The sequence below is a fragment of the Massilia sp. ZL223 genome, assembly GCF_018119395.1.
Taxonomy (GTDB): domain Bacteria; phylum Pseudomonadota; class Gammaproteobacteria; order Burkholderiales; family Burkholderiaceae_D; genus Telluria.
Genome location: NZ_JAGPWD010000042.1, coordinates 1 through 49597 on the forward strand (window position 1 = coordinate 1; position 49597 = coordinate 49597).

42 protein-coding genes and 1 pseudogene are annotated in these 49597 nt (G+C 65.1%); 19 read left to right on the top strand and 24 right to left on the bottom strand.

Annotated features, from left to right (window positions below; translation table 11 throughout):
* The 7 genes from KBW95_RS20840 to xapA all read right to left on the bottom strand — a co-directional run.
* A partial coding sequence (locus KBW95_RS20840) for a VOC family protein (RefSeq protein WP_211529230.1) occupies positions 1-466 on the bottom strand: 466 nt, incomplete at its 3' end.
* Positions 467-528: 62 nt separating this feature from the next.
* Positions 529-930, bottom strand: coding sequence for a cytidine deaminase (locus KBW95_RS20845; RefSeq protein WP_211526773.1), 402 nt, complete (start codon positions 928-930; stop codon positions 529-531).
* A gap of 11 nt (positions 931-941) precedes the next feature.
* The gene (gene deoA / locus KBW95_RS20850; RefSeq protein ID WP_211529231.1) at positions 942-2264 is read right to left on the bottom strand and encodes a thymidine phosphorylase; all 1323 of its coding nucleotides are present in this window, start codon (positions 2262-2264) and stop codon (positions 942-944) included.
* A gap of 192 nt (positions 2265-2456) precedes the next feature.
* Positions 2457-4835, bottom strand: coding sequence for an aldehyde dehydrogenase family protein (locus tag KBW95_RS20855; RefSeq protein ID WP_373888838.1), 2379 nt, complete (start codon positions 4833-4835; stop codon positions 2457-2459).
* Positions 4836-4853: 18 nt separating this feature from the next.
* Positions 4854-5810, bottom strand: a complete 957-nt coding sequence (deoC, locus tag KBW95_RS20860) for a deoxyribose-phosphate aldolase (RefSeq protein WP_211529232.1) — start codon at positions 5808-5810, stop codon at positions 4854-4856.
* Positions 5807-7000, bottom strand: a complete 1194-nt coding sequence (locus KBW95_RS20865; RefSeq protein WP_211526770.1) for a phosphopentomutase — start codon at positions 6998-7000, stop codon at positions 5807-5809. Before KBW95_RS20865 ends, deoC begins: the two co-directional genes overlap by 4 nt.
* A gap of 24 nt (positions 7001-7024) precedes the next feature.
* The gene (gene xapA / locus KBW95_RS20870; protein WP_211526769.1) at positions 7025-7867 is read right to left on the bottom strand and encodes a xanthosine phosphorylase; all 843 of its coding nucleotides are present in this window, start codon (positions 7865-7867) and stop codon (positions 7025-7027) included.
* A 253-nt stretch (positions 7868-8120) separates the two neighbouring features.
* Between xapA and KBW95_RS20875 the strand changes: the two genes are divergently transcribed.
* From KBW95_RS20875 to KBW95_RS20890, 4 genes are all read left to right on the top strand, one after another.
* Positions 8121-9230 (top strand): carbohydrate kinase, encoded by a 1110-nt coding sequence (locus KBW95_RS20875; RefSeq protein ID WP_211526768.1) that lies wholly within the window; start codon positions 8121-8123, stop codon positions 9228-9230.
* A 2-nt stretch (positions 9231-9232) separates the two neighbouring features.
* Positions 9233-10150, top strand: coding sequence for a pseudouridine-5'-phosphate glycosidase (locus KBW95_RS20880; protein WP_211529233.1), 918 nt, complete (start codon positions 9233-9235; stop codon positions 10148-10150).
* 10 nt (positions 10151-10160) lie between these two features.
* The gene (locus KBW95_RS20885) at positions 10161-11069 is read left to right on the top strand and encodes a LysR family transcriptional regulator (RefSeq protein ID WP_211529234.1); all 909 of its coding nucleotides are present in this window, start codon (positions 10161-10163) and stop codon (positions 11067-11069) included.
* A gap of 62 nt (positions 11070-11131) precedes the next feature.
* Positions 11132-11329: a hypothetical protein gene (locus KBW95_RS20890; protein WP_211526765.1), complete on the top strand. Its 198-nt coding sequence runs from the start codon at positions 11132-11134 to the stop codon at positions 11327-11329.
* Between the two features lie 8 nt (positions 11330-11337).
* On the opposite strand, the pseudogene pcp (KBW95_RS20895) reads toward KBW95_RS20890, so the two are convergent.
* Positions 11338-11805, bottom strand: a pseudogene (gene pcp, locus KBW95_RS20895) (pyroglutamyl-peptidase I); the annotation flags it as partial.
* Between the two features lie 393 nt (positions 11806-12198).
* Here pcp (KBW95_RS20895) and KBW95_RS20900 point away from each other — a divergent pair.
* Both KBW95_RS20900 and KBW95_RS20905 read left to right on the top strand, forming a co-directional pair.
* A complete protein-coding gene (locus KBW95_RS20900; protein ID WP_211529236.1) occupies positions 12199-12507 on the top strand; it encodes a hypothetical protein in 309 nt (102 codons plus the stop codon).
* A 61-nt stretch (positions 12508-12568) separates the two neighbouring features.
* Complete coding sequence (locus tag KBW95_RS20905) at positions 12569-13138, top strand: hypothetical protein (protein WP_211529237.1); 570 nt, start codon at positions 12569-12571, stop codon at positions 13136-13138.
* Between the two features lie 304 nt (positions 13139-13442).
* On the opposite strand, the gene KBW95_RS20910 is transcribed toward KBW95_RS20905, so the two are convergent.
* From KBW95_RS20910 to KBW95_RS20930, 5 genes are all read right to left on the bottom strand, one after another.
* Positions 13443-15182 (bottom strand): AAA family ATPase, encoded by a 1740-nt coding sequence (locus KBW95_RS20910; RefSeq protein WP_211529238.1) that lies wholly within the window; start codon positions 15180-15182, stop codon positions 13443-13445.
* Between the two features lie 64 nt (positions 15183-15246).
* Complete coding sequence (gene pcp, locus KBW95_RS20915) at positions 15247-15891, bottom strand: pyroglutamyl-peptidase I (RefSeq protein WP_211529260.1); 645 nt, start codon at positions 15889-15891, stop codon at positions 15247-15249.
* Complete coding sequence (locus tag KBW95_RS20920; RefSeq protein WP_211526764.1) at positions 15891-16847, bottom strand: DUF979 domain-containing protein; 957 nt, start codon at positions 16845-16847, stop codon at positions 15891-15893. The genes pcp (KBW95_RS20915) and KBW95_RS20920 overlap by 1 nt, the downstream gene beginning before the upstream one ends.
* Entirely contained in the window at positions 16844-17542 is a 699-nt protein-coding gene (locus KBW95_RS20925; RefSeq protein WP_211529239.1) for a DUF969 domain-containing protein, read from the bottom strand. Before KBW95_RS20925 ends, KBW95_RS20920 begins: the two co-directional genes overlap by 4 nt.
* Before the next feature lie 71 nt (positions 17543-17613).
* A complete protein-coding gene (locus tag KBW95_RS20930; protein ID WP_211529240.1) occupies positions 17614-17916 on the bottom strand; it encodes a YciI-like protein in 303 nt (100 codons plus the stop codon).
* 277 nt (positions 17917-18193) lie between these two features.
* Between KBW95_RS20930 and KBW95_RS20935 the strand changes: the two genes are divergently transcribed.
* The 7 genes from KBW95_RS20935 to KBW95_RS20965 all read left to right on the top strand — a co-directional run bounded on the left by KBW95_RS20935 (position 18194) and on the right by KBW95_RS20965 (position 25325).
* The gene (locus KBW95_RS20935) at positions 18194-18739 is read left to right on the top strand and encodes a DUF2231 domain-containing protein (protein ID WP_211529241.1); all 546 of its coding nucleotides are present in this window, start codon (positions 18194-18196) and stop codon (positions 18737-18739) included.
* A 101-nt stretch (positions 18740-18840) separates the two neighbouring features.
* The gene (locus KBW95_RS20940) at positions 18841-19755 is read left to right on the top strand and encodes an alpha/beta hydrolase (RefSeq protein ID WP_211529242.1); all 915 of its coding nucleotides are present in this window, start codon (positions 18841-18843) and stop codon (positions 19753-19755) included.
* A 368-nt stretch (positions 19756-20123) separates the two neighbouring features.
* Positions 20124-21125: a BMP family protein gene (locus KBW95_RS20945; protein ID WP_211526759.1), complete on the top strand. Its 1002-nt coding sequence runs from the start codon at positions 20124-20126 to the stop codon at positions 21123-21125.
* Between the two features lie 88 nt (positions 21126-21213).
* A complete protein-coding gene (locus tag KBW95_RS20950) occupies positions 21214-22743 on the top strand; it encodes an ABC transporter ATP-binding protein (protein ID WP_211529243.1) in 1530 nt (509 codons plus the stop codon).
* A 12-nt stretch (positions 22744-22755) separates the two neighbouring features.
* Entirely contained in the window at positions 22756-23853 is a 1098-nt protein-coding gene (locus KBW95_RS20955) for an ABC transporter permease (RefSeq protein WP_211529244.1), read from the top strand.
* Positions 23854-23856: 3 nt separating this feature from the next.
* Positions 23857-24822 carry an ABC transporter permease gene (locus tag KBW95_RS20960; RefSeq protein ID WP_211526756.1) on the top strand — a complete coding sequence of 322 codons (966 nt, stop codon included), beginning with the start codon at positions 23857-23859 and terminating at the stop codon, positions 24820-24822.
* Between the two features lie 197 nt (positions 24823-25019).
* Positions 25020-25325 (top strand): hypothetical protein, encoded by a 306-nt coding sequence (locus KBW95_RS20965; protein WP_211526755.1) that lies wholly within the window; start codon positions 25020-25022, stop codon positions 25323-25325.
* Positions 25326-25404: 79 nt separating this feature from the next.
* Here the strand turns inward: KBW95_RS20965 and KBW95_RS20970 are convergent, their stop codons facing one another.
* The 11 genes from KBW95_RS20970 to puuE all read right to left on the bottom strand — a co-directional run bounded on the left by KBW95_RS20970 (position 25405) and on the right by puuE (position 43078).
* Entirely contained in the window at positions 25405-26262 is an 858-nt protein-coding gene (locus tag KBW95_RS20970; protein WP_211529245.1) for a MipA/OmpV family protein, read from the bottom strand.
* Between the two features lie 68 nt (positions 26263-26330).
* Positions 26331-28364 carry a diguanylate cyclase gene (locus KBW95_RS20975; protein WP_211529246.1) on the bottom strand — a complete coding sequence of 678 codons (2034 nt, stop codon included), beginning with the start codon at positions 28362-28364 and terminating at the stop codon, positions 26331-26333.
* Between the two features lie 101 nt (positions 28365-28465).
* Complete coding sequence (locus KBW95_RS20980) at positions 28466-29527, bottom strand: S1/P1 nuclease (RefSeq protein ID WP_211529247.1); 1062 nt, start codon at positions 29525-29527, stop codon at positions 28466-28468.
* A gap of 30 nt (positions 29528-29557) precedes the next feature.
* Entirely contained in the window at positions 29558-31249 is a 1692-nt protein-coding gene (locus KBW95_RS20985; protein WP_211529248.1) for a bifunctional UDP-sugar hydrolase/5'-nucleotidase, read from the bottom strand.
* Between the two features lie 100 nt (positions 31250-31349).
* Positions 31350-33722: a TonB-dependent receptor gene (locus KBW95_RS20990; protein ID WP_211529249.1), complete on the bottom strand. Its 2373-nt coding sequence runs from the start codon at positions 33720-33722 to the stop codon at positions 31350-31352.
* 469 nt (positions 33723-34191) lie between these two features.
* Positions 34192-35688 carry an adenosine deaminase gene (locus tag KBW95_RS20995; RefSeq protein WP_211529250.1) on the bottom strand — a complete coding sequence of 499 codons (1497 nt, stop codon included), beginning with the start codon at positions 35686-35688 and terminating at the stop codon, positions 34192-34194.
* A gap of 195 nt (positions 35689-35883) precedes the next feature.
* Positions 35884-37194: a guanine deaminase gene (guaD, locus tag KBW95_RS21000; protein ID WP_211529251.1), complete on the bottom strand. Its 1311-nt coding sequence runs from the start codon at positions 37192-37194 to the stop codon at positions 35884-35886.
* Complete coding sequence (gene xdhC, locus KBW95_RS21005; RefSeq protein WP_211529252.1) at positions 37194-38177, bottom strand: xanthine dehydrogenase accessory protein XdhC; 984 nt, start codon at positions 38175-38177, stop codon at positions 37194-37196. Before xdhC ends, guaD begins: the two co-directional genes overlap by 1 nt.
* Positions 38178-40523, bottom strand: coding sequence for a xanthine dehydrogenase molybdopterin binding subunit (xdhB, locus tag KBW95_RS21010; RefSeq protein WP_211529253.1), 2346 nt, complete (start codon positions 40521-40523; stop codon positions 38178-38180).
* On the bottom strand, positions 40520-41995 hold the full coding sequence (gene xdhA / locus KBW95_RS21015) for a xanthine dehydrogenase small subunit (RefSeq protein WP_211529254.1): 1476 nt from the start codon (positions 41993-41995) through the stop codon (positions 40520-40522). Before xdhA ends, xdhB begins: the two co-directional genes overlap by 4 nt.
* A gap of 129 nt (positions 41996-42124) precedes the next feature.
* Entirely contained in the window at positions 42125-43078 is a 954-nt protein-coding gene (gene puuE, locus KBW95_RS21020) for an allantoinase PuuE (RefSeq protein WP_211526011.1), read from the bottom strand.
* Positions 43079-43182: 104 nt separating this feature from the next.
* On the opposite strand from puuE, the gene uraH reads away from it, so the two are divergent.
* The 6 genes from uraH (at position 43183) to KBW95_RS21050 (ending at position 49560) form a co-directional block, all read left to right on the top strand.
* Positions 43183-43536, top strand: coding sequence for a hydroxyisourate hydrolase (gene uraH, locus KBW95_RS21025; RefSeq protein WP_211526012.1), 354 nt, complete (start codon positions 43183-43185; stop codon positions 43534-43536).
* Between the two features lie 68 nt (positions 43537-43604).
* Complete coding sequence (locus KBW95_RS21030) at positions 43605-45443, top strand: DUF4153 domain-containing protein (protein ID WP_211529255.1); 1839 nt, start codon at positions 43605-43607, stop codon at positions 45441-45443.
* A gap of 49 nt (positions 45444-45492) precedes the next feature.
* The gene (locus KBW95_RS21035) at positions 45493-46050 is read left to right on the top strand and encodes a ClpP family protease (protein ID WP_211526014.1); all 558 of its coding nucleotides are present in this window, start codon (positions 45493-45495) and stop codon (positions 46048-46050) included.
* A 196-nt stretch (positions 46051-46246) separates the two neighbouring features.
* Positions 46247-47503 carry a hypothetical protein gene (locus KBW95_RS21040; RefSeq protein WP_211529256.1) on the top strand — a complete coding sequence of 419 codons (1257 nt, stop codon included), beginning with the start codon at positions 46247-46249 and terminating at the stop codon, positions 47501-47503.
* 10 nt (positions 47504-47513) lie between these two features.
* The gene (locus KBW95_RS21045; protein WP_211529257.1) at positions 47514-47918 is read left to right on the top strand and encodes a hypothetical protein; all 405 of its coding nucleotides are present in this window, start codon (positions 47514-47516) and stop codon (positions 47916-47918) included.
* Between the two features lie 76 nt (positions 47919-47994).
* Positions 47995-49560 carry a methyl-accepting chemotaxis protein gene (locus KBW95_RS21050; protein WP_211529258.1) on the top strand — a complete coding sequence of 522 codons (1566 nt, stop codon included), beginning with the start codon at positions 47995-47997 and terminating at the stop codon, positions 49558-49560.
* Positions 49561-49597 lie beyond the last annotated feature (37 nt).

Sequence of the window (49597 nt, forward strand, 5' to 3'; positions counted from 1 at the left end):
CCGCTTCGATCGCCGCGACGTCGATTTTCCCCATCTGCATCATCGCCTCGAAGGCGCGCTTGGCCACGGCCGGGTCGGGGTCCGTGATCGCCTCCGACAGCACGCGCGGGGTGATCTGCCACGACAGCCCCCACCTGTCCTTGCACCAGCCGCAGGCGCTTTCCTGCCCGCCGTTGCTCACGATCGCATTCCACAGGCGGTCGGTTTCCTCCTGGTCGTCGGTCGCGATCTGGAAAGAGAAGGCTTCGTTGTGCTTGAAGGCCGGGCCGCCGTTCAGGCCCAGGCAAGGAATGCCGCATACGGTGAACTCCACCGTCAGGACGTCGCCCTGCTTGCCCGAGGGGTAGTCGCTCGGTGCATGGTGCACCGCCTTCACTTCGCTCTCTGGAAAGGTCGCCGCGTAGAACTGCGCGGCTTCCAGCGCGTCATTATTGAACCAGAGACAAACCGTGTTCTTGCTGATCATCATGCGCTCCCATGGTTGTTGGCTGCATAAGCTTAGACCAGAGAGCGCATTCAGTCATCCATTTATCCCAAGTCCCGGCCGCCGAAGGCGTTCGGAAGCTGTTCGGCGGCCGTGGTTTCGAACACGTCGCCTTTCAAGTTGGTCAGGACCACCGGCAGCGCGTTGCCGCCCAGTTCCAGGATCACCTGGCGGCAGGCGCCGCAGGGAGCGATCGGGCCGTCGGTCTGGCCGATCACGGCCAGGGCCGTGAAGTCGCCGGGCTTGTAGCCGCTGGCAATGGCGCTAAAAAAAGCGGTGCGCTCGGCGCAGTTGCACAGGCCGTAGGAGGCGTTCTCCACGTTACAGCCGCGGAAGATGCGGCCATCCTTGCACTCCAGCGCCGCGCCGACCTGGAACTTCGAGTACGGCGTATAAGCCAGTTCGCGCGCGGCGCGGGCTTCTTCGATCAGTTTCGCGTATTTCATCCTGCCCTCTCTTACGGACGAATGGTGCGGTAGATCATCGGTTCAAGAGCCGGTTTCTCCGCGCCGATCCGGTAGGCCGCCTGCACCTGGCGCACCGCCTGCTCGGCGGCTTGCTGCGAACGGGCGTGGACCATGGCCAGCGGCTGGCCGACCTCGATCTTGTCGCCCAGTTCCACCAGGCCGGTGAGGCCGACGGCGAAGTCGATCGCATCCTGCGGACGCACGCGGCCGCCGCCCAGGGCGACCACGCTCAGGCCCAGGCCGCGGGTGTCGGCGGCGACGGCGTAGCCGGCCTGCACCGCCGGCACCGGGACGATGACCGGCGCGCTTTCCAGGTGCGCGTCAGGCTTGTCCATCAGGTCGGCCGGGCCGCCCAGGGCGGCGACCATGCGCGCGAAGCGCTCGGCGGCCTCGCCCGAATCGAGGGCCGCCTGCAGCCTGGCGCGGGCCGCTTCCTCGGTGGCGGCGATGCCCGAGATGACCAGCATCTCGGCGCACAACGCCATCGTCACTTCGTGCAGGCGCGCGGGGCGCGACTTGCCGGTCAGGTAGTCGATCGCGACGCGCACTTCGACAGCATTGCCGGCGGCGTGGCAGAGCGATTCGTTCATGCCGGTCAGGATGGCCGAGGTGCGGGTGCCCGCGCCGTTGCCGACGTGGACGATGCTCTCGGCCAGCTCCACCGATTTCTCGTAGCTCGGCATGAAGGCGCCGCTGCCGACCTTCACGTCCATGACCAGGGCGTCCAGGCCCGCTGCCAGCTTCTTGGACAGGATCGAGCCGGTGATCATGGCCACCGATTCCACGGTGGCCGTGGTGTCGCGGATGCTGTAGAAGCGCTTGTCGGCCGGCGCCAGCTGGGCGGTCTGGCCGATGATGGCGACGCCGACGTCCTTGACGACCTGGCGGAATTTCTCCGGGTCCGGCACGGTGCTGTAGCCGGGGATGGAGTCGAACTTGTCGAGGGTGCCGCCGGTGTGGCCCAGGCCGCGGCCCGAGATCATCGGCACGTAGCCGCCGCAGGCGGCGATCATCGGGCCGAGCATCAGCGAGACCACGTCGCCGACGCCGCCGGTCGAGTGCTTGTCGACCACCGGGCCCGGGAGGTTCAGGGATTTCCATTCCATGACCTGGCCGGAATCGCGCATCGCCAGGGTGAAGGCGACGCGCTCGTCCATGCTCATGTCGTTGAAGTAGACGGCCATCGCCAGGGCGGCGATCTGGCCTTCGGTGACGCTGCCGTCAGGGATGCCGCGTACGAAGAACTGGATTTCCTCGGCGCTCAGGGTGCCGCCGTCGCGTTTTTTGCGGACGATTTCTTGGGGGAGGAACATGACGTTTCCCTATCTGAATAGTGTTAGCGCTGCTTCGCGCGTTATCTTCAAAACGTCATTCCCGCGAAGGCGGGAATCCAAGTCCGCTGCGCCGCCGCAAAAATAATCGTAGGCGGTCTGCATGCAAACTTGGATTCCCGCCTTCGCGGGAATGACGGTGTGCTTATGTAGCGGGTCTTTTAAACGCCGTCGTTACACGCCGTACGGAATCCACACGTTCTTCACCTGCGTCGCGTGCTGCAGCACCGCGCGGCCGGCCGCCTGCTTCGCGTCGAACCAGTCGCGGCCCTTGCCGCCGCCGGTCCAGGTGCGCTTGAGCGAATCCGCCGACAGGCGCTCCACTTCCGCGCAGCCTTCGGCGTTGCCGTCATGGCGCCACACGGCGTCCACATCGGCGTGCGAAGCCAGCGTACGCGCCAGCTCGGAGCTGGAGCCGGTCACGATGTTCAGCGCGCCGCCCGGCAGGTCCGAGGTGTCCAGCACCTGGTACAGGTCGGTCGCCGACAGCGGCGAGGCTTCCGACGGCACCGCGATCACGCGGTTGCCCATCGCCAGCGCAGGAGCCACCAGCGAGATGAAGCCCAGCAGCGGGTTCTCGTTCGGGCAGATGACGCCGATCACGCCAACCGGCTCGTTCAGCGCCACGGTGATGCCGTGCATCGGCGGCTGGTGGGCCTGGCCGTCGTACTTGTCGCACCACGCCGCCCAGGTGAACAGGCGCTCGATCGAGGCCTGCACTTCGCGCTCGGCGTTCCTGCTGCCGGTCTGCGCAGCGATGCGGGCCGCGAATTCGTCGGCGCGGATCGCCAGGTTCTCGGCGATGTAGTACAGCACCTGCGCGCGGTTGTGCGCAGTGGCCTTGGACCAGCCGGAGGCCTTGTGCGCCGCTTCCACGGCGTTGCGGATGTCCTTGCGGTTGCCTTCGCCGACGTCGGCCAGGAAGGCGCCGTTGGCGCCATGGATGGCGCGGCTGTAGGCGCCGTCAGGGCGTGCCTGCTTGCCGCCGATGTAGAGCTTGGCGGTGCGGTCCACGGCGAACGGGCTGTCCGATTCAGCCGGCTTGAGCTTGCCCTTCTCCGCCACCAGCGGCGCGGCCGGGCGTGCATCTTCCGACAACGGGGTCAGGTACTCGTACATGCCTTCCTTGCCGCCTTCGCGGCCATAGCCCGATTCCTTGTAGCCACCGAAGCCGCAAGCGGCGTCGAACTGGTTGGCGGTGTTGATCCACACGACGCCGGCCTTGATCTGCGGCGCCACGTCCAGGGCCAGCGAAATCGATTCCGACCACACGCAGGCGGCCAGGCCGTACACGGTGTTGTTGGCCAGCTGGACCGCCTCGCCCGGGGTGCGGAAGCTCATCGCCACCAGCACCGGGCCGAAGATTTCAGCCTGGGCCACGGCGGCCGAGGTCGAGGCGCCGGTGATCAGGGTCGGCAGGTACCAGGAGCCGGTGGCCGGGGCTTCGCAGGCCGGCTGCCACACTTCACAGCCTTCCAAACGGGCCGATTCCACCAGGCCGTGGATACGCTGCTGCTGGACCGGGTCCACCAGCGCGCCGATGTCGTTCGACTTGTCCAGCGGCGAGCCCACACGCAGGTTTTGCATGCGCACCTTGACCTTGGCGATGAACTTGTCGTAGACCGATTCCTGCACCAGCAGGCGCGAACCCGCGCAGCAGACCTGGCCCTGGTTGAACCAGATCGAATCGACCAGGCCTTCGACGGCCGCGTCCAGGTCGGCGTCCTCGAACACGATGAAGGGCGACTTGCCGCCCAGTTCCAGCGACAGCTTCTTGCCGCTGCCCGCGGTGGCCTTGCGGATCAGGCGGCCGACTTCGGTCGAGCCGGTGAAGGCCAGCTTGTCGATGCCCGGGTGGTTCACGATGGCTTCGCCCACGCGGCCGTCGCCGGTGACGATGTTGACCACACCGGCCGGCACGCCGGCGCGCTGGCAGATCTCGGCGAACAGCAGCGCGGTCAGCGGGGTGTACTCGGCCGGCTTGAACACGACCGTGTTACCGGCGGCCAGGGCCGGGGCGATCTTCCATGCCAACATCAAGAGCGGGAAGTTCCACGGCACGATCTGGCCCACCACGCCCACTGCGCGGTACTCTAGAAATTCTTCCGACTGCAGCTGGGCCCAGCCTGCGTGGTGGTAGAAGTGGCGCGCGGCCAGCGGCAGGTCGGCATCGCGGGTTTCGCGGATGGTCTTGCCGTTGTCCAGGGTCTCGAGCACCGCGAACAGGCGCGAGTGCTTCTGCAGCAGGCGCGCCAGCGCGTACATGATCTTGGCGCGGCCATGGCCGCCCAGGGCCACCCAGCCCGGCTGCGCGCGGCGCGCGGCTTCCACGGCGCGCTCGACGTCGGCATTGGTTGCCTGGGTCACTTGCGCCAGCTCGCTGGCGTCGGCCGGGTTGCTGGTGGCGAAAGTCTCGCCTGCTTCGGTCCAGGCGTTGTCGATGAACAGTCCGAAACGGCGTCCATGCTGGTCCAGCCACGCAATCGCTTCCTTGGTGCTTTCTGGTGCGGGGCCGTAATCCATGGTCTGAAGAATCTCTTTAATAGTTGGCATGACGAATCCGTTGGATGTTTAAGGTTGCGCGTGGCGATGGGCAGCCGAGTAGTTGCCGGTGACGTAGTGCTCGAGCTGGCGCTCGATGTCGGTCAGCAGGCTCGATGCGCCGATGCGGAACAGGTGCGGCTGCAGCCACTCGTTGCCCAGCTCTTCCTTCATCACAGTCAGGTATTGCAGGGCCGACTTGGCGGTCGAGACGCCGCCGGCCGGCTTGTAGCCGACCATGAAGCCGGTCTGCTCGTAGTATTCGCGGATCGCGCGCACCATGACCAGGGAAACCGGGATGGTGGCGTTCACGCCTTCCTTGCCGGTCGAGGTCTTGATGAAGTCGGCGCCGGCCATCATGCACACCCACGAAGCCTTGGCCACGTTTTCCAGGGTCACCAGGTCGCCGGTGGCGAGGATCGCCTTCACATGCGCTTCGCCGCAGGCCAGGCGGTAGGCCAGCATCTCGTCGTACAGCGCTTGCCAGTTGCCGGTCAGGACGTGCTGGCGGGTGATCACGATGTCGATCTCGGTCGCGCCCGCGGCCACCGACAGCTCGATCTCGCGGATCTTGGTTTCCAGGCTGGACAGGCCGGCCGGGAAGGCGGTCGAGACCGCGGCGATCGGCAGGCGGCCCTGCAGGACCTTGACGGCCGGCTGGATCATTTCGTGGTACACGCAGACGGCGCCGGTGCTCAGCGACTCCAGCCCCAAGGCCTGCATCAGGTCGGTGCGGATCGGGCGCATGGCCTTCATGCACAGGCGCTCGACGCGGCCCGGGGTGTCGTCGCCCGACAGGGTGGTCAGGTCCATGCACTCGATGGCGCGGATCAGCCAGGCGGCCTGGTATTCCTTCTTGACCGTGCGGCGGTTGGCCAGGCTGGCGGCGCGGCGGTCGGCCGCATTGCGGTTGACCTTGAGGCCGTTGACCAGGCCCAGGTCCAGGCCGACGGCGGTGTTACGTTTGAAATCCAGAGGCTGGGTCATAGCAGTGCGGTTCCGTTCGAAAGTGGTTTGACGCCGAGGTGCTTGGCCAGGGTGGCGCCGATGTCGGAGAAAGTGGAAGCGGTCGGCAGTTCCTGCGCCTTCACGGCCGGGCCGAAGAAGATCATCGGGATGTGCTCGCGGGTGTGGTCCGAGCCCGGCGCGGTCGGGTCGCAGCCATGGTCGGCGGTGATCACGACCATGTCGCCTTCCTTCAGCTTGGCCATGAATTCCGGCAGGCGCGCGTCCAGCTCGTGCAGCGCGTTGGCATAGCCGGCGACGTCGCGGCGGTGGCCGAAGTGCATGTCGAAGTCGACGAAGTTCACGAAGCTCAGCGATTTTTCCGGCGCGGTGTCGGCCACTTCCAGCAGGCGGTCGAACAGGGCCATGTTGTCCGGGCCCTTGATCAGCTGGGTCACGCCCTGGGCCGCGAAGATGTCGCTGATCTTGCCCAGTGCGATCACCTCGCCGCCGGCGTCCTTGACGTGGTCGAGCAGGGTCGGGCTGGTCGGCGGCACGGCGTAGTCGTGACGGTTGGCGGTGCGCTTGTACTTGCCGTTCGCGCCCAGGAAAGGACGCGCGATCACGCGGCCGATGTTGTAGGGCTTGACCAGCTGGTAGGCCGCTTCGCACACCTGGTACAGGCGCTCCAGGCCGAAGTGCTCTTCGTGCGCGGCGATCTGCAGCACCGAGTCGGCCGAGGTGTACAGGATCGGCTTGCCGGTCGCGACATGCTCGTCGCCCAGCTCGTCGATGATGGTGGTGCCCGATGCGTGGCAGTTGCCGAGCCAGCCGGCGACGCCGGTGATCTCTTGCAGCTTGTCGGTCAGCTCTTGCGGGAAGGACGGCACGGTCTTGGGGAAGTAGCCCCAGTCGAACAGCACCGGCACGCCGGCGATTTCCCAGTGGCCGCTCTGCGTGTCCTTGCCGGTCGACTGCTCGCGTGCGACGCCCCAGGCGCCGCTGAAGCCTTCGCGCAGCGCGAAGCCGGGCGCCCACTCGCCGCTGGCCTTGTGGCCGGCGGCCGCCAGGCCCAGGCGCTCCAGGTTAGGCAGCGACATCGGCTTGCCTTCTTTGGCGGCCCATTCGGCGATGTGGCCGAAGGTGTTGGCGCCCGTGTCGCCGTATTTGTCGGCATCGGGCAGCGCGCCCAGGCCGAAGGAATCAAGCAGGAGAATGAATGCGCGTGACATGGTGTCCCTCGCTAATAAAGATGATCAGGCTGCGCTGCGCGGGGTCGCGCCCAGGCGCTCGATGAAGGACTGGATCAGGGTGACCATGTCCTTGGCCGCGACGGCGGCGTACTTCAGGGTCTGCTCGTGCGACAGCGCGAACGGGGTCAGGCCTTCGGCCAGGTTGGTGATGGCCGAGACGGCTGCGACCTTCAGGCCGCAGTGGCGCGCTGCGATCACTTCCGGGATCAGCGACATGCCGACCACGTCGGCGCCCAGGGTGCGGAAGGCGCGGATCTCGGCGGCGGTCTCGAAGTGCGGGCCGGCGGCGGCCAGGTAGACGCCTTCGTGCAGGGTGATGCCCTTCTCCATCGCGGTGGCCTTGATCATCTCACGGGTTTCCGCATCGTAGGCGTTGGCCATGCTGAAGAAGCGCGGGCCGAAGCGCTCGTCGTTCGGGCCGGCCATCGGGCTGCCCGGCAGGAAGTTGATGTGGTCAAGGATCGCGACCAGCGAGCCGGCGTCGGCCTCGACACGCAGCGAACCGGCGGCATTGGTCACGAACAGCAGTTCGCAGCCGATCTGCTTCAGGGTGCGGATGGCCGAAGTCATCACGCCCGGGCCGTAGCCTTCGTAGAAGTGGCCGCGGCCCTTCATGCAGGCGACCGGCACGCCCCCGAGGGTGCCCAGCACCAGCTCTCCCGCGTGGCCGTGCACGGTGCTGATCGGGAAGCCCGGCAGGTCGGCGTAGCTGATCGCTACCGCGTCCGCCATCTGCTCGGCCAGCACGCCCAGGCCGGAACCGAGGATCAGCGCCACGCGCGGCATAAAGCCCGGCTTGCGGGCGCGGATGATGTCGGCGGCTTCGAATGGGGTATTGCTGGACATGGGGCTTCCTTGTTGTGCTGTATCGGGGGACGTGTTCTGGAGGGGCTGTGCGGCACTGCTAGGGGTAACGCCGGGTTAGCCGAATATTATAACTATGCATGAGGCCGATTATGTATGGCAAATACCATTTTTCTTCCCGATTTATATCATCAAGCAATAAATCCTGCATCCGGTGCTAAGATCGGAGGCGGCCGGTTTGACATCCGCCAAACATTTATCTAGTATCTCCAAACATTTGTTTAAAAGCGAGATCGTGAGCGACCTGCCCAAGAAAGAACAGCTCTACGAGCTGATCCGCGCCAACCCCTTCATTTCGCAGCAAGACCTGGCCGCGCAGCTGGGCTTGTCGCGCTCGGCCGTCGCCAACTACATCGCCACCCTGGTGCGCGAACGCCGCATCCTGGGCCGCGCCTACGTGCTGCCCGACCACCGTCCCATCGTCTGCATCGGCGCCTCCAACCTCGACCGCAAGCTGCGCACGCTCGGCAAGCTTGCCATGGCTACCTCGAATCCGGCGCGCCAGATCGAGTCCTTCGGCGGCGTCGCGCGCAACATCGCCGAGAACCTGGCGCGCCTGGGCGCCCCGGTCTCCCTGATCACCGCGGTCGGCGCCGACGCCTCGGGCCGCGCCCTGCTCGCCCATGCGGAAGACGCCGGCATCGACACCCGCGCCGCCCTGCGCCTGAGCGGGCATGCGACCGGCACCTACACGGCGGTGCTCGACCAGGACGGCGCCATGGCCGTGGCCCTGGCCGACATGGCGATCCACGACGAAATCACCCCTGGCTACCTGGCCGCGCGCGCGCAGCAGCGCGGCAGCGCGGCCCTGGTCGTGGCCGACCTGAACCTGCCGCAGGCGAGCATCGCGGCCCTGGTCGACGACGCCGCGCGCGACGGCGTGCCCCTGGTGCTGGTGGCGGTGTCCGAACCGAAGATGGCGCGCCTGCCGCGCAAGCTGGCCGGCGTGCGCCTCCTGATCCTCAATGCCGGCGAACTGGCGGCCCGGGTCGGCCGTCCGCTCTCGAATGAAACAGACATCGCCGGCGCCTGCGCCGAGGTCCAGCGCGACGGCGTGCAGGACCTGATCGTCACGCAAGGCGGCGACGGCGTGCTGTACACGAGCGCCGCCGGCCTGGCGCGCCTGCCCGCGCCGCCGGCGCAGGTGGTCGACGTGACCGGCGCCGGCGACGCCTTCGCGGCCGCAGTCTGCTGGTCGCTGCACAGCGGCGACGAAGGCCTGGCCCTGGCCTGCCGCCGCGGCCTGCAGCTCGCGGCCATGACCGTCGGCTGCGCCCAGACCGTCTGCCCGCAGCTCGAACCCGGCCATCTCGACGGCCTCCTTCAAGAACTCATCCTGGACTGACCATGCAATCCTTCCTCCTCTTTTCGCCCGAAGTCGCCAGCGCACGCGCCGCCGGCAAGCCCATCGTCGCCCTGGAGTCGACCATCATCTCGCACGGCATGCCCTACCCGCAGAACGTGCATACCGCGCGCGAAGTCGAGCAGGTGATCCGCGATGCGGGCGCCGTGCCGGCGACCATCGCCATCATTGGCGGCAAGATCTGCATCGGTCTCTCCGACGACCAGCTCGAGCTGCTGGGTTCTTCCCCCGATGCGATCAAGGTCAGCCGCCGCGACCTGGCCTATGTGCTGGCCCAGGGCAAGCTGGGCGCGACCACCGTGGCCGCGACCATGATCTGCGCCGCACTGGCCGGCATCGAAGTCTTCGTCACCGGCGGCATCGGCGGCGTGCACCGCGGCGCCGAGACCAGCTTCGACATCTCGGCCGACCTGCAAGAACTGGCCAACACCAGCGTGGCGGTCGTATGCGCGGGCGTGAAGTCCATCCTCGACATCGGCCTGACCCTCGAATACCTGGAAACCCACGGCGTGCCGGTGGTGAGCGTCGGCCAGCCGGCCTTCCCCGCCTTCTTCACCCGCGACAGCGGCTTCAAGGCCGACTTCCAGATCGATGCGCCGGAAGAGCAAGCCGCCTTCATCCGCACCAAGTGGCAGCTCGGCATGGCCGGCGGGGTCGTGGTCAGCAACCCGGTGCCGCAGGAATCCGCGATGGAGCCCTACGAGATCGACACCATCATCCAGCAGGCGCTGGGCGAGGCGAGCGAGCGCGGCGTGAGCGGCAAGGCCGTGACGCCCTTCCTGCTGGCGCGCATCAAGGAATTGACGGGCGGGCGCAGCCTGAGCACCAATATCGCCCTGGTCAAGCACAACGCCCTGGTCGGCGCGCGCCTTGCGGTTGCCCTGAACCAGACCGCAGCCTGAAACGGACACCATGTCGATCGACCTCAAACAGCTGAAGTACTTCCTCGCGGTGGCGGAAGAAAAAAGCTTCAGCCGCGCCGCCGAGCGCCTGCACATTTCCCAGCCGCCGCTGAGCCAGCAGATCATGAAGCTGGAGAGCGAACTTGGAGTGCGCCTGTTCACGCGCACCACCCGCAGCTTCGAGCTGACCGTGGCGGGCAAGGCCCTGATGGTCGAAGCGGCCGAGCTGCTGACCAAGATGCGCATGACGATCGACACCATCCGCCAGATCGACCGCGGTGAAGTCGGCCGCCTGCGCGTGGGCATCGTCGGCTCGGCGATGTGGGGACCGATTCCGAGCATGCTGGAGCAGTTCCAGAGCCAGTTCCCGCGCGTGACCTGGACCATCCACGAGCTGGGCCCCAACGACCAGTGGGAAGCGCTGCGCAACCGCCAGATCGACGTCGGCTTCTGGCGCGAGCCGCGCATCGAGCCGGAAGTGCTGAAGCAGGCCAATTTGCGCCAGGACCTGTGCTTCCCCGAGAACGTGTGCGTGGCGATGAACGAGAAGCATCCGCTGGCCTCGCAGGATGCGATCGAACTGATCGACATCGCCAACGAGCCGATGCTGACCCTGCACCTGACCCAGTCGGCCGAGCCGCGCTACCTGATCCAGTGCTGCGTCAACGCCGGCTTCGAGCCGATGATCTTCCAGGAAGCGGCCGAGCCGCAAACCCTGCTGGCCATGGTCGGCGCGGGCCTGGGCGTGGCCCTGCTGCCCCAGACCACGGGCCGCATCGGCTGGCCGGGCGTGAAGTTCATGCCGATCCGGACCAACCCGCCGTCGGCCAACCTCTACATCAGCTACCTGGCGCAGGACGATGCGCCGGTGGTGCGGGCTTTCCTGAAGATCCTGTTCCCGGAAGAGAAGCAGGCGTGAGAAGCAGGCGTGACTTCGGGGCGCCGCGTGCTATCGTGGCGCTTTCTTTTCCGGAGGCCCGCATGGACGTCAACGAACTGCTCTTCGCCTACCACGTGCGCGAACTCGCCATGAAGCGCCTGGTCCACGAAACGCCCGAGGGGCTCAGCCCCGAAGCGGCGACCCAATACATGTTCGAGCGTTTCGAACCCACCATCGCCGGCGTGGTCAAGGAGCTCGAGAACGTCGCGACCATCATCGCCAAGGCGCGCGCCGCCTGAAACGGCGCCTAGTGCGTGGCGCCGCCCGCCTCGGCAAGGTCCGTATCGGTCGCCAGCGTGACCTCGACCGCCGTGCGGATGCCGGCGATGATGTCGTCCAGCGCCATGGACGGCGGATTGTCCGGCCGCGCCGCGGCCTGCTCCTGCAGGAAAGGCACGTGGATGAAACCCGCCTTGATGCCGCGCTCCGCCACGTGGTGCATCAGGCCATAGAACACGTGGTTGCACACGAAGGTGCCGGCCGTCTGCGACACGCCCGCCACCAGCCCCTGTTCGCGGCACGCGCGCACGATGGCCTTGATCGGCAGGGTCGAGAAGTAGGCGGCCGGGCCGTCGGCCACGATGGCGGCATCCACCGGCTGCAGGCCGGCGTTGTCGAGGATGGAGGCGTCGTCGACGTTGATCGCCACCCGCTCGACCGAGATATCGGGCCGTCCGCCCGCCTGCGCCACCGCGATCACAATGTCAGGCGCCAATTAGCAAAATAGGAAACGTAATTATCATTATCATGAGCGAGTTAAAGTCACAATTAACTTCTTCAAATGAAATTTGCCAAGCCGCTGGGTTCTGAGGCATGATTGTTAGCTACACTGCCAAACCTCGCCATGACAGACCTCAGAAATCCGAATGGACCTTCACCGGCCCCTCGCAATCCGATCCAAAATTCTCCCGTTTCAGGATACTCAACGTTGGCATCGCTGGGTTCGAATATTGGAGGGAATTACGCTCCATTGCCACCTGCCCCACTTTACGGCCCAACCCCCGCGCCGTCTCCAGCCCCATCTAGGCCGCCCTCCTCAGATCATAGCCCAGCTTCAGAAAATCGAGATCGTCTGGTCTCTACCGCTGGCGATGTCAATGCACAAGGCATGTTTTACTCGATGGGGGTACAGGATTACGTAAGTAACGAGCCTGCGATCAAAGCCTTAGTAAACGAAAAAAATCGATTACAGCAGCAGCTTGACAACAGTTCCAATCCCGATGTAATGAAATTCGTCACTGTCCTGTGTGCGTTCTTCAATATCATCGCAACAGTTCTCGTTGGCATAGGTATAAATTTGGTAACTAGTGACAGTCCACCTCAACATAGCGGTTGGATTCTTGCCCTCGGAATTGCAATGACCGCATTTGCCACCATTACCCCGATAATTGCAGCTTTCAAAAAGCGAAAACGCTGAAGGATACATCGTGCCACAAAAAAATAATGTCGTTGTCTGCATCAATCACGCGGATATGCCCATGACCAGAATACACGGCTATGGCGCTTATCCGCAAGTGCAAACTAGTGGTGATACTTTCAATATCAATTCCGGAATTGGATTACCGGTTCTGTTATTTTATTGCGAAATATGCGGATATGTCGAAAGTTACGTTGGACCGAAAACTGGATATTGGGACTTAGATCACCCAAGTCCTTCCATTATATCACCAGAACAATTTGAAACCGTCGCCTTCGACGCTTTGCAAAGCGCCTCGGAAATTCTAAAAATTTCCAATCTAAGGAGAAATGTTCGCTTGCGCTTTCCCAACGGTCAAGACGTAGAATACGATGCGATAGCAGAGAGCAATGCAGGGGTCGTCATCTTTGAAGTAAAAAGCACCGCTTCCCGTCATCACATTGAATCAGGCGCTGCTCAACTAAGCCGCCTTATTGCCTTGTACAGAAAAAATTCTCCTGAAACTCCGATCGCAGGTGCTTACCTTGTCATCCCCGCGATGAGTAACGCCAACATAGAAAATCTTTCTTTCCCGGTTTTAAAGGTTAACCCAAGTACTTCGACTATCATTAACTTGGGAGAAACCCTATAACTTTTCCAGCACTCAGATAGATGTTGACAAAGAAGTGATCATGCAAACTCAATTCACAGAATAGTTTCAAACCAAGCATTCCAACGTCGAAACATCTAACTTCGGAATACAGCATCAATGATTGATTTATTTTTTTACGACAGTGCCGCTATTGCGTCACACCTCCATGCCGATGGCCAGATCCTGAGCTCTTTGCAGGAAGAAGGTTGACATTCCACAATGATGTCTGCAATGGAGGTTGCTGTGCAAAGTCGGCAGATTGCAGGGCAAATCGTAAGTGTAATTTCATTAGCAACAATCGAAATCAGTTCGCGTTTTCGATCATCGTAACAACGCGCCGCACTTGCGCTTCCAAATCATACATTGTCAAGTCTGCAGGATGATTGCAGACCTCTCTTGCCACCTTAATTTTATCGACATCATCTTGTATCTGGCCTCCAGTGCCTTTCCTCCTAAATGGTAGGCGATGGGAATACCTATCGGAACTCTGAACCGAGTCGAATGAGGTATATATCTTTCCCAATGTTTTCTCCAAAAGTGCGGAGGGTATATAGTTTTCAATCTCCCTTCCTGCCGTAACCCAAGCAGGATCTGAGAATGCAGAAAATTCGTGAATAATGCGCTTCTTGGTATCATTTAAATTAGTTTGCGGGGCACGTTTATCGCTATCAATCACTATTGCCATATTTTGATTGAGACGACGCAGGGCGATAAAATCACTTACATCCTCGTCGCTCGCGCTCAAGTGGCTCAATAACCTCCCGCCATAAAACATTATCGAATAGTGGATACCCTCCTTTAATTGTGAATTAACAGCGGATATCCAATGATTAAGATAAATTCTATCTGACGGCCCCTCCACCCAAATGATGGCATTCGTCTGCAATAGATCGGACGCCCTGTAACCTAAGTCTTGACAAATGCGCATCCGATGCGCCGAAGCGGTCACGAGCTCAACCTCAGTGCTACCGTCCTTGTGAGTCACATGGAATATGGCGGAGTTTTCCTGATCAATAATACTTGCTGAGTGAGTTGCAATAAAATATTGATTATCAGTTCTATGATGAATGTAATTAATTAGCTTCTTTTGAAGCAGCGGATGCAGATGAATCTCCGGCTCTTCAATACAAATAATCGCCTTTTCAGTTAAGGTACAAAAGGCCGCAATCATAACCACTTCATGAATACCAGTGCCTAACGATGATAACGGGAGCACCTTGCTTCCCTTGTGCACTAGAACTTCCTTGCGATCATGCGGAATTTCAATCATGGCGCTCTCGTCACCTGTCACATCACGCAAGAAGTCGTTAATTTTAGAAAACTGCATTTTGAGATGGCGCTCTGTCGGCCCAGGATTCTGCAGTTCAGCCAGCCGATCAATTAGTCCAGCCCCACTGAAGTCTTCGAAAGGATTACCAGCAACACCAATTTGTCGTTTAGCCGGCACCAATTTTGCCGAAGGGTAGGTAGTCCGGAGTCGAGAAAGCAATTTAGAAATTACTTGTGGGACGTGATGGACGAGAACATCCCCTCCAGAACTTCCAGTCATATCGCTCCATAGCAGTCGCCACTCGCTGTCCGAAAGCGATAATCTAATATATTCATGCGAACCTTTTGCCAGCATAGATTCTTGAAGTCCTGTCGCACTGGCTTCTATCCATACCAATCCATTTTCAGCCAAAGCAGTGATAAGTTGTGAAAATATTCTTCCGATCCCTGAACTCAAATCGCGAGACCGATCACTTAAGAATTTATTTGAATTCTCTAAAATCCACTCGGTTGGAACGGCGAGGCCTACCTGCACTTGCTCTGCCGTTGCTCCCAAGTGCACCTCCAACGGCAGCAATTTCATACGAGAATTACCGGCACCTCCAAAATTATGAAGTTCCGCCAGATGTGCCGACAAGAAATTTAAGACACAAGATTTCCCGCTGTTATTAGTTCCAATGAAAAAATTGCATTTTTTAAATGGACCGATTCTTTGCACATTCTGGCCGATCCCTCGATAATTTTTTAGGCTTAGCCCATGAAGAAAAGTAGTCATCTATCTATTTCAGTATTACTTATCAATTGGCGATATTAAACTCAGATCATTTAAGTTAACGACACTAATGTGTCGCTCCACCAGTCTCGTCGATATCGACCGCCGTCGCCAGCGACACCTCGACCGCCGTGCGGATGCCGGCGACGATGTCGTCCAGGTCCATGAACGGCGGATTGTCCGGCCGCGCCGCGGCCTGCTCCTGCAGGAAAGGCACGTGGATGAAACCCGCCTTGATGCCGCGCTCCGCCACGTGATGCATCAGGCCATAGAACACGTGGTTGCACACGAAGGTGCCAGCCGTCTGCGACACGCCCGCCACCAGTCCCTGTTCGCGGCAGGCGCGCACGATGGCCTTGATCGGCAGGGTCGAGAAGTAGGCGGCCGGGCCGTCGGCCACGATGGCGGCATCCACCGGCTGCAGGCCGGCGTTGTCGAGGATGGAGGCGTCGTCGACGTTGATCGCCACCCGCTCGACCGAGATATCGGGCCGTCCGCCCGCCTGCCCCACCGCGATCACGATGTCCGGCTGCAGCGCGTCCACGGCCTGGGTGATGGTGGCGATGGCCTCGCCGAACACGCAGGGCAACTGGCGCACCTCGACGCGAAAGCCGTCGCCGCACCAGCCCTCGAGAGCGCGCACGGCTTCCCAGGCCGGATTGATGGTGGCTTTGTTGAACGGCTCGAAGCCGGTGAGCAGGACAGTCTTCATCATTGATTCATCAGGAAATACAGCAGCACGATGTTCGCCCCCAGCAGCGGCAGCGCGGTCGGTATCTGGGCGCGGATCACCGCATTCTTGTCCGGCAGGTCGAGCAGCACCGCCGGCACGATGTTGAAATTAGCCGCCATCGGCGTCATCAGGGTGCCGCAGTAGGCGCTGAACATGCCGATCGCGGCCATCACCGCCGGGTTGGCCCCATACATGTTGACCAGTACCGGGATGCCGACGCCGCCCGCCATCACCGGGAAGGCGGCGAAACCGTTGCCCATGACGACCGTGAACAGCGCCATCCCCAGGCAGAATACCGCGACCGCGACCAGGCGCGAATCCATGTTGATGTAGGACGTGGTCACGTGCGCCACCGCCTTGCCGACGCCGGCCTCGGTGAACAGCAGGCCGAGCACCGCCAGCATGTGCGGCAGCACTACCGCCCAGCTGATCGCGTCCACCAGGCGGCGCGCCTCGCGCACGCCCTGCAGCGGCGTCGAACGGGTCAGCCAGTTGGCCGCGGCCAGGGCGATGATGGCGCCGCAGCCCAAACTCACCAGGGTCAGGTGCTTCTGGTCCAGCATCGGCAGGCCGCCCAGTTGCACGTCCTTGAGCAGGGTCGCGCCGATCACGGTCACGATCGGCAGCAGCAGCGCCGGCAGGAACAACAGGTTGCCCAGCCTGGCCGCGCTGGCGCGGCGCGCTTCCTCGTCCGGCATCGAAGGCTTGCCGCCGTGCACCCAGCCGAAGCCGGCGACCAGGGCCATCAGGATCATCAGCGCGCCGACGGCGGCCGGCGGCAGGCGCTCGCCGGCCAGGTAGAGCAGCGCATACAGGCCCCAGAACAGCGCCGTGGTGACGCGGCGCGGATTGCTGCGGTCCAGCAGGTTCATCACGGCCACCGCGCCCAGCAGCAGGCCGACCAGGATGTAGAAATGTTCGAGCGTGAGCGTCATGCGGCGCCCCCGCTCATCTGGCGGCGGATCTGCGCGTCCAGCCGGCGCAGGTTCCAGGCATGGATGATGAAGGCGGTGATCGCGGTCGGGATGCCCCACAGCGCCATGTGCAGCGGATTCACGTTGATGCCCTCGGCCTGCAGGATGGTCTGCATCAGCACGATGGCGCCGAAGGCCACGAAGATGTCTTCGCCGAAGAACAGGCCGACGTTGTCGGTGGCGGCGGCCATGGCGCGGATGCGGTGGCGCAGGTGCTCGGGCAGCGGGCCGGACTTGGCTTCGGCGGCCGCTTCGGCCATCGGCGCCACCAGCGGGCGCACCATCGATGCGTGGCCGCCCAGGCTGGTGAGGCCGGCGGCGGCCGTGGTCTCGCGCGCGAACAGGTAGACGATCAGGAGGCGTCCCGCGGTCGCCGAGCGCACCCTGGCGATGGCGGTCTGGGCGCGCTCGCGCAGGCCGAAGCGTTCCAGCAAGCCGATGGCGGCCAGCGGCAGCAGCAGGATCAGGGGCAGGTTGCGGGTCTTGACGAAGGCGTTGCCGAGCGATTCGAGGATCGCCATCACGGGCATCGCCGCCGCCGCGCCGGTCACGCCGCAGGCGGCGACGACCACCAGCACCGGATTGGCGCGCAGCAGGAAGCCCGCGACGATGACCGCTACGCCGAGCAGCGGCCACAGGTTGACGGCAGATTGCATGGAGTCTCCAGCTTGTTATTGTGTAAGCCGGGGGAATATTACTCCATGTTCATATGCACGCCGGCAGCGTGCTACTCCGGGCGGACCGGGTTGGCGGCGAGATCGCCGACCACGGTGCTCCACTGGCGGACGTGGAAAGCCTTCACCAGGCCGTGGGTGACATAGGGATCGCGGGCGGCGAACAGCTGGACCGGTTCCGGAGTGTCGCAGTCGAAGACCAGGACGGCGTGGTCGGCCGGCTCGGCCAGGGCGCCGGCCAGCACCAGTTCGCCGCGCTGCTGGGCTTCCCAGGCGAGCTTCAGGTGCTCGTTGCGGAACTCGGCGCGGCGCTCGAGGTAGTCGGGGGCGAGGTCGTAGGTCAGGATGTAGTGCACTGCGGGCTCCGGTTTTTTTGGTTCAGGAAGTCGATGGTAACGGATTATCTTGCGTGTCGCGGTACTGCGTAGAAACTTGGGTCCCCGCCTTCGCGGGGATGACGTTTAGAAGCAGCAAGCCACAATATCTGCCGTAGTCCGCAGCGCTAATACGTCATCCCCGCGCAGGCGGGGACCCAAGTTTGCCAGCACACCATGCACGCAGAACCCAACCGTGCTCTCTCCTCCCCGCCCCTTATGCCACACTGATCCAAACGCATCCAGCCAGGAGAACCCCATGCCCAAGACCATGATCGCCGGCCACCTGCTGCACCCGATCCTGAACAAGATTCCGGCCACCCTGATACCGCTCGGCCTGCTGCTCGACGCCGCGCACCGCTCCACGCGCGACCCGCGCTATGCCGACGCCGCCTTCTACAGCCTGGCGGGCGGCCTGGTCGGCGGCCTCGCAGCCGGCGCCGCCGGCGCACGCGATTACCAGAGCATCGCCGACGACACCCCGGCCAAGAGCGACGCCACCGTGCACGGCGTGCTGAACGGCACCGCGCTCGCCCTCACCGCCGCCAACCTGGCCAAGCGCGTCAACACGCCGCACCACGCGCCGCGTTCGATGGCGCTGTCGGTCCTGGGCGCCGCCGCCGTGCTGGGTTCCGCCTGGCTCGGCTACCGCATGCTGGGCTCGCCCGGCATGCCGGTCCCCGCCATCAAGCCGCCCGCCGACGCCCTGCCCAACGAAGAGCGCTACGACCACACCGTGCTCGACGTCGATCAATACGCGGCCAGCGGCGAAAACGAACAGACCTACCGCGCTCCGCCGCAGTAATGTTGTATTAACGCAACCATTCCGCCGCAAATTCGGGGTGTGCTGGACAGTGCTATGTGCCGCACAGAACAAAATCTGGCCACAGCGCTAGACTGTGCTTCATGTACACACCGAAAAAAATTGCGGCGGGGTTTACGGGTTTTGCCAGCGTCTTGTGGCTGGGCCTGACGGCTGCGGTGGCGGCAAGCCAGCGCAGGCTGGTCTTCAACCCCACGATCGAGCGTGAGGTGCAAAGCCCGCGCAGCAGCGGGCACCGCACCCGCCAGGTGGTACTGCGCTCCCGGGACGGCACCCGCCTGTGCGGCTGGCTGATGACGCCCCAGGTGCAGGGCCCGCGCCCGGCCGTGATCTACTTCGGCGGCCGCTCCGAGGAAGTGTCCTGGGTGGTGCGCGACGCCGGCAAGCTCTTCCCCAATATGACCGTGCTGGCCATGAACTACCGCGGCTACGGCGAGTCGCACGGCGACCCGGCCGAGAACCACATGGTCGAAGACGGCTGCCTGTTCTACGACTGGCTGGCCGCGCGCGGCATGGTCGACGCCCGCCGCATCGCCGTCGTCGGCCGCAGCCTGGGCTCGGGCGTGGCGGTGCAGGTGGCCAAGGAGCGCCCGGTGCACTCGGTGGTCCTGATCACGCCCTACGACTCCATCCTGGCGATCGCCAAGCGGCGCTTCCGCGCGATGCCGATCGAGTACATGCTGCGCCACCGCTTCGAGTCGATCAAGTACGCGCCCTCGCTCACCGCCCCCACCTATGTGCTGCGCGCCAGCGAGGACGACGTGGTGCCGCATTCGCACACCGACGAACTGGTCGCCAAGCTGGCCCAGCTGGTCGCGGACGACACCGTGCCCAACTCGGACCACATGAACATCCCCTACCTGGAAGCGACCCAGGCCCTGATCGCCAGCTTCCTGACACGCCAGTTCAGCCAGCCGGTGGCCATCCCCGCGCTGCCGCCCGCGCCGTCCCCGGCGATCGCCGAAGCAGAGGCCGAAATCACGGCGGAAGCGAAATAATTGTTGAGTGTTGGCTACACTTATATTTCCCTCGAATAAATTGCCAAGTAAAATGGTATTTGTCATCAATATGCCGGATGATGCATATTTGACAGGCTGAGCTGCGAGGGTCCAGGTATGGCGAACCATGCGCGGCACGCGGCCGGTTTTCCCAGGAGTTTCCTGTTGCGATGATGCGACATGGCAAGGCTTCCACCGGGTAAATCGTCCCCGCGTTACAAATCGACACCCCATGAGCGTTCCAAGGCTGACACAATCGCGCTGCGCGATGATCCTTCCTTCGTACGCCATGGACGATGCAGCTTGCGCTGCCCGCGTCTTCGGCAAGAAGGCGGCGGGTACAATATCGCTATTCCAGGAGCCACTACATGAAATTTAAGCATCTCAGCATGACCATCGCGGCCCTGTGCGTCGCCGGCAGCGCTTTCGCGGCGCCCGCAGCACCGAAGCTGGGCGTGGTCTACGACGCGGGCGGCAAGTTCGACAAGTCGTTCAACCAGTCGGCCTTCGAAGGCCTGCAGCGCTTCAGCAAGGAGACCGGCATCAAGGTCCTCGAGGTCCAGGCGAACAGCGATACCCAGGCCGAGCAGGTGATGCGCGGCCTCGCGCGCAAGAAGATCGACCTGATCGCCGCGATCGGCTTCTCGCAGACCCAGGCGGTCCAGAAGGTCGCCAAGGAATTCCCGAACGTGCGCTTCGTGCTGATCGACAGCATCGCGCAGGGCAACAACATCAACTCGGTGATGTTCAAGGAGCAGGAAGGCTCCTACCTGGTGGGCGTCGCCGCCGCCATGGCCTCCAAGACCAAGAAGCTGGGCTTCGTGGGCGGCATGGACATCCCGCTGATCCGCGCCTTCGCCTGCGGCTACGCGCAAGGCGCCAAGGCCCAGTATCCGAAGATCGAGATCATGCAGAACATGGTGGGCACCACCGCCGCGGCCTGGAACGACCCGGCCAAGGGCGGCGAGCTGGCGCGCGCCCAGTTCGAGCGCGGCGCCGACGTGGTGTTCGCGGTGGCGGGCGGCAGCGGCATGGGCGCCCTGCAGATGGCCAAGACCAAGGGCAAGCTGGCGATCGGCGTCGATTCGAACCAGAACTACCTGCACCCGGGCACCATGCTGACCTCGATGATCAAGCGCGTCGACGTGGCGATCTACGACTCCTTCATGGCGCAGAAGAACGGCACCTGGAAGGCCGGCGTCACCTACAAGGGCATCAAGGAAGGCGGCGTGGACTGGGTCCTGGACAAGGACAACCGCGCGGTCGTCACGCCGGAGATCGAAAAGCGCGTGAACGCCGTGCGCACCGACATCATCAACGGCAAGATCAAGGTCATCGACTACCGCGCCGGCAGCAGCTGCCCGGTCTGATCGCCCCATCCCCATGAAAAGCGCGCCGCGCCGGTGAACCCGGCCCGGCGCGCTTTTGAATAAAACGAACCACAACACACAGATCGCAATGCAGCCAGCCGTAGAATTTCGCAACATAAGCAAGGCCTTCGGGCCGGTGCAGGCGAACGCCGACGTCAGCTTCTCGATCGCCAAGGGCTCGATCCATGGCGTGATCGGCGAAAATGGCGCCGGCAAGTCCACCCTGATGAGCATCCTGTACGGCTACTACAACGCCGACAGCGGAGAGCTCCTCATCGACGGCTCGGCGCGCCAGATCCGCACCAGCCACGAGGCCATCGCGCTGGGCATCGGCATGGTGCACCAGCACTTCATGCTGGTCGAGAACATGACCGTGCTCGACAACGTGATGCTCGGCACCGAAGGCGCATTCAAGCTGGCTGCCAAGCGCGCCGAGACCGAAGCCAAGCTGCGCGAGATCTGCGCCAAGTACCGCCTCGACGTCGATCCGCTGGCCACCATCCACGACCTGTCGGTGGGCGCCCAGCAGCGCGTCGAGATCCTCAAGCAGATCTACCGCAGCGCCGAGATCCTGATCCTGGACGAGCCGACCGCCGTCCTCACAGCCCAGGAAACGGCCTCGCTGTTCGAGATCCTGCGGCTGTTCAAGGAACAGGGCAAGACCATCATCCTGATTACCCACAAGCTGGGCGAGATCATGGAGATCACCGACCAGGTGACGGTGATGCGCGCCGGCCGCGTGGTCGGCGCCGTATCGACCGCCGAGACCTCGAAGGAACAGCTGGCCAACATGATGGTCGGCCGCCCGATCGAGGGCAACCTGCCGCGCAAGCCCTACAATCCGGGCGCTACCTTGCTGAAGGTCGAGAACCTGCAGCTGGAAGACAAGCACAAGGTCAAGCTCCTGGCCGACATCGACCTCACGGTGCGCGCCGGCGAGATCGTCGCGATCGCCGGTGTGTCCGGCAACGGCCAGAGCGAACTGATGGAGATCCTGTCGGGCATGCGCCTGCCGACCTCCGGCAAGGTCGAATTCCTCGGCAAGGCCCTGCCCTACGCCGGCCGCTCGAACGCCGACGGCCTGCCCGCCGTGTTCCGCCAGCTGGGCATCGGCCACGTGCCGGAAGACCGCCTGCGCGACGGCGTGATCAAGGATTTCTCGGTCATGCAGAACACCGTGTTCGGCTACCAGGACCGGGTCAGGAACCGCGCCGGCCTGTTCGATTTCAAGGCCATCGCCCAGCGCTGCGCCCACTTGCTCGAAGCCTTCGACGTGCGTCCGAAGAACCCGGACCTGCGCATCGGCCTCCTGTCCGGCGGCAACCAGCAAAAGGTGGTGATCGCGCGCGAAGTCTCGGCCAGCCCGAAGCTGATGCTGGTCGGCCAGCCGACCCGCGGCGTCGACATCGGCACCATCGAGAGCATCCACACCCAGCTGCTGCGCCTGCGCGACGAGGGCGTGGGCATCCTGCTGGTCTCGACCGAGCTGGAAGAAGTGCGCGCCCTGGCCGACCGCATCGTGGTCGTCTCCGGCGGACGCATCACGGGCGAACTGAAAGTTGAGGAATTCGATACCACCCGCATCGGCCTGCTGATGGGCGGGATGCACAAGCACTGATCGCCAATGAGCATGAAAACCACTGAACTCCCACGCTGGGCCTCGGGCTTCGTCCTGCCGGTCCTGAACCTGCTGTCCGCGCTGCTGGTGGCCGCGCTGGTGATCCACCTGCTGGGCGAGAGCCCGGTCGAATCGCTGCAAATCCTGGTCAACAGCGCCGTGATCAATCCGGAAGGCCTGAGCTACACGCTGTTCTACGCCTCGACCTTCGTGTTCACCGGCCTGGCCGTCTCGGTCGCCATGAAGGCCGGCCTGTTCAACATCGGCGCCGAAGGCCAGATGTACCTGGGCGGCCTGGGCCTGACCCTGGCCATGCTGTCCTTCGACGCCACGCTCTCGCCCTGGCTCCTGATCCCGCTCGGCATGCTGGGCAGCGCCGTGTTCGGCGCGGCCTGGGCCTTCCTGCCCGGCTACCTGCAGGCCAGGCGCGGCAGCCACGTGGTGGTCACGACCATCATGTTCAACTTCATCGCCGCCAACCTGATGAACTGGCTGATCGTGGGCTTCCTGATTCCGGAAGGCGACCAGAACCCGGCCAGCCGCACCTTCACCGAGGCGGCGGCGATGCCGCGCCTGTTCGACTGGTTCCCGGCGCTGGGCGACACCCCGCTCAACATCTCCTTCCTGCTGGCGATCGTGGCGCTGGTGATCTACGGCGTGGTCATGTCGCGCTCGCCCTGGGGCTACAAGCTGCAGGCCACTGGCCTGAACCAGCACGCGGCCCACTACGCCGGCGTGCGCATCAGCCGCATGATCATCGTCGCCATGCTGATCTCGGGCGCCCTGGCCGGCCTGGCCGCGGTCAACTCGATCATGGGCTCGACCCACTACCTGAGCCTGAACTTCCCGGCCGGCGCCGGCTTCGTCGGCATCGCGATCGCGCTGATGGGCCGCCAGAACCCGGTCGGCATCTTCCTGTCGGCGGTGCTGTTCGGCGCGCTGATCCAGGGCGGCTTCGACCTGTCGCTGGAAAAGCCGAACATCCCGCAGGAGACCTTCATTTTCATTCAAGGCCTGATCATCCTGTTCTGCGGCGCGATGGAGAACCTGTACGCGCCGGCGGTCCTGAAACTGATTAATCCATCAACTAAGGCTCGCAAGAAGGGTTAAGCCATGGAAGACTTCCAGTTCGCCAGTATCGTCGTTTCGACGATCCGCAATGCGCCGGTCCTGATGTTCGCGGCCATGGCCGGCCTGTTCGCCGAGCGCAGCGGCGTGGTCGACCTCGGCCTCGAGGGCAAGATCCTGGCCTCGGCCTTCGTCTCGGCCGGCGTCGCCTACAGCTACCAGGACCCGTGGATGGGTATCGCCGCCGGCATCCTGGTATCGGTCGCCCTGGCCCTCGTGCAGGCCTTCGTCTCGATCACCCAGAAGGGCAACCAGCTGGTGGCCGGCATCGCGATCAACATCGCCATGAGCGGCCTGACCTTCGTGGTGGCGCAGTACTTCTTCCAGCAGGGGGGCCGCACGCCGGACCTGGGCGAGGCGCGCCTGTCCGACGTAGTGCTGCCCGGCACCGCTGCCCTGGCCGACATTCCCTTCATCGGCTGGCTGGTTGGCCACGTGATCGGCGGCCACTCGGTGCTGGTCTACCTCGCCTTCCTGCTGGTGCCGGTCGTGCACTGGGTGCTGTACCACAGCCGCTTCGGCCTGCGCCTGCGCGCCTGCGGCGAAAACCCGCATGCCGCCGACGCGGCAGGCGTCTCGGTCGAGCGCACCCGCTACACCGCGATGCTGATCGCCGGCGTGCTGTGCTCGTTCTCGGGCGCCTACCTGTCGATCGTCCAGAGCGGCTTCTTCCTGCGCGACATGTCGGCCGGCGCCGGCTACCTGGCGCTGACCGCCCTGGTGTTCGGCAACTGGCGTCCGCTGCACACGGTGCTGGGCTGCCTGATGTTCGGCTTCTTCGGCGCGGTGCAGATCCAGATCGAAGGCGTCGAGCTGCCGGTGGTCGGCAAGATTCCTGGCTCGCTGATCCAGATGATCCCTTATGTGGTGACCGTGATCGTGCTGGCCGGCCTGATGGCCAAGTCGGTCGCGCCGAAGGCGCTGGGACGCCCGTTCGTGAAATCGCGCTGATCGCCCCTGCTCGGCGCATGGCCCGCTTCGGCGGGCCATTTTTTTGTCCGTCGGCACGGGTTATTGCACAATTTGTTAGCAATTGTGACTACGGTAAGGCTTTGTAAGGACGGTCAACAGGGCCCATCCGTGGCCCGTTGATGAGTCAGGTGAAACGATAAACGTACGCCAGAAACCAACCAGAAAGGATTCTTTACATGAAGAACACCATTGCTACCCTGATCGTCGCCCTGTCCGCCACCTCGGCTTTCGCCCAGACCGCCACCCCGGCAACGCCGGCAACGCCAGCCACCCCGGCCATTTCGGCGAGCGCGGCTGCCCAGACCACCGATTCGACGACCACCGCAGCAACCGCGGCCACTCCTGCTGTGCCGGCAACCCCTGCCACCCCGGCTGCTCAAGCCGATGCGGCGGCGGCAGATGTGAAGGCTGACGTGAAAGCCGACGTCAAGGCTGACGCCAAGCACGACAAGAAGACCAAGCACGAAAAGAAGACCAAGTAAGGCGCGCTGCGCCCGGGCCGCCCCCTTGTGTGCCCGGGCTGCGCTTTCGCCGTGCGGCCTTGCGCCGCACGGTGTTTCTCTACAGGGACGCCGGAGAGATCGTTTCCGTTCCGCTGGCCCGCCGGCTTGAACGCTTCCAGGTCCAGGCGAACCCCACCCCGCCCGACACACCCGTGTCGCGCAGATGCAGCGGACTGTCCCGGTTCGCGGCGCCGTGATAACTCTCGAATCGCAAGAAACCGAACAGCCGCAGGTCGCGGTTGATCCTGCGCGTCCCGAACACCCCAACCCGCGTGAGCATCAGGCCCGCATCCGCCGCATAGGCCGGCCGCGCCGCGTTCGCATACTGCGGCGCCACTTCGTAGAAATAGCGCTGGATACGCTCGTTGCCGACGACGGCGCTGAGCTGGCCCTGGAAAGTCCAGGCCCCACCCTCGCCCACGCGCTCGTAGACCAGGCGCGGCTCGAAGGTCCAGCCCTGCTGGCGCAGGCCGCCCCGGGCCTCGATCACGGCCCTGAGCGGCAATTCGGCGCGCAGCCGGGTCGAGCGGTCCAGGTCGGCGATCTTCACCTTCAGGCGCGGGCCGAATTCGAGCAGGGTGCCGAGGTCGGGCATGCCGGCGCGCACCTCGACGTCATCGGAATCGGAGGGCAGCGCACCGGCCAGGCCGACGTCGAACTCGACCCGGTCGGAATGGAACAGGCGCGCGCCGATGCCGGACTGGTCGGCGCGCAAGACTTCGCCGCGATACAGGATGAAGGGCAGCGCCAGCAGGCGCGAGGAGCGGTCGTCGGCGCCCGGATAGGCGGGCGTGGAAATGGCGGCCGCGCCGATGCCGATTTCCCAGAGCGGAAGATTGCGTTCGTCGGATTGGGCGCTGGCAAGGAGAGGCAGGGAGCAAGCGGCGCAACAGGCCGCCTTGAGGATGGAGTTCATGGCGCTTGGAAGGAATAGGTGGTGTGCCGCATTCTAGCCACAAGCCCTGCCTGGGCGCGCCGCGCAGATCAAGCGGGACCGGGCACCACCAGCAGCTCGACCTCTCCCGCCGCCGCCGCGCCGGCCAGGTCGCCGTGCACGCGGCTGAGATCCGACCCCTCGCGCACGCCCATGAAGCAGGTGGCGCGGTTGCGTCCGCCCGACTTCGACAGGTAAAGCGCCAGATCGGCCACGTGCACCGCATCCATCCAGTCCTGTCCCGGCCAGGCCGGCCAGGCGATGGCGCCGGCCGAGGCGCGCACGGGAATCTCGCGCCCCTCGTGGATCACCGGCTCGCGGCCCAGCGCACTGAGCGCCTTGGCGGCGATCACCGGCAGTCCTTCGGGCGAGGTGCCAGGCAGCACCAGCACGAATTCCTCGCCGCCCCAGCGCACCACCGCATCCTGCTCGCGCACCAGGGCGCTCAGGCGCGCGGCGACTTCCTTCAGGACCGCATCGCCGGCGGCGTGGCCCCAGGTATCGTTGATGCGCTTGAAGTGGTCGACGTCCAGCAGCAGCAGCCCGACCGCCGCCTGGTAGTGGCGGTCGCGCGAGCGGCCGTGGACGGTGGCTTCCTGCTGCGACATCAGCTGCTCGAAGTGGCGGCGGTTGAAGACGCCGGTGAGCGGGTCGTGCACCGACTGCGAAGCCAGCGCCGCGTTGTCGACCAGGAGCGCCCGGTTGCGGCGGCGCGCCTCGCGCAGCCACAGCACCAGCAGCACGGCCGACAGCAGCAGGACCAGCGCCAGCGCCACCCACAGGCGCTGGCGCCAGGCATGGGCCGCCACTTCCGCCTGCGCGCGGGCGTTCTGGAGCGACAGGCGTTCGATCTCGCGGTTCTTGCGCTCGGCGGAGAATTTTTCCTGCAGTTCGAGCACCGCTTTCTCGCGTTCGGCGGAGGTGATGGCGCCGGAGAGCTCGACCACGCGCCTGAGCGCGGCCAGGGCGTCGCGGTGGCGGCCCGCGCGTTCCAGTACGTTCGCCTGCTCGGATAGCAGGTCCACCACTTCGCGCCGGCCGCCCGCCTTCTCGGCATAGGCCATCCCCTGCCGCATCAGCGCCATGCCTTCGCCGACGCGGCCGCTGCGCGCCAGGGCGCTGCCGCGGTTGCTCAAGGCGAAGGCCAGGCCGATGTCGTCGCCCACCTGGCGGGCGAGCCGTTCCGCCGCCTCGGTCGCGACGATCGCCTGCGCGTACTCGCCGCGGTGGATGTGGTAGGCCGAGAGATTGGAATGCGCGATCTGCTCGAGCGCCTCGGCGCCGGGCGTGTCCTTCGTCATGCGCAGCACGTCGAGCAGGGCCTGGTATTCCTTGGCGGGCTGCTTGAGCGTGCCATAGGCATAGCTCCGGTTGATGCCGGCCTGCGCCATCGCGAAGCGAAAGCCGATGCGCTCCGCGATCGCGTAGCTGTCGTCGACCACGCGCAGCGCGCTGGCCATGTCGTCACGCGCGAAATGCACGCTCGCCAGCGCATTCAGCAAACGCGCCTCCGAGGCCGGCAGGCCGGCCCGCTCCGCCGTTTCGACCGCCTGCAGGCCCAGGCTCAGCGCCGCCGCATCCTCGCCCTGCAGCATGCGGGCGCGCGACAGCGCGCCAAGGCGCAAGGCCTCGAAACGCAGGTCGCTGGAGGGCGGCAGCGCCGCCAGCTGGTCCAGCAAGGGTTGAATGGCCGCGCGCTTGTTGGCCAGGTCCGCTTGCCCGATACGCAAGGCCAGCAGATAGGAGCCGCAGGGTGTGCAGCGCCCGCTCCCGGCCAGCCGTTCCAGCTGCTTGAGGGCGGTCGCGAGCTCAGGCTTGTGCTCGCCGTGCACGGCGAGCTGGGCCAGCGTGACGTGGTAGCGGAGTTGCTGCGCCACGGGCGCGCCGGCATCGGGCCGGTCCTCGGCCGCCTGCAGGCGCTGGATGCCCAGCAGCGGCGACGCGTAGCCGTGCCGGTCGAGATCGTCGAGCACCGCAGTCACGGGTTCCGCGGCGGCCAGCCCGCTGGCGAACAGCAAGGCGGCCGACAGCAAGGCCGGCAGCGTCAGGCTGCGAGCGAGGGGTAGCGAGGGAAGAGAGAACATGCAAGCGTGCGAGCCAAAATTGTCCCGCACGCATTCTAGCGCCGAGCAAGTCCGCCCGGCATTTTGTAGCCAACAGGAAATTCTGCCGGCCAGGCCCACGGTCAGCCCTGCTCCGGGAAGATCGCCTGCAGCAGCGCCGCCAGGTTATACCCGCCCTTGATCAGCTGGGTCTTGGCGATCGCCGAGCTCGGCACCGGGTAATTAGCCGGCACTTCCAGCGCGAAGGTGTAGTAGGTCTCGCCCTTCTTGCTGGTCTGCGGGGTCAGCTTGCCCGGCGCTACCTCGGCATAGGCCAGCTTGGACACCACCAGTGCGTCGTCCGCCCACTGGTAGGGCCAGGTCATCGGGTCGCCCTTGGCCTTGGCGACCTGCGGGTTGCCGGCGATGGCGGCCTGCGCGAACTGCTCCGGGGTCTTGACCTGGATGCGGCGGAAAGCGTAATCGACCGTGGTGCTGTCCCAGTAGGAGTGGAAGGGCTTGGTCAGCGCCTTCGGCACGCCTTCCTTGACCGGCGCCGGGTCGCCCGGCGGGATCAGGCCGGCGGCCAGCCCGGCGATGGTGGCGTCGTCCAGCAGCAGGTTGTTGCCGCCGCGCGAATCGAAGATGGTGGCCTCGTCGACTTCGGCGTGGGTCTTGGGCACGACGAACTTTCCGTCCTTGCTGACGAAGGCCGCGCCCACGTGCAGCGGCTGGTGGATGTCGCCTGCGAAGTGGGCCAGCAGGATCAGGGCCTGGCGCTTGGTGAACTTGTGCGGGTTCAGGCTGGGCTCGGTCTTGCCCTGCAGGACCGCGATGCACTGCTTGAGGGTCTGCACGATGTCGACTTCCGAGGTGCCCACGCCGTGGTCATGGTACTTCTCCAGCTGGAAGGGCACGTCGGTGTAGTGGTACTCGCTGTGCTTCGGGTTGCCGTTCACGTACTCGACCATCTCCGCGGTCTGCGGGCCGCAGTACGTGCCCTTCACGCAGTCCGCCCAGTTGGCGATCGATTCGAGCGATTCGCCCGGCTGCAGCAGGGCGGCGATCTGCTTCTGGGCGTAGGTGCCCTTCAGCAGCTTGTCGGCGATCGCGCCCACGGCGCGGTGGCCGTCGCGGCCCCAGGCCGCGGCGTCGAAGGAGGCGAAGGCGCTGGTCAGCGCCAGCACGCATGCGAGTTTTTTCATGGTGTTTCCTTGATCCGGTGATTGCACGATTTAGTTCAGCTTCAGGATGCGTGCTGCCGCAGGCGCCGGCGCGGCGCCCTGCCCTTCGTTCTTTTTCAGGTATTCGGTGAAGGCGTCCAGGTCCAGCAGGCCGGTCTCGACGCGCCTGGTCCCTTTGGCGAATTCCGGGAAGTTGTCGCCGCCTTCGGCCAGGAAGTTGTTGGCGACCACGCGGTAGGTCTTGCCGTCCTCGATCGCCACGCCGTTCAGCTTGATGCTGCCCGGGACCACGCGGCTGCCCACCGGGCGCCTGGCGTCCCACTGGTAGCTGAAGCCCTGCGATACCTGCAGCATCGAGGTGTCGGAGGCGGCCGGGCGCGCCCATTGCTGTTCCAGCAGATTGCGCAGCTGGGCGCCGCTCAAGTCCATCACCACCAGCGTATTGCCGAAGGGGAGCACGGCCTGGGTCTGGCCGAAGTTGGCCAGGTTGCCCTCGCCCGCCTCCAGGTCCTTGCGGATGCCGCCTTCGTTCATGAAGCCGATCTGGGCGCCCTGCTCGCGGGTGGCGGCCAGCACGGCGTCGGCGATCACGCCGCCCAGCGCCGATTCGCCGGCATCGTTCTTCTTGCGCAGCACCGGCGCGCCGGCCACCGTCGCGATCGGGCGCGCCAGCGCGGCGCGGCTGCGTTCCTTGACCGAGGCCACGAAGGCGGCGATCTTCGGATCGGCCGGGTACAGGTCCTGGCTCATGACCACGTTGCGGGCCTGGAGATCGGTGACGCTGTCGGTGCGCGGATCGACCTTCATCGAGATGCGCGTCAACAGGTGGCCGGCGGAAGCGGCCTGGGTCACGGTGCGGCCCTCCACCTGGCACAGGAAGCCCTGGTGGGTATGGCCCGAGATCACCAGCTTGATCGCCGGGTCGAGCTTCTTGACGATGTCGACGATGGCGCCTTCCAGGCCGGTGCAGCCCGGCTGCAGCGGCGCTTCCTTCGTGGTGCCGCCTTCGTGCACCAGCGCGACGATCACGTCGGCGCCCTGGGCGCGCATGGCGGGAATCGCCTTGTTGATCGCTTCGGCTTCGCCGCCGAACTTGAGGCCGGCGATGCCCGAGGCCATGACGACGGAATCGGCGCCCTGCAGCACCGCGCCGACCAGGCCGACCTTCACGCCCTTCACTTCCTCGATGCGGAAGGCGGGGATGAAGGGCTGGCCGGTGGCGCTGTCGATCACGTTGGCGGCCAGGTAGGTGAAGTTCGCGCCCTTGAAGTCCTTGCTCATCTGGCAGGCCTTGGCCGGGCGCGGCGAATCGCAGCCGCCGTGCTGCTGGCGCAGCAGCTCCTTGCGGCCCGCGTCGAATTCGTGGTTGCCGACCGCGCTCACGCGCAGGTCCAGCATGTTCATCGCCTCGATGGTCGGCTCGTCGGCCCACAGCGAGGACAGCGCCGGGCTGCCGCCCACCAGGTCGCCGGCGGACACGAACAGCAGGTCCGGGTCTTCCTTGCGCCAGGCCTGCAGCGCACTCGCGACGGCTTCGAGGCCGCCTGCGCGGATCGCCTTTTCCTTCGCGCCGTCGGCGCCGGTCGGCACGTAGCGGCTCGGCTCGAGGTTGCCGTGGAAGTCGTTCATGGCGACCAGGCTGATCTCAACAGGTCCCGACGTCTGTTGCTGGACGGCGCAGCCGGAGAACGCGAGCACGAGCAGCAAGGGAGCGCTGCGGGCGAGGATGGGGACAGTCTTCATGGTCGTCAATACGGGGCTGGAATGTAAAAACAGGCCCTTGCGGGCCTGCTCGATACTGCATGCTGCGGTCCGCCGCCGGAGCGGCGGACCTGGTCGCCAATCAGATGTCGACCGACAGGGTCACCGACGCGAAGCGCGGTGCGCCCAGGTAGTAGCGCAGGGTGCCGGTGCTGCTCACGCCCGGGAACGGGGTGGTGTTGGTCACGCTCTGCGACGACGGGTTGCGGTACTGCTTGTTGGTGATGTTGCTCAGGTTCACCTGCAGCTTCGGACGCTTGAAGATGCCGTAGTTCGCGAAGGTGTAGCCGGCGTCGAAACCGTAGGTGGTGTAACCCGGTGCCCACTCGTCGTTCACCAGGGTGCCAGCCTGCTTGCTGGTCGACTTGGCTTTCAGGCGAGCGAAGAAGGTGCCCTGGCTGTATTCCAGCGACAGGCCAGCCTTCAGCTTCGGCGTCAGCGGCATTTCCTTGCCGGCGGTCGGCAGGACGCCGGTGGCGCTCACGCGCAGGTCGTCTTCGATCTTGCTCTTGGTGTAGCCGAACGAACCGTAGGCTGCCCAGCCGTTGATCGGGGTGTTACCCATTTCGATCTCGAGGCCGTAGTTCTTCACGTTGCCAGCGTTGGTGTAGCTGCTGGTGTTGGTGATCGGGTCGAAGGCGGTCGCCTGGCGGTTCTTGAAGTCCACCATGAAGGCGGTCACGGTCGCGATCAGCTTGTCGCTCTGGTGACGGTAGCCGATGTCGGTGTTCCACGAGGTCTCTTCCTGCACGTCGCCACGCAGGGTCGCCACGCCGTTGGTCAGGATCACGTTGCTGCCGACGTTGTTGAACACGAAGTTCGGCGGCGCTTTCATGTTCTTCGCGATGCTGGCGAACAGCTGGTTGTCGTTGGTGATGCGGTAACGGGCGCCCAGCTGCGGCAGCACGTCGTGGTACTTCTTGACGATGTTGTAGTTGTTCTGGTTGCCTTCGCTGGCGAAGTTGGTGAAATCACGCTCGATGAACGGGGTACGGATACCCAGGTTGATCGTTGCGCGGTCATCCATCAGCGAAATGGTGTCCTGCAGGAAGAACTGGTAAGCGGTCGAGATGGTGTCCCAGTCGCGGCTCATGAACGGGGTGCCATCCGGACGGCGGACCTGGAAGATCTGCAGGTACGGATCGACCGGGCGGCCGTCGGCGGTCACCGGGACCATCGGGCCGGTCTGGCGGTGGCTGGCGCGCTCGTACCAGAAACCGGTCAGGATCGAGTGGTTGTTCCAGGCGTAGTTGATCGACGAGGTGATACCCGGACGCTTGGTGTCGGTCTGCGACGCGTTGGCCATGATCACGGTGTCGAGGGTGTCGCCGTCGCCGTTCAGGTCGACTGCCGCGTTGGTGCGGCCGGTCGCGGCGTTGTAGAAGCCGGTGCTTTCGCGCTGGACGCGCTGCTGCAGGCCGCCGTTACCGAAGCCATACCAGAAGTACGGCAGGATCTTCAGGTCGAGGTTCTCGCTCAGGCGGAACTTGGCGGTGGCCGAAGCGATCGCGTTCTTGAACGGGTTGATGTACAGGCCGTGGTACAGCGGGGTCTGGGTGGCTTCGACCTGGGCGGTGCCGCGCACGCCAGGCAGGTGGCCGGCGAAGACATCGCTGGTGTCGTAGAAGTAGCCCTTCTCGTTGATTTCTTTCAGCGTCAGGTTGTTGATGCTGTTGTTCAGGGCTTCGTTCCACAGCAGGGTGGCGTGGATGTAGTTGAAGCGATCCCAGTCGTAGTTGAAGCCGGCGTCGATGTGGTCACGCTTGGCGACGCCCTTGCCCTTCCACTTGTCGGCCATCGCGCGCGATGCCGAGATGAAGAACTTCGAACGCTTGTCGGAGAACTTGCCGCTGTCGTAGCGGACGAAGGTCTTCCAGCTGTTCAGCTGGCCGACGGTCTGCATGAAGCGCACGCGCTCCTTGTCTTCCGGGTTGCAGGTGTTGATGCCGAAGTTGCCGCCGGTAGCGCCGACTTGCGGCGAGTCCACGTCGGTCGAACCCTGGGTCACGAACTGGCTGCAGGTGTTTTCCTGGTCGACGTATTCTTGCGGGTACACCGAGAACGAACCCGAGTCGTTCACCGGCACGCCGTTGATGGTGGCGCCGATCTGGTCGCTGTTGAAGCCGCGCAGGGTCAGGCCGCCGCCGAACAGGCCGGTTGCGTCGTGGTTGTAGCTGTTCACTGCCGGCAGCAGTTCCAGAGCCTCATAGGCGTTGCCGGTCGGACGCTGCTTTTCCAGTTCCGCTGCGGTGACGGTCGAGCGCGCTTTCGGCGCTTCTTCGAAAACCATCAGGCCCATACCCAGTTTCTTGCCGGTGATGATAACTTCCGACCGAACCTGGCCTTCGTCAGACGTGGCCGTGGCGGTCTGAGCTTGAGCCGCGCTCACGCAAGCCAGCTGGCATGCCAGGGCGATCAGGCCAAGGCGCAGCTTCGGTTGTTGGTTGAATTGCATTCAAAACTCCCCTAGAGTGTCATTATTAAAACTACAACAGCAAGCAGACCAGCTGCAAAATTCTTGGCGAAAACCATCGCTTTCGCGGAGGGCACGGCAGTGTAAGGTCTGAGTATGTCCGGCTGATGACGCACCGATAACAAGCGGCCCAAGGACGAAGGAAAATACTTTCCATTTCGACATTCGGCGACTATGCATGAGCACATGTACGCTGACAAATACCGTTTCGCTTCCAGATTTATACGAAATACGTATAAGTAACCGTGGGAGGAGCCGCGTGGCTAGCCAGCAACATCCTTTTCTCCAGCGGAAACAAGCCGCGGCGCGATTATAAGAGGGGAAATTCTTGCGTGAAACGAATAAGCTTATAAATTCATTTCATTAAGGGGAGAGGCAGCGCAATGTGTAGCGCATTGGCCACATATCAAGCATGTCAAGACCCGGCGCCGGACGGCGCCGGGTTGAAGGCTCAGCGCTTGCCGGCGGCGCTGGCGGACTTGCTCAACCCCGCGATGCGGGCTTCGAATTGCGCAAACCGCGCGTCCAGCTGGCGGGTCAAACGTTGCTTTTCCGCCACGGACAGGAAGGCGTAGCGGATGCTGTTGTACGAGGCCTTCTTCACTTCCGCGTAGCCCGGCTTGTAACGGCTGGCGAACAGGACGTACTCGTTCGACAGGGTGTGGCGGGTCACGCCGGCGTCGTCGGTCGAGATCACATAGGGCACGCCGTACTTACGGTACAGGTTGATCGGGTGGTTCGTCCCTTCAATGCCGCTGATGAAAGCGTTCGAGGTCAGGTTGATCTCGACCGGGATGTCGTCCTCGCGCATCTTCTGCATGATCGCCGGCGCATTGGTCTCGTGCGCCAGGTCGAGGCCGTGGCCGATGCGCTGGGCGCCCGCCACCACCAGGGCCTGGTCGATGTGGAACTTCAGGCCTTCCGGCGGCACGTCGCCCATGGCCAGCTCGCCCGCATGCATGGCGACCTTCACGTCCGGGTACTTGGCGCGCAGGAAGCGGAACATCTTCATGTGCAGCGCGTAGTCGCGCATCGCGATGTGGCTGCTCTCCTGGCCGACGATATTGACGCCGACGATCTTGTCGTTCGCGACGGCCGACTTGAACGCCGCCATCATCGAGGAGAACACCAGCGAAGGGCTCATCAGGCGGAACACGTAGGTCTGGTAGCGCATCGTGAAGCGCTCGTCGTCGATGCCTTCGGACGCATCGACGACGGTGCCCACGAACTTGTCGATCGACTTGTTGAAGTTCTCGTCCTTGTCCAGGGCGGCCCAGGCGGCGGCCAGCTGGGCGTCCAGCGCGGCGTCGTTGCCGGCATTGGCGGCGGCCTGCTTGTCGAAGTCGGTATTCGGCAGCGCCGGCGCCGACTTGAACATGGTTTCGATATAGCCGACGTTTTCGGCGATGGCGCGCTTCTTGAGTTCCTGCAGGCCTTCGCGGAAGTTGCTGTTCGAGACCGGGCCGAAGAAGCCGAAGGTCTGGAAGAACAGGCGGTCCGGCGGCGGCTGCAGCGCGCCGTGGTTGCCGAAGTCCTTGTTCGACCAGCGCTGCAGCAGCTCGCGCCAGGTGTGGTCGTCGGCGTAGATCTCGGCCGAGCTCAGGCAGGTGCGCTCCGCAACCGGCTTGGCGCGCTCATAGGCGATGACCTCTTTCTTGGTTTCGATCTGGTAGGTCTGCTTGTTCACGCAATAGCCCTGCTTGTCGACGAAGTCGACGTACTGCTCGACATAGATCGCGCCCGAGTAGTGGTGGTGCAGGTCGCCGCCCTTGGGCATCTGGGTGAAGAACAGGGTCAGCTCGGCCAGTTTCGGCTCGCCGGCGATCAGGGAGGCATAGTGCTTGGCGGTGGCGCTTTCGTTCACGCTCGACGCCGGGCCCTTGGCCAGGGCCGGCTGGGCGGCGACGGCCAGCGCCAGCATCGCGCCGGCGGTCAGGTGTTTGCTCATATGGTGCTTTCTGGTGGGAGGCGCGCAGCGCGCCGGGTTTGGCGGCAACTCTAACTGCTTCGTTCAATGTTGGCAATATTGATGGGGTTGGGGCTGGCAATGATCATGCAAACTTGGATCCCCGCCTTCGCGGGGATGACGTGCTTATTGTGTTGGCTTTAAAACCGTCATCCCGGCGCAGGCCGGGATCCAAGTTCACTTACCCCGCCCGTGCACCCTGTTCCCACCCGAGTAAGTCGCCTCCACCGTCCGGTCATCCCCCAGCAGCGCCAGCGCGAACAGCAGCTCTTCCAGCGAGTTGCAATGCGAAGTGCGCCTTTCCATCAGCGGCGTCGCCTTCGGATCCAGCACCACGAAGTCCGCCTCCCTCCCTTGCGCGAAGCTGCCGATGCTGTCTTCCAGCCGCATGCTGCGCGCCGCGCCCAGGGTGGCCAGGTAGAACATGCGCAGCGCCGGCAGGTAGCTGCCTTTCAGGCGCGCCACCTTGTAGGCTTCGTTCATGGTCTGCAGCATCGAGAACGAGGTCCCCGCTCCCACGTCCGTCCCGAGCGAGAGCAGCGCCTTGGCGCCGTCCGCGCGCTCGAAGTCGAACAGGCCGCTGCCCAGGAACAGGTTGGAAGTCGGGCACACCGCCGCAGCAGAGCCGGTGGCGGCCATGCGCGCGAAGTCCTCGTCGTCGAGCCAGATGCAGTGGCCGAACAGGGCGCGCGGGCGCATCAGGCCGTAGCGCTCGTAGACGTCCAGGTAGCTGCGCGCCTGCGGAAACAGCTCGCCCACCCAGCGGCATTCGTCCTTGTTCTCCGACACGTGGGTCTGGATGAAGGTGTCCGGGTACTGGGCCGCCAGCTCGCCCGTCAGCTTGAGCTGGGCCTCGGTCGAGGTGGGGGCGAAGCGCGGGGTGATCGCGTACAGCGAGCGGCCGCGCTTGTGCCACTTGTTGATCAGGGCTTCGCTCTGGCCCAGGTCGCCCTCGAGGTCGCGCAGGAAGTCCGGGCAGTGGCGGTCCATCAGCACCTTGCCGGCCACCATGCGCAGGCCGCGCGCTTCGCTGGCCTCGAAGAAGGCGTCGACCGAACCCGGATGCACGGTGCAGTAGACCACGGCGGTCGTGGTGCCGCAGCGCAGCAGCTCGTCGAGGAAGAACTCGGCGGTCGAACGCGCATGCGCCGGGTCCTCGAAACGGCGCTCGGTCGGGAAGGTATAGGTCTCCAGCCAGGGCAGCAGGCCCGGGGCCGGCGAGGCGATCATATCGGTCTGCGGGTAATGCAGGTGGGTGTCGATGAAGCCCGGCGTGATCACCTTGCCGCGGTAGTCGACCGGCTCCAGCCCTGGCGGCAGGGTAGCCGCGAGCCGGGCGTAGTCGCCGGCGGCCTTGACCTTGCCATCTTCGACGACCAGCAGGCCGTCCTCGTGCCAGGCATGGGCGCGCTCGTCGAAGGCCGGGTCGGCGTGAAAATGCAGCAAGCTCGCACGGTAGGCTTGCACGTTTAGCGGTGCGGTGGACATCAGTTGGATTCCGAAGAAGGTTCAGGGTGCGCGGCCGCTTCCCACAGGGACAGCAGCTGGGCCGCGACGGAGGCCGCGATCACGGCGGGCGCCTTGCCGGCAATGCCGGGCAGGCCGATGGGACACACCATGGCGGCAAGGCGCGCTTCAAGGATGCCGCGTTCGCGCAGGCGGTGCTCGAACTGGCGGCGCTTGGTGTCCGACCCGATCAGCCCATACCAATCGTCCCAAGGGCGCGACAGTATCGCGTGCGACAGGCGCAGGTCAAGTGCATGGCTGTGGGTCATGACCAGGAAGGTGGTTCCGCGTGGCGCTTTTTCAACAAGCGCTTCGGGCGTGTCGGTCGCCTCAATGCTCACGTTGGCGGGCACCGTCGCTGGGAATTCCTCCTCGCGCTCGTCGACCCAGGTCACGCGGCAAGGCAGTTCGGCCAGGGCGCGCACGATGGCGGCGCCCACATGGCCGGCGCCGAACAGCATCAGGTGGGCGCGCGGAGCCAGCACGGCATCAAGCAGCCAGCGGCGTCCGCCCTCCTCCACCAGCACGTGGGTGCCCGCGTCAAGCGCGAAGGACGGACCGGCCTGGCCCGCCAGCAAGCGCCCCTGGCCGTCGAACAGGCCCCACTGCGCCTGGCCGTCGAGCGCCACCAGGCGCCAGCTGTCTTCGTTGCGGCGCGCGGCCAGCAGCGCCAGCTGTTCCGCGTCCACCGGCTCGAAAGCCAGGTAGGCGATGCCGCCGCAGCATTGGCCCAGGCTGGGGCCGAGCGGGAAGCGTTCCAGGCAGGCCTTGCGTCCATCGCGCAGCATGGCGCGCGCGATGTCGAGGGCGCGGTGCTCCAGGTGGCCGCCGCCGATGGTGCCCAGGAAGCCATCCGCCTGCACGAGCATGCGCGCGCCCGGTTCGCGCGGCACGGAGCCTTCCACGCGCGCGACGGTCACGAGCACCGCGGGCACGCCCGGTGCGGCTGTCAGCCAGTCGTCCATTCAGGCGTCCTGGCTTGCTGCCGCTTCGACGGCCGCATTGACTGCTGCAATGGCCTTGAGGATCTCCTCGCAGGTCGCCGGTGCGTTCAATGGCGGGTTGACCTTGTGCCCGCCGACCGCCGAGATGGCGTCGCGGATCGCGAAGAACACCGAGAACGGCAGCAGCAGCGGCGGTTCGCCCACGGCCTTGGAGCGGTGGATGCTGTCCTCGACGTTGGCGTTCTCGAACAGGCGCACGCGGAAGTCTTCCGGGCAGTCCGAGACGCCGGGGATCTTGTAGGTCGAGGGTGCGTGGGTCATCAGCTTGCCCGATGCGTTCCACCACAGCTCCTCCGTGGTGAGCCAGCCCATGCCCTGGATGAAGGCGCCTTCCACCTGGCCGATGTCGATCGCCGGATTCAGGGAACGGCCGGCGTCGTAGAGCGCATCGGCGCGCAGCAGCTTCCATTCGCCGGTGAGGGTGTCGACCACCACTTCCGACACCGCCGCGCCGTAGGCGTAGTAGGAGAACGGATGGCCGGTCATGGTCTTCGGGTCCCAGTGCAGGCCGGGGGTGGCGTAGAAGCCGTCCGACCACAACTGCACCCGCGCCAGGTAGGCCTTGGCGACCAGCTCGCCGAAGGGCAGCGCCAGGCCGTTCACGAACACGGTGTCGGCCGCGAAGCGCACTTCGCTGGCCGCGCCGCCGTACTGCTGCGCCGCGAACGCCGCCAGGCGCTCGCGGATGGTGCGCGCCGCATCCTGGGCCGCCTTGCCGTTCAGGTCCGCGCCGGTGGAGGCGGCCGTGGCCGAGGTGTTGGCGACCTTGCTGGTATTGGTGGCGCTGGCGCGCACCCGCCCCAGGTCCACGCCCAGTTCATGGGCCACGACCTGCATCACCTTGGTGTTGATGCCCTGCCCCATCTCGGTGCCGCCATGGTTGACCAGGATCGAGCCGTCCACGTAGACGTGCACCAGCGCGCCCGCCTGGTTCAGGTGGGTCACGTTGAAGGCGATGCCGAACTTGACCGGGGTGAGCGCGAGGCCTTTCTTGAGCACCGGGCTGCCGCGGTTGAACGCTTCGATCGTGGCGCGGCGCGCGCGGTATTCGCTGCTGCCTTCCAGCTCCGCCACCAGTTCGTGGATCACGTTGTCGACGATTTCCTGGCCATAGGGCGTGACGTTGCGCTCGCTGCGGCCATAGAAATTCAGGCGCCGGATGTCGAGCGGGTCGCGCCCGAGATTGCGTGCGATCTCGTCGATCACGTACTCGATGGCGATCGCGCCCTGCGGCCCGCCGAAGCCGCGGAAGGCGGTGTTCGACTGGGTGTTGGTCTTGCCGCAGGCGGCGCGGATCTCGACGTCGGACAGGTAATAGGTGTTGTCGAAGTGGCAGACGGCGCGCGTGGCCACCGGCCCGGACAGGTCGGCCGAGAAGCCGGCGCGCGAGACCATGTCGACCTTGGCGGCGACGATGCGGCCCGACTCGTCGTAGCCGACTTCGTACAGGTAGTGGAAGCAGTGGCGCTTGCCGGTGACCAGCATGTCGTCGTCGCGGTCGGCGCGCAGCTTGACCGGACGGCGCAGGCGCGCGGCCGCGATGGCGGCGGCGGAGGCCCACAGGGCCGACTGCGATTCCTTGCCGCCGAAGCCGCCGCCCATGCGCCGGCATTCCACGGTCACGTGGTGCGAATGCAGGCCGAGCGCGTGCGCGACCACGTGCTGCATCTCGCTCGGGTGCTGGGTCGAGCAGTAGACGTGCATGCCGCGGTCCTCGCCCGGCACCGCGTAGGCGATCTGGCCTTCGAGGTAGAACTGCTCCTGCCCGCCCACGTACAGTTCGCCCTTGACCACGTGGGGGGCGGCGGCAAACGCCTGTTCGGCGTCGCCGCGCGCCAGGCGCATCGGCGGCAGCACCCAGGACCGGGCGGCGCGCGCCTCCTGCGGCGTCATGACGGCCGGCAGGTCTTCATACGTGACCTGTGCCAGGCGCGCAGCGCGGCGCGCATTGTCGTGGCTGTCGGCGACCACGATGAAGATGGGCTGGCCGACATACTGCACCAGCCCATCGGCCAGGATCGGATCGTCGTGGATGATGGGGCCGCAGTCGTTGGTGCCGGGGATGTCGCCGGCCGTCAAGACCGCGACCACGCCGCGGCTGGCGCGCACCGGTTCCAGGTCGATGGCGGCGATGCGCGCATGCGGGCGCGCCGACAGGCCGAGGGCGGCATGCAAGGTACCCGCGAGTTCACGAATGTCGTCGGTATAGGTGGCCTGGCCGAGCACGTGCAGCTCGGCGGATTCGTGGAAGCGGGCGCGGCCCACTTCCTTCCAGGTCTTCAGTTCGGGCACGACGGTATCGTTCATGCTGCACTCCCTGCCAGCGCGAAGGCGTTGACGCTGCTTGCCGGCAGCGGATCATTGGTGCGCGTCTCGAACCAGAAGCGGCGCAGCAGGTTCTGGGCGGCCTGCATGCGGTAGCTGCTGGAAGCGCGCATGTCGGACAGCGGCGCGTAATCCTGGGCCAGCGCGGCCATGGCCGCGCGCAGCGTGTCCTCGGTCCACGGCTTGCCCGCCAACAGGGCCTCCGCCGTGCTGGCGCGCTTGGGCGTGGCGGCCATGCCGCCAAAAGCGATGCGCGCGCTGGCGATGGTGTCGCCGATCAGGGTGAAGGCGAAGGCCGCGCACACCGCCGAGATGTCCTGATCGAAGCGCTTGGCCAGCTTGTAGGTGCGGAAGCGCAGCCCGGGGCGCGGCAGCGGCACGCGCACGGCCTGCACGAATTCGCCCGGACGCAAGTCCTTCTGCTGGTAGCCGAGATAGAAGTCTTCCAGCGCCAGCACGCGCTGGCCGCCGCCGCTGCCCAGCACCACCTGGGCGCCGAGGGCGATCAGCCAGGGCATGGAGTCGCCGATGGGCGAGCCGTTGGCGACATTGCCGCCCAGGGTGCCGGCATTGCGGATCGGGAGCGAGGCGAAGCGCTGCCACAGCTCGGACAGCTCGTCCGGATAGTGGCGGCATACGGCCGCATAGGCGTCTTCCAGGCTGACGCCGGCGCCGATCTCCAGCATGCCCTCGCCTTCCTCGACCGCCTGCAGGGCCGCGACCTGGCCGAGGTAGATCACGTCGTTCAGCACGCGCATCTGCTTGGTGACCCACAGGCCGACGTCGGTCGAGCCGGCCAGCAGCACGGCCGCCGGGTGCCCGGCGCGCAGCGCTGCCAATTCTTCCAGGGTGCGCGGCACATGGAAGCGCTGGCCGTGGGCGGTGTAGGAAAAACCGTGGCTGCGCTGCAGTCCGCTCAGGCGCTCGGCCAGGGCAGCGCGGTCGAAAGCAACCGGCGGCAGCTCGCTCATGCGGCGCGCGGCGTCGATGATGGGACGGTAGCCGGTGCAGCGGCACAGGTTGCCCGAGAGCGCGTCGTCGATCTGGCAGCGGGAAGGCCGTTTTCCTTCCTGCTTGACGTACATGCCCCACAGCGACATGGCGAAGCCCGGGGTGCAGAAGCCGCACTGGGACCCGTGGCATTCGACCAGGGCCTGCTGCACCGGGTGCAGCGTGCCGTCGGGCTGCTGCAGGTCCTCGACCGAGAACAAGGCCTTGCCGTCGAGCGTGGGCGTGAACTGGATGCAGGAATTCACCGCCTTGAGCGTGACCTCGCCGTCTTCCAGCGAACCGATGACCACGGTGCAGGCGCCGCAGTCGCCTTCGGCGCAGCCTTCCTTGGTGCCGGTGCAATGCAGGTCCTCCCGCAGGTGCTGCAGGATGGTTTGCGTGGGCGCGGCGTCCCGGATTTCGTGGACGGCGCCGCGGTAGAAGAATCGGATCGGTTCTGACATGCTGGTCTCGCAGTGACTTTGGCAAACGCGCAAGGGCGGAAGGCTACCATCCGCGACCGTCCTTCATATAATCAAAATCTGATATTGCTTATCAACAAATCCAAATATCAACTATTCAGGCGCAACACTTCATTCTACGTAAGGGTGCACGCTTTTCCAGTGATTCGCGATATCGATGCGGCGCGCGACCCAGACATGCTGGTGGCGCTGCACGTAGTCGAGGAAACGCGCCAGCGCCGCCGCCCGCGCCGGCCGGCCGACCAGGCGGCAATGCAGGCCGATCGACAGCATCTTGGGCTGGTTCAGCCCCTTGGGATCGCCCTCCGCGTAGAGCACGTCGAAGGCGTCCTTCAGGTAGTCGAAGAACTGGGTGCCGGAATTGAAGCCCTGCATCGCGGCGAAGCGCATGTCGTTGGTGTCGAGGGTGTAGGGCACCACCAGGTGCGGGCTGGTGTGCGGGGCGCCGTCCGGCCCGGTGTGCTCGACCCGCTGCCACAACGGCAGGTCGTCGCCGTAGTGGTCGGCGTCGTAGGCGAAGCCGCCGTGCTCGACCACCAGGCGCCGGGTGTTGGGTGAATCGCGTCCCGTGTACCAGCCCAGCGGCGGCGCCCCCGTCAGTTCGCGGATGATCTCGACCGCTTCGCGCATGTGGGCGCGCTCGGTGGCCTCGTCCACGTTCTGGTAGGAGATCCAGCGCAGGCCGTGGCAGGCGATCTCGTGGCCCAGTTCGCGAAAAGCGGCCACTGCTTCCGGGTTGCGCCTGAGCGCCATCGCCACCCCGAACACGGTCAGCGGCAGACCGCGCTCCTCGAACAGGCGCAGCACCCGCCACAGCCCGGCGCGCGAACCGTATTCGTAGAGCGACTCCATGCTCATGTGGCGCATCGGGAAGGCGGCCGCGCCGATGATCTCGGACAGGAAGGTTTCCGAGGCCGGGTCGCCGTGCAGCACGCAGTTCTCCCCGCCCTCTTCGTAGTTCAGCACGAACTGCAGGGCGATCCGGGCGCCGCCAGGCCATTGCGGATGGGGAGGATGGCGGCCGTAGCCGGCCAGGTCGCGCGGGTAATTGGCGTAGGTGTCCATGGAAAGCGCTGGAGGTGGGTATATCGTCGATCATATATTGCGCTAAGCACAACGGTATATGATTGCCCGCATACGGCAGTTCATCGTTCACATATAGGAGCCATATGGGCAAGCTTTCCACCCACGTCCTCGACACCGCGCACGGCCGTCCCGGCGCCGGGGTCAAGTTCGACCTCTATGCCGTCGATTCCTGCGGCCGCACCCTGATAAAGAGCGAACTCACCAACCAGGACGGACGCTGCGCCGGGCCCCTGCTCGAAGGCGCCCAGCTGCGCGCCGGGCAGTACGAACTGGTATTCCACGCCGGCGACTACTTCGCCGCCCAGGGCGTGGAACTGCCCAGCCCGCGCTTCCTCGACCGGGTGACGATCGCCTTCGGCGTCTTCGACCCCGATCAGAACTACCATGTGCCGCTGGTGATGACGCCCTGGTCCTATTCGACCTACCGGGGCAGCTGAACATTCTGCCAGTGGCGGGCTGGTTTGAATGAACGTAATATTTACGCAATTCAAACAGGAGCCCGCCCATGCACCCCAGCGCAGCCGCAGAGTATCCCTACGAACAGGCGCAGCCCTCCGGTGTCGCGGCGGCGCGCATCGGCATCGGCCTGCTGCAGGGCCTGGTGTTGTACCTGCTCTATCAGGCGGGCGAAAGCCAGGCCTGGCCGGCAACCCGGCCCCTGCTGTTCGTACCGCTGCTGCTGGTGGCCGCCCTGGTGCCCGTGATCCTGATCAGCGGCCTCGGCCAGCTGACGCGGCGCCAGCTGCTGCTGTGGGCAGGCACGGCCGCTGCGCTGGCCGCACTGCTGGGCGTCTACGATGCCTGGGACCAGTTCGGCGCGCCGCTGCCTTTTTTCCAGAAGGACAAGTGGCGCCCGACCATGCCTTCGGAAGAGCTGTGCGGCTTCATGATCGCGAGCTTCTTCATCGCCCATGCGCTGGTGCTGTCCGGGGCGCAGGACCGGCGCAGGATCGCTTCCTACACCACCTACTTCGAGCTGGCCTGGAAACTGGGTGTACAGCTGGCGTTCTGCGGCCTGTTCGTCGGCGTCACCTGGCTGGTGCTGCACCTGGGCGCCGCGCTGTTCATGCTGGTCAAGCTCGGCTTCCTGCGCGAGACCATCCAGAAACCGTGGTTCGCGATTCCCGCGACCGCCTTCGCCTTCTCCTGCGCCATGCACCTGACGGACATGCGGCCGGCGATCGTGCGCGGAATCCGCAACCTGCTGCTGGTGCTGCTGTCGTGGATCCTGCCGGTGCTTACCCTGCTGGTGGCGGGCTTCCTGTGCAGCCTGCCCTTCACCGGGCTGGACGCCCTGTGGGCGACGAAAAGCGCCGGCGCCGTACTGCTGGGAGCGGCCGCCGCCTTTGTCATCCTGATCAATGCCGCCTGGCAGAACGGCGCAGCGCCGGTGGCGCGGCCGGTTGCGCTGGCGGCCAGGATCGCCAGCCTGCTGCTGGTGCCCGTGGTCCTGCTGGCCATCTACGCCCTGGCCCTGCGCGTGCAGGACCACGGCTGGAGCAATGACCGCGTGATCGCGGCCGCCTGCATGCTGGTGGCGAGCTGCTACGCGGGCGGCTATGCGGCCGCCAGTCTGCGCAAGGGCTGGCTGCCCAGCCTGGCCGGGGTGAACATCGCCGCCGCCTTCGTGGTCCTGGCCGTGCTGCTGGCGCTGTTCTCGCCGCTTGCCGATCCCGGCCGCCTGTCCGTCAACGACCAGCTGGCCCGGCTGCGCGACGGCAAGGTAACGGCGGCGGATTTCGACTTGGCCTACCTGCGTTTCCACAGCGGCCGCTACGGGCGCGAAGCGCTCGACCGGCTGGAAGCCCAGGCCGCCGGCCCGGATGCGGCCCTGCTGCGCTCGCGTATCGCCGCGGTCCGGGCCATGCGCGGTCCTTACGACAAACTGCACGATCCCGTCAGGCTGGCCAGCAATGTGCGCGTCTGGCCGGAGGGCACGCGCCTGCCGCCCTCCTTCCTGGCGACGGAATGGGCCAGGATGGACAAGGTCGATCTGCCGGACTGCCTGGAGCACCCGGGCGCCGGCTGCGACGCCTTCCTGATCGACTTCGACAACGACGGCAGGGCCGAAGTGCTGCTGCTCGGGGATAACGAAAAATGGACGCAGTCGGCGGTGCTCGGCGAGACCGCCGGCGGCAAGTGGCGCAAGCTCGCCCGCCTGGCGCCGGTGTCCATGTGCGCCCCCTTGCGCCAGGCTATGCGCGAGGGCAAGGTCCGGCCCCTGCCTTCGCGCCTGTCCGATCTCGAGGTCGCCGGCCAGCGGATCGCGGTGGCAGCGGACGAGGACCGCGAATCCGCATGCCCATCCACCCCTGCCGCCCAGCAGGACGCGGCCCGGCAGTGAAACTTGCTATGCTTGGCTCACCGCTCAGGAGAGCCAACGAGGCGAGTTCATGTCCCTGCACATCGTTCATTTCATCGGGCCCATCAACCACAATTCCGCCTGCGCGGTGCGCAACTGCTGCCTGCAGGCGCTGCAGAACGGCGCCACCGAGATCGAACTGCACATGTCCACCGAAGGCGGCAACATGACGGCCGGCTTCGCGCTCTATTTTTTCCTGAAGTCGCTGCCCCTGCCGCTTACCACCTACAACATCGGCAGCGTCGAATCGGTCGGCGTGGTGATCTTCCTGGCCGGCCAGAAACGCTATGCCTGCCCCGGCACGCGCTTCCTCGTCCATCCCCTGCACTGGGGCTTCGGCAGCCTGGTCGCGGCCGACCATGCGCGCGTCTCCGAATGGCGCGACTGCCTCGACTTCGACGCCGAGCGCTATGCCAGCATCTTCCTCGACGCCACTCGCGAAGCCGGCCGCGAAACCGACATTCGCGGCAATCTCACCGGCAACGCCCGCATCTTTACCGCCGAAGAAGCGGTGCAAGCCGGCATCGTTCACGACGCCATCCAGGCCCGCCTACCCGCCCAGGGTACGACTTGTCATTGGTGGAATTAATTCTGACAATTGCCTGTTTCAACTAAACAACAAGAACGTTGTCAATTTGTAGAGGAATCTCTCCAATTGTCATAAATCTGTTGCTGTCAAAATTGCCGCGTGGATAGAATCATTTCAATGATTCACGGCGCTTACCGCTTTTGCTGCCCATAGTCAGCGCCTCTTTTCCACGAGCAGCCCACGCAACGAAGCCTTTATGAACAAGAAGATCCTCGCCAGCTTGCTGGCACTCCCGCTGGTCGCTCCCGCGGCCTTCGCGCAGGAGACCTCCGGTTTTCCGGCAGTAAAAATCAGTGGTTTCGGCACCGGCGCCCTGACCTGGACCAATGAAGACCGCGCCGAATTCGCGCGTCCGAACCAGGTGAGCGGCGCCGCCGACAACGTCCGCACCGGCGTCGATTCGAACCTGGGCCTGCAGGCCGACATGCCGGTCAACAGCTGGCTGTCCTTCACCGGCCAGGTGCTGGTGCGCAAGGATGCGGAAGAACACTACGGCGCCGAACTGGGCTGGGCATTCGCCAAGGCGCGCATCAACGACAACCTGAGCGTGCGCGTGGGCCGCGTCGGCCTGCCGGTGTTCATGATTTCCGACTATCGCAACGTCGGCTACGCCAACACCATGCTGCGTCCGCCGGCAGAGATTTACTCGCAGGTGCCGTTCAACAGCATCGACGGCGCCGACATCACCTGGCAGAACAGCTTCGGCGACACCACCCTGACCTCGCAGCTGGCCTACGGCGGCGTCAAGTCGCCGCTGTCGGGCGACATCCACGCCAAGGGCAAGCAGATCGCCGCCCTGAACGTGTCGGCCGAACACGGCCCCTTCATCCTGCGTGCCGGCCACGCCCAGGCCAAGATCACCGTCGAGGATTCGACCTCGCTGAACACCCTGGTGGGAGGCCTGCGCGCCGCCGGCGCCGGCTACGGCTTCACGCAGCTGGTCACCCTGGCCAACGAGATCGAAGCCAAGGAAAAGAAAGCGACTTTCAGCTCGCTGGGCCTGGCTATGGACTGGAACAACATCGTGCTGCAAACCGAGTACGCGAAGCGCAAGACCAAGGCCTACATCAACGACACCACCTCGTGGTACGTGATGGGCGGCTACCGCTTCGGCAAGTTCCTGCCTTACTACTCGCACGCCAACCTGAAGATCGACAGCGCCGTCGTCAACACCGTGCCGGCAGCCTGCCCGGCCGGCTACCCGGCGGCCTGCACCCCGACCATGCAGGCGCTCGGCGCCGGCGTGCGCCGCCTGCCGAACACCGGCGTCGGCCAAGGCGAGCAGACCACCGACAGCATCGGCATCCGCTGGGACTTCGCCAGCTCGGTGGCCCTGAAGGCGCAGATCGACCGCGTCAAGCCGAAGAACGGCAACGGCCTGTTCGTCAACGCCAAGCCGGGCTTCACCGGTCCGGTGACCGTGGGCGCCGTCGCCCTCGACTTCGTGTTCTAAGGAGCGGGCGATGAAGAAACTCATGCTGGCCGCAATCGCGGCAACCGCCTTCGGCGCAACGCCGGCCATGGCCGAAGTGGTGGTCGTGGTAAGCGCCAAGGCCGCCGAATCGACCATGACCAAGGAACAGGTCGCCCAGTTCTTCCTGGGTAAATCGACCGCGATGACCCCGGTCGACCAGGCCGATTCCTCGCCGATCCGCGCCGAGTTCTACAAGAAAGTGGCGGACAAGGATGCGGCGCAGGCCAAGGCCCTGTGGTCCAAGCTGGTGTTCACCGGCAAGGCCACGATGCCGAAGGAAGCCGGCGACAACGCCGGCGTCAAGGCGGCGCTCGCCGCCAATCCGAAGGCCATCGGCTACATCGACAAGAGCGCAGTGGACGCGACCGTCAAGGTCGTCTACACCGCCCAATAAACCGGAGTAATCCGGTAAGACATGCCCGCCACCGGCCCTTGCGCCGGTCGGCGGGTCACGCATTCTGGAGGCAACAATGAGCATCAAGCGCAGGATCTGGGCACTGCCCGTCATCTCCGCCATTATCTTCGGCCTCGGGGCCGGCGCCAGCGCCATGATCGCGACCGGCGCGCTGAACTCGATCACCACGACCGAGAGCGTGGACTATCCGGTCCTGGATGCCTCCAAGGCCCTGTCCCTGGACGTGGCCGCCGTCACCGACGGCCTGCAGGACGCGGTCGCCGAAGGCGACAAGGACAAGATTGCCCAAGTGGGCGAGCAGGCCGCCAAGCTGCGCGCCAAGCTCGACAAGTACAGCCAGATCCCGGGCCAGCGCGATACCTTCGCGCGCCTGGGCAAGGAATTCGACGCCTATTACGCGCCCGCCCTGTCGTCGGCGCGCATCATGCTCGAAATGGAGCAAGGCGACCCGCAGGCCGCCGTCGGCAAGATGCAGGTGGCCCTGGCCGTCCTCAACAAGGACCTGGCCGCCACCAACGAAGCGGCCAAGCGCCAGTTCACCGAAGGCATCGCCAGCAGCAAGGAAAGCGTCAACCGCGTCCTGACCGCGATGATCCTGACCGCGCTGATCGTGATCGCCTGCCTGGCCGCGGTGTCGTGGTTCGTGGTGCGCACCATCTGGCATCAGCTGGGCGGTGAGCCGGAATATGCGCGCGAGATCGCACAGGCGGTCGCTTCGGGCGACCTGTCGATGGACATCCGCCTTGAGGCGGGCGACAACGCCAGCCTGCTGGTGGCGCTGAAGGAAATGCGCGCCCGCCTGGCGACCCTGGTGGCCGAGATCAAGACCTCGGCCGACACCATCGCCAGCGCCAGCGGCGAGATCGCGACCGGCAACGCCGACCTGGCGCGCCGCACCGAATCGCAGGCCTCGAGCCTGGACCGCACCACCCGCGCGATGGAAGAACTGACCGGCGCCGTGCGCCAGAACGCGCAGAACGCGACCGAAGCGAATTCGCTGGTGGAATCGGCGACCAATATCGCAACCCGCGGCGGCCAGGTGGTCGGCGGCGTGGTGAGCACCATGGGCGACATCAACACTTCGGCCAACAAGATCGTCGAGATCATCTCGGTGATCGACGGCATCGCCTTCCAGACCAACATCCTGGCGCTGAACGCCGCCGTGGAAGCGGCGCGCGCGGGCGAACAAGGCCGCGGTTTCGCCGTGGTGGCGGGTGAGGTGCGCAACCTGGCCCAGCGCAGCGCGGCGGCGGCCAAGGAGATCAAGGAGCTGATCGGCGACTCGGTGGCGAAGGTGAACGCCGGCAGCGCGCTGGTCGACGAAGCCGGCGTGACCATGGACCAGATCGTGGAGTCGGTGCGCAAGGTGCAGACCATCATGGCCGAGATCAGCGCGGCAGGCGCGCGCCAGAGCGCGGGCATCGAGGACATCGGGCGCGCGATCACCAGCATCGACGAAATGACCCAGCAGAACTCGGCGCTGGTCGAGGAAGCATCGGCGGCGGCGGAATCGCTGACCGAGCAGACCGGGCAGCTGACGGGGGCCTTGTCGGTGTTCAAGCTGGACAATGCGCCGGTGTTGTCGGCGAATTTGGGGAAGCAGCGGCTGGCCTTGCGCTGAGATCTGCTTGCCTTCATGGAAAGCCGCCTCTCAGGCG

Coding starts and splice junctions, on each gene's coding strand:
- KBW95_RS20845 (WP_211526773.1), bottom strand. CDS start 930: ATGAAATACGCGAAACTGATCGAAGAAGCCCGCGCCGCGCGCGAACTG.
- deoA (WP_211529231.1), bottom strand. CDS start 2,264: ATGTTCCTCCCCCAAGAAATCGTCCGCAAAAAACGCGACGGCGGCACC.
- KBW95_RS20855 (WP_373888838.1), bottom strand. CDS start 4,835: ATGCCAACTATTAAAGAGATTCTTCAGACCATGGATTACGGCCCCGCA.
- deoC (WP_211529232.1), bottom strand. CDS start 5,810: ATGACCCAGCCTCTGGATTTCAAACGTAACACCGCCGTCGGCCTGGAC.
- KBW95_RS20865 (WP_211526770.1), bottom strand. CDS start 7,000: ATGTCACGCGCATTCATTCTCCTGCTTGATTCCTTCGGCCTGGGCGCG.
- xapA (WP_211526769.1), bottom strand. CDS start 7,867: ATGTCCAGCAATACCCCATTCGAAGCCGCCGACATCATCCGCGCCCGC.
- KBW95_RS20880 (WP_211529233.1), top strand. CDS start 9,233: ATGCAATCCTTCCTCCTCTTTTCGCCCGAAGTCGCCAGCGCACGCGCC.
- KBW95_RS20885 (WP_211529234.1), top strand. CDS start 10,161: ATGTCGATCGACCTCAAACAGCTGAAGTACTTCCTCGCGGTGGCGGAA.
- KBW95_RS20890 (WP_211526765.1), top strand. CDS start 11,132: ATGGACGTCAACGAACTGCTCTTCGCCTACCACGTGCGCGAACTCGCC.
- KBW95_RS20900 (WP_211529236.1), top strand. CDS start 12,199: ATGTTTTACTCGATGGGGGTACAGGATTACGTAAGTAACGAGCCTGCG.
- KBW95_RS20905 (WP_211529237.1), top strand. CDS start 12,569: ATGACCAGAATACACGGCTATGGCGCTTATCCGCAAGTGCAAACTAGT.
- KBW95_RS20910 (WP_211529238.1), bottom strand. CDS start 15,182: ATGACTACTTTTCTTCATGGGCTAAGCCTAAAAAATTATCGAGGGATC.
- pcp (WP_211529260.1), bottom strand. CDS start 15,891: ATGAAGACTGTCCTGCTCACCGGCTTCGAGCCGTTCAACAAAGCCACC.
- KBW95_RS20920 (WP_211526764.1), bottom strand. CDS start 16,847: ATGACGCTCACGCTCGAACATTTCTACATCCTGGTCGGCCTGCTGCTG.
- KBW95_RS20925 (WP_211529239.1), bottom strand. CDS start 17,542: ATGCAATCTGCCGTCAACCTGTGGCCGCTGCTCGGCGTAGCGGTCATC.
- KBW95_RS20935 (WP_211529241.1), top strand. CDS start 18,194: ATGCCCAAGACCATGATCGCCGGCCACCTGCTGCACCCGATCCTGAAC.
- KBW95_RS20940 (WP_211529242.1), top strand. CDS start 18,841: ATGTACACACCGAAAAAAATTGCGGCGGGGTTTACGGGTTTTGCCAGC.
- KBW95_RS20945 (WP_211526759.1), top strand. CDS start 20,124: ATGAAATTTAAGCATCTCAGCATGACCATCGCGGCCCTGTGCGTCGCC.
- KBW95_RS20950 (WP_211529243.1), top strand. CDS start 21,214: ATGCAGCCAGCCGTAGAATTTCGCAACATAAGCAAGGCCTTCGGGCCG.
- KBW95_RS20955 (WP_211529244.1), top strand. CDS start 22,756: ATGAAAACCACTGAACTCCCACGCTGGGCCTCGGGCTTCGTCCTGCCG.
- KBW95_RS20960 (WP_211526756.1), top strand. CDS start 23,857: ATGGAAGACTTCCAGTTCGCCAGTATCGTCGTTTCGACGATCCGCAAT.
- KBW95_RS20965 (WP_211526755.1), top strand. CDS start 25,020: ATGAAGAACACCATTGCTACCCTGATCGTCGCCCTGTCCGCCACCTCG.
- KBW95_RS20970 (WP_211529245.1), bottom strand. CDS start 26,262: ATGAACTCCATCCTCAAGGCGGCCTGTTGCGCCGCTTGCTCCCTGCCT.
- KBW95_RS20975 (WP_211529246.1), bottom strand. CDS start 28,364: ATGTTCTCTCTTCCCTCGCTACCCCTCGCTCGCAGCCTGACGCTGCCG.
- KBW95_RS20980 (WP_211529247.1), bottom strand. CDS start 29,527: ATGAAAAAACTCGCATGCGTGCTGGCGCTGACCAGCGCCTTCGCCTCC.
- KBW95_RS20985 (WP_211529248.1), bottom strand. CDS start 31,249: ATGAAGACTGTCCCCATCCTCGCCCGCAGCGCTCCCTTGCTGCTCGTG.
- KBW95_RS20990 (WP_211529249.1), bottom strand. CDS start 33,722: ATGCAATTCAACCAACAACCGAAGCTGCGCCTTGGCCTGATCGCCCTG.
- KBW95_RS20995 (WP_211529250.1), bottom strand. CDS start 35,688: ATGAGCAAACACCTGACCGCCGGCGCGATGCTGGCGCTGGCCGTCGCC.
- guaD (WP_211529251.1), bottom strand. CDS start 37,194: ATGTCCACCGCACCGCTAAACGTGCAAGCCTACCGTGCGAGCTTGCTG.
- xdhC (WP_211529252.1), bottom strand. CDS start 38,177: ATGGACGACTGGCTGACAGCCGCACCGGGCGTGCCCGCGGTGCTCGTG.
- xdhB (WP_211529253.1), bottom strand. CDS start 40,523: ATGAACGATACCGTCGTGCCCGAACTGAAGACCTGGAAGGAAGTGGGC.
- xdhA (WP_211529254.1), bottom strand. CDS start 41,995: ATGTCAGAACCGATCCGATTCTTCTACCGCGGCGCCGTCCACGAAATC.
- puuE (WP_211526011.1), bottom strand. CDS start 43,078: ATGGACACCTACGCCAATTACCCGCGCGACCTGGCCGGCTACGGCCGC.
- uraH (WP_211526012.1), top strand. CDS start 43,183: ATGGGCAAGCTTTCCACCCACGTCCTCGACACCGCGCACGGCCGTCCC.
- KBW95_RS21030 (WP_211529255.1), top strand. CDS start 43,605: ATGCACCCCAGCGCAGCCGCAGAGTATCCCTACGAACAGGCGCAGCCC.
- KBW95_RS21035 (WP_211526014.1), top strand. CDS start 45,493: ATGTCCCTGCACATCGTTCATTTCATCGGGCCCATCAACCACAATTCC.
- KBW95_RS21040 (WP_211529256.1), top strand. CDS start 46,247: ATGAACAAGAAGATCCTCGCCAGCTTGCTGGCACTCCCGCTGGTCGCT.
- KBW95_RS21045 (WP_211529257.1), top strand. CDS start 47,514: ATGAAGAAACTCATGCTGGCCGCAATCGCGGCAACCGCCTTCGGCGCA.
- KBW95_RS21050 (WP_211529258.1), top strand. CDS start 47,995: ATGAGCATCAAGCGCAGGATCTGGGCACTGCCCGTCATCTCCGCCATT.